Origin of the sequence: Aeromonas sp. 604176 (assembly GCF_049170755.1) — a bacterium.
Classification (GTDB): Bacteria; Pseudomonadota; Gammaproteobacteria; order Enterobacterales; family Aeromonadaceae; genus Aeromonas; species Aeromonas veronii_A.
Genome location: NZ_JAAKNE010000010.1, coordinates 1 through 56,969, shown reverse-complemented (window position 1 = coordinate 56,969; position 56,969 = coordinate 1). Strand labels below are relative to the sequence as shown.

43 protein-coding genes and 1 pseudogene are annotated in these 56,969 nt (G+C 61.2%); 14 read left to right on the top strand and 30 right to left on the bottom strand.

All coding sequences use genetic code 11. The features are described from left to right. The 19 genes and pseudogenes from G5358_RS03295 to G5358_RS03205 form a co-directional block, all read right to left on the bottom strand. Positions 1-114: pseudogene (locus tag G5358_RS03295) on the bottom strand (NADH-quinone oxidoreductase subunit J); the annotation flags it as partial. A gap of 10 nt (positions 115-124) precedes the next feature. Continuing rightward, positions 125-667: an NADH-quinone oxidoreductase subunit NuoI gene (gene nuoI / locus G5358_RS03290; protein WP_005337245.1), complete on the bottom strand. Its 543-nt coding sequence runs from the start codon at positions 665-667 to the stop codon at positions 125-127. Positions 668-677: 10 nt separating this feature from the next. After that, on the bottom strand, positions 678-1,646 hold the full coding sequence (gene nuoH / locus G5358_RS03285) for an NADH-quinone oxidoreductase subunit NuoH (RefSeq protein ID WP_005337244.1): 969 nt from the start codon (positions 1,644-1,646) through the stop codon (positions 678-680). After that, positions 1,643-4,381: an NADH-quinone oxidoreductase subunit NuoG gene (nuoG, locus tag G5358_RS03280; protein WP_421323609.1), complete on the bottom strand. Its 2,739-nt coding sequence runs from the start codon at positions 4,379-4,381 to the stop codon at positions 1,643-1,645. The genes nuoH and nuoG overlap by 4 nt, the downstream gene beginning before the upstream one ends. Positions 4,382-4,422: 41 nt before the next feature. Continuing rightward, positions 4,423-5,808: an NADH-quinone oxidoreductase subunit NuoF gene (gene nuoF, locus G5358_RS03275; protein ID WP_421323608.1), complete on the bottom strand. Its 1,386-nt coding sequence runs from the start codon at positions 5,806-5,808 to the stop codon at positions 4,423-4,425. Continuing rightward, entirely contained in the window at positions 5,805-6,347 is a 543-nt protein-coding gene (gene nuoE / locus G5358_RS03270) for an NADH-quinone oxidoreductase subunit NuoE (RefSeq protein ID WP_005337236.1), read from the bottom strand. Before nuoE ends, nuoF begins: the two co-directional genes overlap by 4 nt. A gap of 80 nt (positions 6,348-6,427) precedes the next feature. Next, on the bottom strand, positions 6,428-8,233 hold the full coding sequence (nuoC, locus tag G5358_RS03265; protein WP_103251695.1) for an NADH-quinone oxidoreductase subunit C/D: 1,806 nt from the start codon (positions 8,231-8,233) through the stop codon (positions 6,428-6,430). 2 nt (positions 8,234-8,235) lie between these two features. Beyond that, positions 8,236-8,910, bottom strand: a complete 675-nt coding sequence (locus G5358_RS03260) for a NuoB/complex I 20 kDa subunit family protein (protein WP_005344917.1) — start codon at positions 8,908-8,910, stop codon at positions 8,236-8,238. A 29-nt stretch (positions 8,911-8,939) separates the two neighbouring features. Continuing rightward, complete coding sequence (locus G5358_RS03255) at positions 8,940-9,344, bottom strand: NADH-quinone oxidoreductase subunit A (protein ID WP_005344919.1); 405 nt, start codon at positions 9,342-9,344, stop codon at positions 8,940-8,942. Between the two features lie 378 nt (positions 9,345-9,722). Beyond that, positions 9,723-10,292, bottom strand: coding sequence for a DUF1566 domain-containing protein (locus G5358_RS03250; RefSeq protein WP_021231425.1), 570 nt, complete (start codon positions 10,290-10,292; stop codon positions 9,723-9,725). A 13-nt stretch (positions 10,293-10,305) separates the two neighbouring features. Further along, on the bottom strand, positions 10,306-11,745 hold the full coding sequence (locus tag G5358_RS03245) for a DUF1566 domain-containing protein (RefSeq protein WP_368158163.1): 1,440 nt from the start codon (positions 11,743-11,745) through the stop codon (positions 10,306-10,308). 59 nt (positions 11,746-11,804) lie between these two features. Then, positions 11,805-14,252, bottom strand: a complete 2,448-nt coding sequence (locus G5358_RS03240; RefSeq protein WP_421323607.1) for a proprotein convertase P-domain-containing protein — start codon at positions 14,250-14,252, stop codon at positions 11,805-11,807. Next, a complete protein-coding gene (locus tag G5358_RS03235; protein ID WP_421323606.1) occupies positions 14,249-16,255 on the bottom strand; it encodes a prolyl oligopeptidase family serine peptidase in 2,007 nt (668 codons plus the stop codon). The genes G5358_RS03240 and G5358_RS03235 overlap by 4 nt, the downstream gene beginning before the upstream one ends. Continuing rightward, positions 16,255-18,393 carry a TonB-dependent hemoglobin/transferrin/lactoferrin family receptor gene (locus G5358_RS03230; protein WP_421323605.1) on the bottom strand — a complete coding sequence of 713 codons (2,139 nt, stop codon included), beginning with the start codon at positions 18,391-18,393 and terminating at the stop codon, positions 16,255-16,257. The genes G5358_RS03235 and G5358_RS03230 overlap by 1 nt, the downstream gene beginning before the upstream one ends. A 160-nt stretch (positions 18,394-18,553) precedes the next feature. Next, positions 18,554-19,432: a flagellar motor protein MotB gene (locus tag G5358_RS03225; protein WP_421204749.1), complete on the bottom strand. Its 879-nt coding sequence runs from the start codon at positions 19,430-19,432 to the stop codon at positions 18,554-18,556. After that, positions 19,407-20,165 carry a flagellar motor protein gene (locus G5358_RS03220; RefSeq protein ID WP_040067282.1) on the bottom strand — a complete coding sequence of 253 codons (759 nt, stop codon included), beginning with the start codon at positions 20,163-20,165 and terminating at the stop codon, positions 19,407-19,409. Before G5358_RS03220 ends, G5358_RS03225 begins: the two co-directional genes overlap by 26 nt. A gap of 364 nt (positions 20,166-20,529) precedes the next feature. Further along, positions 20,530-21,852, bottom strand: a complete 1,323-nt coding sequence (locus G5358_RS03215) for a Na+/H+ antiporter family protein (protein ID WP_005344933.1) — start codon at positions 21,850-21,852, stop codon at positions 20,530-20,532. A gap of 273 nt (positions 21,853-22,125) precedes the next feature. Next, positions 22,126-22,803 carry a ribonuclease T gene (rnt, locus tag G5358_RS03210; protein WP_216953912.1) on the bottom strand — a complete coding sequence of 226 codons (678 nt, stop codon included), beginning with the start codon at positions 22,801-22,803 and terminating at the stop codon, positions 22,126-22,128. A gap of 100 nt (positions 22,804-22,903) precedes the next feature. Then, positions 22,904-23,647, bottom strand: coding sequence for a phosphatase PAP2 family protein (locus tag G5358_RS03205; RefSeq protein ID WP_421323604.1), 744 nt, complete (start codon positions 23,645-23,647; stop codon positions 22,904-22,906). 247 nt (positions 23,648-23,894) lie between these two features. Between G5358_RS03205 and G5358_RS03200 the strand changes: the two genes are divergently transcribed. From G5358_RS03200 to G5358_RS03165, 8 genes are all read left to right on the top strand, one after another. After that, positions 23,895-25,016, top strand: a complete 1,122-nt coding sequence (locus G5358_RS03200) for a 4-phosphoerythronate dehydrogenase (RefSeq protein ID WP_421323603.1) — start codon at positions 23,895-23,897, stop codon at positions 25,014-25,016. A 193-nt stretch (positions 25,017-25,209) separates the two neighbouring features. Continuing rightward, a complete protein-coding gene (locus G5358_RS03195) occupies positions 25,210-26,226 on the top strand; it encodes an aspartate-semialdehyde dehydrogenase (protein WP_421204753.1) in 1,017 nt (338 codons plus the stop codon). 271 nt (positions 26,227-26,497) lie between these two features. Beyond that, positions 26,498-28,690 carry a FimV/HubP family polar landmark protein gene (locus tag G5358_RS03190; protein ID WP_421254056.1) on the top strand — a complete coding sequence of 731 codons (2,193 nt, stop codon included), beginning with the start codon at positions 26,498-26,500 and terminating at the stop codon, positions 28,688-28,690. A 188-nt stretch (positions 28,691-28,878) separates the two neighbouring features. Then, positions 28,879-29,688: a tRNA pseudouridine(38-40) synthase TruA gene (truA, locus tag G5358_RS03185; RefSeq protein ID WP_227340735.1), complete on the top strand. Its 810-nt coding sequence runs from the start codon at positions 28,879-28,881 to the stop codon at positions 29,686-29,688. A gap of 119 nt (positions 29,689-29,807) precedes the next feature. Next, positions 29,808-30,671, top strand: a complete 864-nt coding sequence (gene accD, locus G5358_RS03180) for an acetyl-CoA carboxylase, carboxyltransferase subunit beta (RefSeq protein WP_005344944.1) — start codon at positions 29,808-29,810, stop codon at positions 30,669-30,671. A 2-nt stretch (positions 30,672-30,673) separates the two neighbouring features. Further along, positions 30,674-31,933, top strand: coding sequence for a bifunctional tetrahydrofolate synthase/dihydrofolate synthase (folC, locus tag G5358_RS03175; protein WP_216978587.1), 1,260 nt, complete (start codon positions 30,674-30,676; stop codon positions 31,931-31,933). 74 nt (positions 31,934-32,007) lie between these two features. Further along, complete coding sequence (dedD, locus tag G5358_RS03170) at positions 32,008-32,796, top strand: cell division protein DedD (RefSeq protein WP_421323602.1); 789 nt, start codon at positions 32,008-32,010, stop codon at positions 32,794-32,796. 172 nt (positions 32,797-32,968) lie between these two features. Beyond that, entirely contained in the window at positions 32,969-33,286 is a 318-nt protein-coding gene (locus tag G5358_RS03165) for a heavy metal-binding domain-containing protein (protein WP_216953896.1), read from the top strand. Positions 33,287-33,402: 116 nt separating this feature from the next. On the opposite strand, the gene cysG is transcribed toward G5358_RS03165, so the two are convergent. The 5 genes from cysG to G5358_RS03140 all read right to left on the bottom strand — a co-directional run bounded on the left by cysG (position 33,403) and on the right by G5358_RS03140 (position 38,944). Continuing rightward, positions 33,403-34,782: a siroheme synthase CysG gene (gene cysG, locus G5358_RS03160; protein WP_421323601.1), complete on the bottom strand. Its 1,380-nt coding sequence runs from the start codon at positions 34,780-34,782 to the stop codon at positions 33,403-33,405. 197 nt (positions 34,783-34,979) lie between these two features. Beyond that, the gene (asrC, locus tag G5358_RS03155; RefSeq protein WP_421323600.1) at positions 34,980-35,990 is read right to left on the bottom strand and encodes a sulfite reductase subunit C; all 1,011 of its coding nucleotides are present in this window, start codon (positions 35,988-35,990) and stop codon (positions 34,980-34,982) included. Positions 35,991-36,001: 11 nt separating this feature from the next. After that, positions 36,002-36,841, bottom strand: a complete 840-nt coding sequence (gene asrB / locus G5358_RS03150; protein WP_421323599.1) for an anaerobic sulfite reductase subunit AsrB — start codon at positions 36,839-36,841, stop codon at positions 36,002-36,004. Between the two features lies 1 nt (position 36,842). Further along, the gene (asrA, locus tag G5358_RS03145; RefSeq protein WP_421323598.1) at positions 36,843-37,901 is read right to left on the bottom strand and encodes an anaerobic sulfite reductase subunit AsrA; all 1,059 of its coding nucleotides are present in this window, start codon (positions 37,899-37,901) and stop codon (positions 36,843-36,845) included. A gap of 200 nt (positions 37,902-38,101) precedes the next feature. Then, complete coding sequence (locus tag G5358_RS03140) at positions 38,102-38,944, bottom strand: patatin-like phospholipase family protein (protein ID WP_421323597.1); 843 nt, start codon at positions 38,942-38,944, stop codon at positions 38,102-38,104. Positions 38,945-39,209: 265 nt separating this feature from the next. On the opposite strand from G5358_RS03140, the gene G5358_RS03135 reads away from it, so the two are divergent. Further along, positions 39,210-40,226 (top strand): S66 family peptidase, encoded by a 1,017-nt coding sequence (locus tag G5358_RS03135; protein WP_216978591.1) that lies wholly within the window; start codon positions 39,210-39,212, stop codon positions 40,224-40,226. A gap of 134 nt (positions 40,227-40,360) precedes the next feature. Here G5358_RS03135 and G5358_RS03130 read toward each other — a convergent pair whose 3' ends face one another. After that, entirely contained in the window at positions 40,361-41,956 is a 1,596-nt protein-coding gene (locus G5358_RS03130) for a methyl-accepting chemotaxis protein (RefSeq protein WP_421254062.1), read from the bottom strand. 253 nt (positions 41,957-42,209) lie between these two features. Between G5358_RS03130 and hutW the strand changes: the two genes are divergently transcribed. Continuing rightward, positions 42,210-43,571: a heme anaerobic degradation radical SAM methyltransferase ChuW/HutW gene (gene hutW / locus G5358_RS03125; protein WP_216953862.1), complete on the top strand. Its 1,362-nt coding sequence runs from the start codon at positions 42,210-42,212 to the stop codon at positions 43,569-43,571. Between the two features lie 98 nt (positions 43,572-43,669). Here hutW and G5358_RS03120 read toward each other — a convergent pair whose 3' ends face one another. Both G5358_RS03120 and G5358_RS03115 read right to left on the bottom strand, forming a co-directional pair. Further along, positions 43,670-45,073 carry a DEAD/DEAH box helicase gene (locus tag G5358_RS03120; RefSeq protein WP_421323596.1) on the bottom strand — a complete coding sequence of 468 codons (1,404 nt, stop codon included), beginning with the start codon at positions 45,071-45,073 and terminating at the stop codon, positions 43,670-43,672. Between the two features lie 161 nt (positions 45,074-45,234). Next, a complete protein-coding gene (locus tag G5358_RS03115; protein WP_421323595.1) occupies positions 45,235-45,711 on the bottom strand; it encodes a glutathione peroxidase in 477 nt (158 codons plus the stop codon). A 350-nt stretch (positions 45,712-46,061) separates the two neighbouring features. Between G5358_RS03115 and G5358_RS03110 the strand changes: the two genes are divergently transcribed. Further along, the gene (locus G5358_RS03110) at positions 46,062-46,670 is read left to right on the top strand and encodes a 2OG-Fe(II) oxygenase (RefSeq protein WP_019445550.1); all 609 of its coding nucleotides are present in this window, start codon (positions 46,062-46,064) and stop codon (positions 46,668-46,670) included. Between the two features lie 204 nt (positions 46,671-46,874). Beyond that, a complete protein-coding gene (locus G5358_RS03105) occupies positions 46,875-47,864 on the top strand; it encodes a D-alanine--D-alanine ligase (protein ID WP_100653575.1) in 990 nt (329 codons plus the stop codon). A 168-nt stretch (positions 47,865-48,032) separates the two neighbouring features. On the opposite strand, the gene mngB is transcribed toward G5358_RS03105, so the two are convergent. Together mngB and mngA are read right to left on the bottom strand one after the other, a co-directional pair. Further along, positions 48,033-50,687 carry a mannosylglycerate hydrolase gene (gene mngB, locus G5358_RS03100; RefSeq protein ID WP_421323594.1) on the bottom strand — a complete coding sequence of 885 codons (2,655 nt, stop codon included), beginning with the start codon at positions 50,685-50,687 and terminating at the stop codon, positions 48,033-48,035. 86 nt (positions 50,688-50,773) lie between these two features. Then, complete coding sequence (gene mngA, locus G5358_RS03095; RefSeq protein ID WP_421323593.1) at positions 50,774-52,720, bottom strand: PTS 2-O-a-mannosyl-D-glycerate transporter subunit IIABC; 1,947 nt, start codon at positions 52,718-52,720, stop codon at positions 50,774-50,776. Positions 52,721-52,967: 247 nt separating this feature from the next. On the opposite strand from mngA, the gene G5358_RS03090 reads away from it, so the two are divergent. Continuing rightward, positions 52,968-53,687 carry a GntR family transcriptional regulator gene (locus tag G5358_RS03090; RefSeq protein ID WP_005360030.1) on the top strand — a complete coding sequence of 240 codons (720 nt, stop codon included), beginning with the start codon at positions 52,968-52,970 and terminating at the stop codon, positions 53,685-53,687. A 116-nt stretch (positions 53,688-53,803) separates the two neighbouring features. On the opposite strand, the gene xseA is transcribed toward G5358_RS03090, so the two are convergent. Then, on the bottom strand, positions 53,804-55,177 hold the full coding sequence (xseA, locus tag G5358_RS03085; protein ID WP_421323610.1) for an exodeoxyribonuclease VII large subunit: 1,374 nt from the start codon (positions 55,175-55,177) through the stop codon (positions 53,804-53,806). Between the two features lie 329 nt (positions 55,178-55,506). Between xseA and G5358_RS03080 the strand changes: the two genes are divergently transcribed. After that, positions 55,507-56,969: PKD domain-containing protein (locus G5358_RS03080; protein WP_421323592.1), on the top strand; the 1,463-nt coding region annotated here is incomplete at its 3' end.

Genomic DNA, 56,969 nt, shown 5'->3' with positions numbered 1-56,969 from the left:
GGCGATGAGGGAGATGATGAGATTGAGCAGCGCATGCATGGGATTGCTGGTGCTGATCACCCGCAGCGTGCTGTAAATGGCCACCAGGGCCGAGGCATAAAATGCCAGTTCCATGATTGACTCCTCAGGGCAGCAGGCTCTTGACATCGATGGGCTTGGCTTCGTTTTCGGCATCCCCTTTCGGCTTGCCGTCGATGGCCATCCCGCTCATGCGATAGAAGTTGTAGTCCGGGTATTTGCCGGGCCCGCTGATCAGCAGATCCTCCTTCTCGTACACCAGATCTTGGCGGCGATACTCACCCATCTCGAAATCCGGTGTCAGCTGGATGGCGGTGGTGGGGCAAGCCTCTTCACACAGGCCGCAGAAGATGCAGCGAGAGAAGTTGATGCGAAAGAACTCCGGATACCAGCGACCATCTTCCCGCTCGGATTTTTGCAGCGAGATGCAGCCGACCGGGCAGGCAACTGCGCAGAGGTTGCAGGCCACGCAGCGCTCGTCCCCGTCGGGGTCACGGGTCAGCACGATGCGACCGCGGTAGCGGGGGGCCGCATAGACTGCCTGCTCCGGATAGTTGAGGGTTTCACGGGGCCGCCAGGCATGGGAGAAGACCATGGCCAGACTGCGTAACTGGGTGCCGACACCCTGAATAATGCTAACAATTTTCATATTGAGTGCCTCACTGCGTACTTATCAGTACAACTGCCGCGGTGACCAGCATATTGATCAGGGTCAGCGGCAAGCAGACTTTCCAGCCAAACGACATCACCTGGTCAAAGCGCGGGCGAGGCAGGGAGGCCCGCAGCAGGATGAAGAACACCATGAAACAGGCGGTCTTCAGGGCAAACCAGATGAAGGGGGGCAGCCAGGGGCCGTGCCAGCCACCGAAGAAGAGGGTCACGATGAGCGAGGAGATCAGCACGATGCCGATATATTCTCCCACGAAGAAGAGACCCCACTTCATCCCCGCATACTCGATGTGATAGCCGTCGGCGAGCTCCTGCTCGGCTTCTGGCTGATCGAACGGGTGACGGTGGGTGACGGCGACACCGGCAAACAGGAAGGTGACAAAGCCCAGGATCTGGGGCACCACGTTCCACAAGTCTGCCTGTGCCTCGACGATATCCCGCAGGTTGAAACTGCCGGTCTGGATCACAATCCCCATCAGGGATAGCCCGAGAAACACCTCGTAGGAGAGGGTCTGAGCCGAGGCGCGCAAGCTGCCGAGCAATGAGTATTTGTTGTTGCTCGACCAGCCGGCGAACAGTACCGCATAGACCGCCAGCCCCGCGATGGCCAGGATGTAGAGCAGCCCCACATTGAGATCAGCCACGCCCCAGGTGGGGGTAATGGGCACCACCGCAAACGCCAGAATAAAGGCAGTGAAGGCGATGATGGGGGCCAGGATAAAGATCCGCCGATCAGCGAACGGCGGGATCCAGTCCTCCTTGAAGAACATCTTGATCATGTCGGCGGCCAGCTGGAGCAGACCAAACGGCCCCACCCGGTTGGGGCCGTAGCGATCCTGCCACAGGGCCAGCAGACGGCGCTCGATGAAGCTCATGAAGGCGCCAGCCCCCACGATCCCCACCAGCACGATCAGTGCCTTGCCCACCTCCAGCAACAGATCGATCAGCGACTCGCTCATGCGATCACCTCCTGCAGGTTAGTGATTGAGGCTTGTTGCAGGGCAGTCGGCAGGCCGTTCACCCCAAGGGGGAGTCCCACCAGACCGGCGCTCAGCTGATCGCTAAGCCGCAGACGCAGTTGCCAGTGGCTACCGCCCCAGGAGAAGGAGACCTGACTGCCCCCGTGGAGGGCCAGACGCTGCGCATCAAGGGGATTGAGCACCAGCTCGGGTTCGTTCATCCGGGCCTGAATGACCGGGCTGCGGGCCGACAGCTCCTCACCACCAAACAGCTGGGCATAATTGACCACTTGCAGCGCATCCTCTGCCTTGAAGGGGGAGGGGATGGTAGTAAACCAGCCAAGGGTATCTTCGCTTGCTTCCAGCAGACGGCGACCCGGATCGCCAGCACGCAGTTTGCCACCCACTTCATCCTGGAACTTGTTCCAGGCGGAGGGAGAGTTCCAGCCCGGCGCCCAGGCGAACGGTACTTGCGGCAGCGGCTGACGGGCTCCTGCATACCCTTCCATGGAGAAGTTGAAGGGGGAGTCGGGATCTTGCGCTACCCGCGGCTCGCTGACGTTCTGATCCGCCAGCATGGAGGTGCGACCGCTGTAACGATGCGGCTCACGGGCCAGTCGCATGCCACGGATCCGCAAGCCTGCGTTGGGCGCCGCTTCCAGCATGGTAGCCAGCAGCGGATTGCTGGTGGCACAGTCATGGTTGACCTGGTCGAAGTTCTGCCAGCGCAGCGGCTTGCGTTCGATCGCCCCTTGCAGCGCCGCCAGCCAGCGCCACCCTTCACGCACCTGAATATCGGCGTTGTAAAAGGCGGGTGCATAGACCTGGAAGAAGCGCTGGGCGCGCCCTTCCATGTTCACCAGCGTGCCATCGGCTTCGGCAAAACTGGCCGCTGGCAGCACCAGATCAGCCTTGTTGGCGGTCGGGGTCGCCTGATGGTCGATGACCAGCAGGTGCTGCAGCCGTGCCAGCGCAGCATCCACCCGGTTGCGCGGCGCGCGGCGGTAGAGATCGTTCTCCAGGGTGACCAGCGCCAACCCCTCTTCGGCCTCGATACGCGCAAGGGCGGCTTCGAGCGGCTTGTCTGACAAGGTTTGAGCGCCCAGCATGGCCAGCCCCAGCGAGTTGGCCTCCTGGCCAACCAGCGCGATGTTGGCTTCCAGTCCTCGGCCTTTCAGGACGCGGGCAATGTTGCTGGCCGCCTCAAGCAGCGCCACATCGCGGGCACTGGAGCCTGCAATGATGAGCGGCTTCCTGGCGTTGCCGAGCAGCTCGGCCCAGCGAGTCGCTTGTGCCTGCAGCTCGGGGCAGAGGTCGGCCACGGCCGGTGCACTCGGGTCGAGCAGGTTGGCGATGGCAAAGCCAATGCGCGCCTGATCGGCATAGGGGGCGTGCAGCTTGTCGGCCGCCACATCGTCCAGACGGGTGGTGTCGAGGCTGGTGATGAGCAGCGGGTAGCGCTCGTTCTGACCCAGGGTCTGAACGGCGGCGACTTGCCACAGATCCACCTTCATCTTGCGGGCCAGCTCGCGAGCCTTGCCCTTGACGGCTTGGCGCAGCGCCAACGCGATACGGGCGGCGCTCATGGTGACATCTTCGCCGAGCAGCAGAATGGCGTCAGCCTCTTCCATGTCTCGCAGGCTTGGAGTCGGCACGCCGCCCTGTTGCAGGATCTGCAGCATCTTCAGCTGACAGGCCCACTCGGCCTGCTCGACGCCAGCGTAGAAGTTGTCTGCACCCACCAGCTCGCGCAGGGCAAAGTTGCTCTCCAGCGAGGCGCGCGGCGAGCCGATGCCGATGAGGCTGCTAGCGCTGCGTAGGGCATCGGCGGCTCGGTTGAGGGCGCCATCGACCGTGATGGTCAGCTGGTCGTTGCCATCTTTGAGCAGCGGTTGGCGCGGGCGGTCGGCCAGATTGACGTAGCCATAGCCAAAGCGGCCACGGTCACAAAGGAAGTAGTGGTTGACGCTGCCGTGGAAGCGGTTTTCGATGCGGCGCAGCTCGCCATAACGCTCACCCGGGCTGATGTTGCAACCCACGGAGCATTGCTGGCAGATGCTGGGGGCAAATTGCATGTCCCACTTGCGGTTGTAGCGCTCGGAGTGGGTCTTGTCGGTGAAGACGCCGGTGGGGCAGACCTCCACCAGGTTGCCGGAAAATTCGCTCTCCAGAGTGCCATCCTCGACCCGTCCGAAATAGACGTTGTCGTGTGCACCGTAGACGCCAAGATCCTCGCCACCGGCATAATCCTTGTAGTAGCGGACGCAGCGGTAGCAGGCGATGCAGCGGTTCATCTCGTGACCGATGAAGGGGCCCAGCTCCTGATTCTGGTGGGTGCGCTTGGTAAAGCGGTAGCGACGGCTGTTGTGGCCGGTCATTACCGTCATGTCCTGCAGGTGGCAGGCGCCGCCCTCTTCACACACCGGGCAGTCGTGAGGGTGGTTGGTCATCAACCACTCCACCACGCTCTTGCGAAATTCTTTAGCCTCTTCATCCTCGATGGCGATGTAGCTGCCATCGGTGGCCGGGGTCATGCAGGACATGACCAGACGGCCGCGTTTGTCATCGGCATTCTGATACTGTTTGACCGCACACTGGCGGCAGGCGCCAACGCTACCCAGCGCCGGATGCCAGCAGAAATAGGGGACGTCCAGACCCAGCGACAGACAGGCTTGCAGCAGGTTATCTGCTCCGTCTACCTCGTACTCTTTGCCGTCTACATAAATGGTTGCCATACAACTTCCCTGAAACCTGTTTTGTGAAATCTGTGGTGTCGTTACCAGCGCTCGCCCAGCAGATTGGGCTGGATCCCTTTGACCGGCTTGCGGTTATCACCGCTGCCTTTGATCCCGGCCTCGAATTCGGAGCGGAAATATTTGATGGCGCTGGCCAGCGGCTCGACGGCGCCCGGTGCGTGGGCGCAGAAGGTCTTGCCCGGGCCAAGGAAACCGCAGAGTTGTTCCAGAGTCGCCAGATCGCCGGATTGCCCTTCGCCACGTTCCAGTGCCCGCAGCAGCTTGACGCTCCAGGGCAGGCCATCGCGACAGGGCGTGCACCAGCCACACGACTCGCGGGCGAAGAACTCCTCCATGTTGCGCAGCAGACTCACCATGCTGATGGAGTCATCCACCGCCATGGCGAGGCCAGTCCCCATCCGGGTGCCGACCTTGCCGATACCGGCGGTATACATCTGGGCATCGAGGTGCTCCGGCAGCAGGAAGCCGGTTCCCGCGCCGCCCGGTTGCCACGCTTTCAGGCGATAGCCGCTCTTCATCCCGCCGGCGTAATTTTCAAACAGCTCGCGGGCGGTGATGCCAAAGGGCAGCTCCCAGACCCCGGGGGTGTTCACCTTGCCGGAGAAGCCCATCAGCTTGGTGCCGTGATCTTCCGAGCCCGGCAGCGCCAGCCCGTGATACCAGGCGACTCCGTTGCCGATAATGGCGGGGACGTTGCAGAGGGTTTCGACGTTGTTGACGCAGGTGGGTTTGCCCCAGGCGCCGGAGACGGCGGGGAAGGGGGGTTTGGCACGCGGGTTGGCACGGCGCCCTTCCAGCGAATTGATCAACGCCGTCTCTTCACCACAGATGTAGCGGCCGGCGCCGGTGTGGACGAACAGCTCGAAGTCAAAACCGGATCCCAGAATGTTCTTGCCCAGTAGACCGGCGGCCTTGGCCTCTTCCACCGCACGGCGCAGATGGATGGCAGCATCCACATACTCGCCGCGCAGGAAGATATAGCCGCGATAGGCCTTGAGCGCCCGGGCACTGATGATCATCCCCTCGATCAGCAGATGGGGCAGTTGCTCCATCAGCAGGCGATCTTTCCAGGTGTTGGGCTCCATCTCGTCGGCGTTGCAGAGCAGGTAACGGATGTTCATGCTCTCGTCTTTGGGCATCAGCCCCCACTTCACACCCGTGGGGAAGCCCGCGCCGCCACGCCCCTTGAGACCGGCATCCTTGACGGTACTGACGATCTCGTCCGGGCTCATCTGGCCGAGCGCCTTGCGGGCGGCTTCATAGCCCTGTTTGGCCTGATACTCCTCCAGCCACACCGGCTGGCCGTCGTCCCGCAGCCGCCAGGTGAGCGGGTGGGTCTCGGCGGTGCGTGCCGTGCGGTTGGCGGTGCCAAGAGAGGCGAGAATTTTGTTCTGCGGCAGGCTCATGGGTAAGCCTCCAGGGTTTTCAGCAAGGTCACCGGATCGAGGCCGCCATAGGTATCGTCATCGATCATGATGGCTGGCCCCTTGTCGCAGTTGCCAAGGCAGCAGACCGGCAGCAGGGTGAAGCGGCCATCCGGGGTGGTTTGACCGGGGCCGAGGTTCATCACCTCCTTGAGACCGGCCAGCAGATCTTCATGGCCATTGATGTAGCAGACCATGCTGTCGCAGACGCGGATGATGTGACGCCCTACTGGCTGGCGGAAGATCTGGCTATAGAAGGTGGCGACCCCCTCCACGTCGCTGGCGGGAATGCCGAGCTCGGCCGCGATGGCGTGAATGGCGCCGTCGGGTACCCAGCCTCTGGCCTGCTGCACGATCTTGAGCGCTTCGATGCTGGCGGCGCGGGGATCTTCGTAGTGGTGTTTCTCGTGTTCGATGGCATCGCGTTCAGCCTGGCTCAGAACGAAGTCGTCCTGTTTGCTGCTGCATGCCCCTTGCCCCTGTGGGGTCTGATTATTGTGACACTGACATTGCTGGCTCATGACTTGACCTTTGGTGGCTTGTCCTTTTACTGCTCGTCCGGCGATCCCGATTCCCGGCCATGGCCGGGAGGGCGGATCACTTAACGGTCCACATCCGACATAACAAAATCGATACTGCCCAGATAGACGATGAGGTCCGACACCATGCTGCCCTTGATCACCGAGGGGATCTGCTGCAGGTGAGCAAAGCTCGGGGTGCGGATCCGGGTCCGGTAGCTCATGGTCGAGCCGTCACTGGTCAGGTAGTAACTGTTGACCCCCTTGGTCGCCTCGATCATCTGGAACGACTCGGCAGCGGGCATCACCGGGCCCCAAGACACTTGCAGGAAGTGGTTGATCAGGGTCTCGATGTGCTGCAGCGTGCGCTCTTTGGGCGGCGGGGTGGTGAGGGGGTGATCCGCCTTGAAGGGGCCCTCCGGCATGTTCTTCATGCACTGCTCGATGATCGACATGCTCTGGCGGATCTCCTCGATCCGCACGGTGGCTCTGTCGTAGGCATCGCCATTGCTGCCGACCGGCACTTCAAAGTCGAACTGGTCATAGCCCGAATAGGGACGCCACTTGCGCACGTCGAAGTTGAGGCCGGTGGCGCGCAATCCGGCCCCCGTGGTGCCCCAGGACAACGCCTGCTCGGTGGTGTAGGCCGAGACGCCTATGGTTCGACCGCGCAGAATGCTGTTGCGCATCGCCGCTTTTTCGTAATCTATCAAGCGCTTGGGCAACCAGCTCAACAGGTTGTCCTGCACCAGCCGCTGCCATCCCTTCGGCAAGTCGTGGGCCACACCACCGATACGGAACCAGGCCGGATGCATGCGGGCACCGGTGATCGCTTCGATGATGGTGTAGATCTTCTGCCGATCGGTGAAGGTGAAGAAGACCGGGGTCATGGCCCCCACGTCCTGAATATAGGTACCGAGGAACAACAGGTGGCTCTGGATACGGAACAGCTCCGCCATCATCACCCGGATCATGTCGACCCGCTGGGGCACCTTGATGCCGGCCAGCTTCTCGACCGCCAGCACATAAGGGAGGTTGTTCATCACCCCGCCCAGATACTCGACCCGGTCGGTATAGGGGATGTAGCTGTGCCAGGACTGGCGCTCGCCCATCTTCTCGGCACCACGATGGTGGTAGCCGATGTCGGGCACGCAGTTGCGGATCTCCTCGCCATCGAGCTGCAACACCAACCGGAAGGCGCCGTGAGCAGAGGGGTGGTTGGGGCCGAGGTTGAGGAACATGTAGTCCTCGTTCTCGTTGCCGCGTGCCAGCCCCCACTCTTCCGGTTTGAACAGCAGGTTCTCCTGCTCCATGTCCTGTTTGGCGGCATCGAGCATGAAGGGATCGAATTCGGTAGCGCGCGCCGGGTAATCCTTGCGCAGCGGGTGACCCTGCCAGCTCTTGGGCATCATGATGCGGGTCAGATGGGGGTGGCCATCGAAGGTGATGCCCATCAGATCCCACACTTCCCGCTCGTACCAATTGGCATTGGGGAAGTGGTTGGTGATGGTGGGCAGATGCAGGTCACTCTCGGCCAGCGCCACTTTCAACATCACATCGGCGTTACGGTCGATGGAGATGAGGTGATAGAAGACGGTGAAATCGCTCTGGGGCAGACCGTCGCGATGGCTGCGCAGCCGCTCATCGGTGGCGCTGAGATCAAACAGCATCACAAACGGGGAGGGCACCTTGCGCAAAAAGCCCATCACATCCTGAAGCAGTTCGCGGGGGAGCCAGACCACCGGCACGCCGGTGCGCGTGGTCTGCACGGTGAAGTGCTCGGCCCCGAAGTGGGCAAACAGTTCGCCAATGACTTTGGCATCCTTGTGGTCGCTGGGCTGCCACTGGGCCATGGCGTAATTGCTGGGAAAATCACGAGTCAGTTTCATGGTCAGATCTCATCCGGCGTGCGCAGGTTGGTCACATTGATCCGTTCGCCGCGCTTGCGCTCTTTTTCGGCCTGCATCTGGGGACGGTAGATCCCCTGATCGCCCACTACCCAGGAGAGGGGGCGGCGCTCTTTGCCGATGGAGTCCTGCAGCAGCATCAGGGCTTGCAAAAAGGCTTCTGGACGGGGCGGGCAACCCGGAATGTAGACGTCGACCGGCAGGAACTTGTCCACCCCCTGCACCACGGAATAGATGTCATACATGCCGCCGGAGTTGGCACAGGCCCCCATGGATATCACCCACTTGGGTTCGAGCAGCTGTTCATACAGGCGCTGGATGACCGGTGCCATCTTGATGAAGGGGGTCCCTGCAATCACCATGAAGTCGGCCTGACGGGGCGAGGCGCGGATAACTTCGGCGCCGAAGCGGGCCACATCGTGGGGGGAGGTGAAGGCGGTACACATCTCCACATAGCAGCAGGAGATGCCGAAGTTGTAAGGCCAGAGGGAGTTTTTGCGGCCCCAGTTGACTGTGTCTTGCAGCACCTCCTCGAGGCGGCCCATCATGATGCCGCGCGTCGCTTCTTGCGCCAGTGGGTCATCGACGGTCTGGCGCTGCTCCTGGGGGTAGCGCTCAACGGGTGCATCCGGGTCAATCCGGGTCAGGGTGTACTTCATGGTGCAACCTCAAGGAAAGGGTCTGTGGTTCAATCACTGTTTTTGTTGTTCAACTGCGGTTTGCGCGGTGACCAGTCCAGTGCGCCGATGCGCCAGAGGTAGATCAGGCCGATAAGCAGCAGTCCGATGAAAATGGTGGCTTCAATAAAGCCGACCCAGCCGCTCTCCCGCACGGAAACAGACCAGGCAAAGAGGTAGAGCGCCTCGACGTCGAAGATGACGAAGAACATGGCGACCAGATAGAACTTGGCGGAAAAACGCAGGCGGGCACTGCCGACCGAGTCGACACCAGATTCAAATGGCTTGTTCTTGGTGCGGCCGTAGGCACGACCTCCCAGCAGGGCAGCGAGGCCTATCATCACCAGACAGATGGTGATGGCACCGATGACATAAATGGCAAAAGCCCAATGTTGAGCAGAAATATCAGCAAACATAGAGGTTTTTCCTAACCAAATTAATCAAGCGACTTAACAATAATGTTACGCATTATGACACTTTCGCACTGATTTACATGTCATTTTTACGGGTTAATTATTAATCGGTTAACCGGTAATTAAATTTTGTTAAGAAGCGCACTTTTTTGTTGGTTATGGCGGGCGAGAAAGGCCTGGAAAGCGCAGAGAGCTGCTCCTCGTCATCACCTGAAAGGGGTATGTCGCGTGCGGAGCAGGATCAGGTCGGTATCGCGGGCAGGGGGCACAGGCGGGAGAAGAGCGTGATGGCGGGTGAGGTAGGGGGGGCGGCAAGAGCAATAAAAAGAGAGGCTTTCAAGCCTCTCCTGTCATCGCGTTCCGGTTTCGAGCGTGGGGCGGTCAGGGTTTATTGGCGACCAGCAAGACCTGATCCGGGTAGGCGCCAATGGCGCGAAGACCGATATCTCCCGAGGTGATATCCAGATACGCCCGCTGACCATTGGCGGAGGTTACCGTGCTGCTCATCAGATAGACATAACCCTCATTGACCTCTTTACCGCCCCCCGCCATGGCGCGCGGGAAAATGGCTTCATTGAGAGAGGGCTTGTAGCAGGCATGCTCGACTAGGGTTGCCAGCTCCTTGATGTCGGGCAGGCGCCACTGGCTGATACCGCCGAAGTGATAGAGAGCATGGCTGCTGTCACTGCGGATCCGCTCCGCCACTTGCAGCCCCTGCTGCCAGTAGTAAACGGTCGGTTCACCCAGGCAACTGCTGCCACTCCATGTCTGCCCCAGTTTGCAGCGCATCCAGGTGAGGCCGGTGTGTTGATCCGTGACGGTGCCGTTGCCATGGTCAAGAAAACGGGCAGAGGGGGCGGTGCGATCCATGGTGTCATCACAAATGGCAGCACCGTGGGCCAGGGGGGCCAGCAGTGCCAGCATGGCGAACGAAAAGCGATAAAGGCTCATGATATTCCTCGGATTATTGGGGAGTGGCGACCAGTCGTACCTGCATCAGCTCGATATAGGTATCTTGCTGCACCAGCGCGGGATAGGTGGTGCCCGCATCTTCTCCCAGGAGCAGGACTGTGCGTTTGCTGATGGGGCCACCGGAGAAGCGCTGGGCGGTGTTGCTGGTGGCGCTCCAGTAGTAGCCATGGTAGGTGTCATCTTCCGAGGGGGCGATATCCGGGAAGTAACGGGTATCCACGATGATGCGTTGACCCAGCGGGTCCTTGGCCAGGCTGCCGTAGTGCATCAGTGACATCAGCTCACCCATGGTGGGCAGCCGCCACTGGCTGATGCCGCAGCGCTGCTCGCCATTGAGCCACTGTTGATACGCGCGGGTGGTCAGCATGGTGGTCAGCGCCTGTGCCCGGGCGAGGGCCGCCAGATCTCCTTCGGCGGTGAGCTGTTCGATCCTCTTATGAATATGCTGGTAGGCCGCTTGCTGTTCGCCTGCGGTCGCCTTGAACTGCTCATCCTCATAGGCAAAGGGTCTGCTTTTCCAGGCCGGACTCAAGGGATCGTCCGATTTGACCTCCCACACCAGACCGGTATTGAGATCCTTGACGCACTGCCAGCTCGGCGCGTTGTCAGGGAGCGCCTGACCGCGATCATCGAGTTTGCGATAGGCAAGCTGGGGACGAGTGCGATTCCAGCTGGCATCTTGTCCCGGATAGTCATCGGGTTCCTGTTCCAGCAGCGGGTCGTTGCCATCGCTGAAGGTGGTGACGCCGGTGACGGTCAGCAGGTTGCGTGGCTGCTGCTGCACCAGCAGGGTAAGCAGCTCACTTTGGGTCTCTTCAGCAAACAGGCCGTTGCGCTGCCACTCCTGAGCCAATTGCGCCAGCATCAGGCTGATGGCGCGATAGCTGGTGGTGAGCAACTGAGTCTCCTTGGCGGTGGCAAGTCGTGCGCGGGCCTGTTGCTGCAAGCTGATCGCCACCTGCTGCAGCGCCTGATCAAACTGGCCGAGGCCCGCGAGGGCCACGCGGTCGCCGCCCGGTTGCAGCGGCGCGAGATCGGCCAGCAGCTGCGTCAGTGCGCGATCGGCGGCCACCCCTTCGGCAATGCGGCTCTGCCACAGGGTGCTGAGCAGGGTTGGTTGCAGCCGTTGTGGATCCCCTTTGGCGGCCGGATGTGCCAGTAGCAGGCCTCCGCTCCTCGGTACGAAAAGCAGGGGCGAGTTGACGATGTTGGCCGAACGGCTGACCAGGGCCACAGCTCCTTCGCCGCTGACGGCAGGGTCGGCAGGATCACATTGCCAGTTCTGATCCAGATCGGCGCACAGGGTACCGGCGGTTGGCAGGGCGACATCGACCCGGTAGTCTGGGATCGCCAGTGGTGCGTTATCTTCCCCGCCGCCACAGGCGCTGAGCAGGGCTGAGAGGGTTGCAATAACCAGTACGGATGGTTTCACTTCACATTCCTTGATTCGGTCACAGGTTCACGGGGGCGGTAACCCCCGTGGTGCAGGATTCAACGGCGCGGGGTGCTCCGGCGCCAGAGGCGGGGCCAGAGGGCCAGCAACAGCAGCAGGGGGGAAGCCGTGCCGCCACCCCCTTCATCCTGCTCAAGGGGAATGATGCCGGTGTTGGGCAGGGCTTCATCCTTGTCGCAGCGGGCGCCGACTTGCTGGGCGACCCGCCAGTTGCGCAACTGACCGGTGTCACCGGCGCTGGTGTCGTTGATCTCCAGCAGCCAGCGGCCAGCGAGCGGTTCGCCGTGCAGCTTGTCCAGCGATTCGAACGGTACCAGTTCACGGGGAAACTCCCCCTTGAGCCGGGTATGGCTGGCGTAACCCTTGTTCCACAGGCTAATCCGGGTGCCGTAAGGGGAGGTGAGCCAGATCTCCAGCTGCTCCAGTTTGCTGTGCTCCAGATCGAGGGCGACCACGAATCCGCTGTCGATGCGGGCCTTGCTCTCGGGCAGGGTGAGAGTGAAGCGGGACAGGCCGTGCCGTTCATCGCTCACCGCATCCTTGATCTGGCCACCCTGGCCGATGGCCCGTTGCCAGAGCGGTTCACCGATCGGCAGTTGCAGGTCAAGGCGGGTTTGGCGCTCGGTGGGGCTGGGCAGGGTGAGCTGGAACTGCAGCGGCAAGGTGACTGCCTCGCCACAGGTCAGGTTGCTCGCTGCTTCCAGCGGCAGGGTCCAGCGGGCGGTGCCATCGGCGTTGAGCTCTCCCTGCCAGTGACCGTCACCCATGAGCCCCTTGCTCGGGAGCAGGCTGGCGTCAGCCACGGTCAGGGGGCGGCCGCTCTGGTTGGTCAATTCGATGGCGAGGCTCTTTTTCTCCCCGGGCAACAGGTAGCTGTCATCGGCAAGGCGGGCCGCGATGGGCGTGGGCAGCAGGGCGTGGTGGCGGAAGGCCTGCTCCAGCAGCTTGCCATAGCTGCGGTCCGGATAGAGGCGGTTGGCGGTATCCACGGTGACGCGCGCCAGCTGGGGCATCCGCACCTGCGGGCCGAGGCCGAAGTGAGATTCAATCAGCAGGGTATCGAACTCGTCACGGGCTACCTCGCCATATTGTTCAACGGCCTGGCGCAGCGCGGTGAAGAGCGGGGTGCCCCACAGTTGGTCGCCGTTGCTGCCGTTGATAGTGAGGTGAGCCGGATAGAGGAAGCCCGGATGATAGCGCGCCCGCAGATCATCGAGCTGACGGGGCGTTCGGCCGCTGATCCTGGCATCCCAGTTGAAGACCATGAAAGGCTCGAACTGGCGAGCCTCTGGACTACGCTGGCGCCAGCTGGCGGCCAGATAGTCGCTAAAGCCCTCGCCGATGGCGCCCCAGTCACCCTCTTCTCCCATGTCGGGCAGGATATGGTGCTGCACCGCATGGCCAAACTCGTGCCAGATCACCATGGGATCTTCCGCATCGGGTACCCCTATCCGGCCAATTTCCAACCGGCGCAGGAAGGGGTCATAGAGAGAGTTGTCCTGCTCCCCGGCATCGGTATCGATGGCCAGGGGGCCGCCCATCAGCGTCGGGTAGCCAAGGGATTCCACATGGCGCTGGGCCAGATCCAGATGGTAGTAGCCATTGATATCGAGGAAGGCGGGTTGCTGGTGATCCAGCTGGAAGCCATCGGCATCAGGGCTGCTAAAGGGGGCAGTTTCCGGCGCCGTGCCATCCACGACCCGGGCGCGTGGGCCATTTAGCTGGTAGGTGTCATCCACCTTTTGTACCCTGAGCGGCACGGTGCGATAGGCCCCGTTGTCCAGCACCAGATCGTGGCGCCACAGCAGGTTGCCATCTTGCAACTGGGTGCGTGGGTCGAGGGCAAAGATGCGGGCCTGCACCGTAGCCGCTTCCCCTGCCAGCGGGACCGCTTCGGCACGGGTGTTGGCCTCTTGCAGCGTGCGCCCCAGCAGGGCGTTGCCATCGCAGGTGACAAACAGTTGCCAGTGGCTGCTCTTGCTGTTGCCCGGCTGGCTTTCCACCGCCAGCAGACGCCAGGCCGCAGTCAGGGTGTCGCCATCCTGCCAGTACCAGGGCTGGGCTTCGTCACTGCCAGCGAATTGCCACACCGTACTATCCAGCGTGGCGGTATAGGCATCCACCCCGGTGCGGCTTGCTTCATCACATGGAGCCGCCTGTGCCTGCATCAACCGGGTATTGTGATAAACGCGCCACGGGCGACCCTGCTCATCGAGACTGACGGCGGCCATCAGGCCGGCGATCGGTGCGCCATTGAGCTGCTGACGATAATGCTGATAGTGGCCCAGCTTGCCTTGGCGCTGATAGGCCGGGGCATCACTCAGGGTGACGCCGAGCTGCTGTTCGAGCCAGAGGCGGGGATCGGCCGGGGCGTCCTGTTCGACAAAACGCAGTTCGGCGGCCTGAGTGGAAAAGCCAGCCAGCCCCAGCAAGAGGGCGGGCAACAGGGGTTTCATAGTGGTACTCCCAATCAGCGGCAGGGTCATTGATTGATCCCCGCCAGATGCAACAAGAAGGCAAATTCACGAGCCCGATCGCCACCACCGGCGCGGTGGCCTCCCTCCAGTTCGGTCAGCAGCAGGTAGGGGCCGGAGCCCGTGCTGTGCTCCCGCAGGCGGGCCAGCCACTTGACCGGCTCCCAGTAGGGCACCTGGCTGTCGTGCAGGGCGGTAGTGACCAGCAGGGGCGGGTAGGGGGCGCGGTGCAGGTTGTCGTAGGGGCTGATGCGGCGCATCGCCTGATACTCTGCGGGCTTGGCCGGGTTGCCCCACTCTTGGTACTCCTGGCGGGTCAAGGGGAGGGCAGGATCGCTCATGGTGCCGAGCATATCGACGAAGGGAACCTGCAACACGGCGCCGCTAAAGAGTGTCGGTTGCTGGTTGAGGGCCGCAGCAACCAGCGTGCCCCCCGCGCTGCCCCCCATGGCAAACAGGGGCAGAGAGGCTGAGTCGGGCGACCAGTGGCGCAGGGCGTTGCCGGCAGCGATAAAGTCGCTGATGCCGTTCTGCTTGTGGATGCCCCGTCCGTCGCGGGTCCACTGCTCCCCCAGCATGCCGCCGCCGCGCACATGGGCGATGGCGTAGACAAAGCCCCGATCCAGCAGGCTTAACAGCTCTTTCTGGTAGTAGGGGCGCATCGGCGTGCCATAGGCGCCATAGCCGTAGAGCAGCACGGCGCGAGGGGCCAGATCCTTGCGCCACACCAGCGAGACAGGTACCCGGGTGCCATCGGCAGAGGTGATCCAGCGCCGCTCGCTCTGATAGGGCAATGCTTTATTGCCTGCGGTGTGCTGGTCGTTGATCCAGTGGCCGCTGGTCAAATCCAGCCAGCGCTGGCCGGGGGGCTGACTCAAGCCCTGACTGCGCACCAGAATGCGGTCGCTGGCCGGGTCATGTTCTCCTTGCAGCCAGCCGGTACCGGCGCCACTGGCCAGCGGCAGGCGCTGGCGTTCATGGCCGTTGCGATCGAGCAGGGCGAGCCAATCCTCCCCCTGCTGGCGAAACTGCACCACCAGATGGCGATCAAACAGTCGCCACTTCTCGGGATCGCCGAGATCCTCCTCTTTGGCGGGCCACAGGCGCTGCCACTCACCGAGCGGCGTGCTGGCTGAGTAGAGGGCAAACGTCCCCTCTCGGTTGCTCTTGATCACCCAGCCAGACTGGCTGTCCAGATAGTATTCCACCCCGCGCTGGCGGGGTTTGACCTGCTGCGGCTTGCCCGAGTCGAGCAGGTACTGCTCCGAGCTGTCGTGGTTGTTGCCCTGCAACACCAGATGCTGGCCATCCGTGGTGCGATAGAGGCTGAGCAGCCAGGCGGGATCCTGCTCCTCATAGAGAGTCTGCTCCTGGCCATCCTGCCAGCCGCGCAGCTGCCAGGGGCGCAGGGTGTAGCGCTCGTTGGCGATGCTGTAGAGGGTGCGACCATCTTGTGACCAGGCGAGATCAGCGCTGCGCTGCGCCAAACTGGCCAGCGCCTTGCCGCTTTGGAGATCGAGCAGGGTGACCTGATAGTCGAGAGCGCCGCGCCTGTCTTCGGCGATGGCCAGTGTGCGGTTATCCGGGCTCAGGGCCCAGCCGCCCGCTTCGTAATAGCTCTCACCCGCTCTGGCGGGAAGCCGCTGCTGCACCTTGCCCCCGTGGCGTTGCCAAAGTGAGCCATCCGGGCGCAGCTGCCATGCCTGATCGCCGCGCACAAGCCAGTTGTCTGGCACAGATTCCCCCGCCGGATGGCGGGTAAACTCGGCGCGCAAGGTTGCTTCCAGCGGCTGCTGCGCGGCGAGCTGCTGCTCGCTCCAGCGATTTTGCTGCTTGAGCAGGGCGAGAATGGCCGGGTTGCTACGGCTCTCGTCCCGCAACCAGAAGTAGGGATCCTGGCGTACGGGATTGCCTGAAATCAGGTGCGATTGGGACGGGATCGGCGGGGGCAGGGCCTCTTGCGCCCACGCCAACGGGGCGGCCAACAGGGCCGCCATGATTGCATGATGCTTCATCACATCCCCACGAAACGGTAGCTGAGGCTGGCTGACAGGTAGCGGCCGCTCTGGCTGTAGAGGGAGGTGTCGCTGCCAGCCGGGAGTCCGGCCACATCCTGATAGCGGACGTAGCGGGTATCGAGCAGGTTGCCGATGGTGGCATTGACCTTGAGCGCCTCGGTGATCTGCCAGTCGCCGGTGAGGTCCAGGCTGAACCAGCCTGCGCTGCTCTGGCAGGCACCGTTGTAGCCAGTCTGCGCATTGGCGCACTGGGGCACCTTGGTCATGGCGGCGGCATAGTTGCCACTGAGCTCAACCCCCCAGTCGAGCTGTTGCCAGCGCAGGGTGGTGTTGCCTTCCAGCGGTGTCTGGGTGCGCAGCGGCTCACCGCGGTGATCCTTGCCATCCATCCAGGCCAGATTGGTCGAAAGCTCCCACTCGTCGCTCAGCCAGAGGCTGGCGGCCAGCTCGGCGCCCCAGGTTTCTGCTTTGGCAACGTTGCGATATTGGCGCAGGAAGACACCGTCATCGAGGCGAAAACCGGTCTGGCGCCAGTCGATGAAGTTGTAGTAGCGGTTGTAGAAAACGGCCGGTTTGACGCTCCAGTTGTCGCTTTGGCCATTCACTCCCCACTCCAGACTGTGGCTGGTCTCCTCCTTGAGGTTGGGGTTGGCAATGATCTCGAACGGCGGCATGGCAAAGTAGTGAGGAATGTTGCCGTAAACCTGATCGTAAGCGGGGGCGCGGAAGCCGTTGGCATAGCTGAGCCAACTGCGCCATGTCTCGTTGAAGCGGTAACTGGCCGCCACACTGGGGGAGATGTGGTCGCTGTGGTTCTCGGCCAGATTACTGTCCGGTGCGCGCAGGCGCTGGCGGTCAAAGCGCAGGGTCGGGGTAAACTGCCAGTTGCCCAGATCGATCACATCGCTCAGCCAGATGCCATCGCGGCGGGTTTCGGCTTTGCTGAAGGGGACTTTCTGTCCCTGGGTGGTGATGCCATCTTCCAGGGTCAGATTGCTGACCGGCCGCTCGTGGTTGGCCTGCTCCACTTCCACACCGTAGCTGAAGGTGTGATCCAGCGAGCCGGTGCTCAGCGTGCTCTGCAGCTCCAGCTCACTGCCAAGGCGCAGCTCCTCGAACGTGGAGAGGGTGCGCTGGCTGCGATATCTGGGATAGCCGCTCAGGGCATCGTTGCGCAGCAGCTGGCGCTGGTTGGCTTCGTTGCGTGACTGGTTGCCAAACAGGCTCCAGTTGAGGGTATCGACCATGCCCAGATCGCTGGCTTCCCAGCTGAACTTGCCGCCCTGGGTGCGCTGATCGCCATCTTCCTGAAAACCGACCACGTCCCAGCTGCCATCGGGTTGGGGCACCGCTTTGGGCCCCATCTGGCGTTTGGCGTGATCCTCGTAGTAGTCCAGCTCCAGCCGCAGAGCGTGATGGGCATTGAGGGGGAGGCGGCTGCTGGTGGAGGCACTCATGCCATCCAAATCAGCCGGAATGCGGTTCTCCTCAAAGTTGGCGGTTTCGTTGCCACGCCAGCCGGAGAGGCGCAACAGATGTTCGCTCTCCAGTGCCCGCACCGCGCCGGTCATGCTGAGCTTCTTCTTGTTGCTATCGCCACCGTAGAGGGTTTTGGCCGCCAGATAGCTATCTTGTTGTTGCAGATAATCTTCCGGCTGCTTGGTATTCATCACCACGGTGCCGCCGATGGCATCGGAGCCATGCAGGGAGGAACCGGCCCCCTTGGCCACCTCAATCTGCTTGATGTCGTCGAGATCGAAGTTGAAGCGACCCACCTTGTCATTGATGTTGTCGGCGCCAAAGCCGTCGCTGACGCGTACCCCATCCTTGATCAGCAGGATGCGGTTGCCACCGATGCCGCGCACGCTGATGTTTTGCGGTCGCCCGGCAGAGCCGGTGACCGAGACACCGGGGATCTTGCGAAACACATGGGTCAGCTCGCTGGCGACCTGACGGTCCAGCTCTTCCTGGGTGATGACGGTGATGGAGCCGGAAACATCGGAGAGTTTCTGTGGTACCCGTTGCCCGGTGACAATGATGGTGTCGTCGCTGCGAGCCTTCTCCACAGGGGGAAGATCGGCCGCGCCTGCGGAGGCACAAAGGAGTGCCGGCCATGCCTGAAGCAGTTTGTTCATAATGATAATTGTTTTTATTTAAGCCTGAAGGCGGCATTATTGCAGAGGCCTGACCACTTGACAATAAATAGAAATCATTATCATTAAGATCTTATGGTGTTGATATTATTGAGTTATTTGTTTTTAAAAGAGGCTCCCGCGCGAGGCGGGAGCAGGGGGATCAGGGCTTGAGCAGTTGCAGCGACTCTTCTGCTGCCTTGCCTTGAGAGAGGGTTATATCGACCCGGCGATTCGCCTGGCGATGTTCGGGGGTGTCATTGGCAAAGCGGGGTTGGGTGTCGGCAACACCCTGAGCGATGACTCGTCTGGCATCCAGCTGGGGGTTAGCCAGCATGGTTTGCACGATGGAAGAGGCCCGCAGCACCGAGAGCTCCCAGTTGTTGCGATAGAGCTCCACCGGCGCTTGGGAGTTGTCGGTATGACCGGTGACCACTACCTGCCCCGGGATATTGGCCAGAATGCCGGCGATCTTATGGACCAGCGGGATGAACTGGGGTTGCAGGAACGCCGAATCGGAGGGGAACAGCGCCTTCTCGCCGATGCGGATCACCAATTGACTGCCGAGTTGCTCGACCTCGAGATCTTTCGATTCAATCTGGGCCTTGAGCTGTTGCTCAAGCTTCTGCTTGGTCACCTGCACCCACTCCTGCTCCTGGGTCTTATGGGGCCAGGATTCGGTGGCGCTCGGCTTTTCCGAGGCACCTATGGTCTCGTTGAAGGGATCCGATGCCGCCATGGGGGCATCTTTCTCCAGCACAGTCTCTTCTTTCGGGCTGCTTGGCGTGGTCTTCGATTCCGGTTCAAGAATCCCTGTGCCCCCCTGCATCAAGGGTGAGCCGGCAGGCGGGGAGATGAGGCCGATTTTACCCAGCGACTCGATAAAGCCCTGGATAAGCACCCGGGTTTCGGACTGCTTGGCCATGGCAAAGGAGTAGAGCACCACAAACAGGGCGAACAGCAATGTCATGAAGTCGGCATAGGAGACCAGCCAGCGTTCGTGGTTCTCCGGCGCTTCAGCCTTTTTCTTTTTCGCCACCATGGCCTCCCAGATAAGGTTCGAGGGTCACTTGCAGGCGTGCTTGGGACTCGCCATCCACGATGCAGAGAATGCCGGTCAGAGTCATCTCCTTGTAGTGGCGGATCTGGTGGGCAAACCCCTTGTAGCGGTTGCCGAACGGCAAGAAGATCAGGTTGGCGGCGGATACCCCGTAGATGGTGGCGATAAAAGCCACCGCAATGGCGCCACCCAGCTTGTCGGGGGCATCCAGCAGACCCATGGCGTGGATCAGGCCAAATACCGCGCCGACGATCCCCATGGTCGGGCAGTAGCCGCCCATGGCTTCATAGAATTTGACCGTCTGTTCGAGATCTTCCTGTTCAAATTCGATCTCGTTCTCCAGCACCTCGTGGATTTTGGTCTTTTCGTAACCATCAACCATCATCTGCACCCCTTTCTTCAGGAAAGGATCCTTGATCTCGTCGATCATCCCTTCCAGCGCCAGCATGCCGCTGCGGCGGGCGTTGCCTGCCAGGGTCTCCAGCAACTGGGCCTGTTCATGCATATCGAGCTTGAGGGGGGAGAGCAGCCATTTGAAACGCTTCATGGTGCTGCCGACGACGGAGAAAGGGAACTGGGTCAGCGCAGCACCTATGGTGCCACCGATCACAATGAGGAATGCGGGCAGATCGAGCAGTGCACTGGGGTGCCCCCCCTCGATCATGTTGCCGCCAAGGATGGCGATCAACGCCAGCACCAAGCCAATCAAGCTCATTTTTTACACGTCCCTGTATGGTGATAATCGCTAGTGTAGCTAGTTAAGTATCAGTTTTTCAAAATGATATCCAATCGCTGAGCAATTAATCGGCGTGGTATGTGGCAACGGGTGTGGCGCACAACGCTGGGGGGGCTGAGTGCTGTTATGGCATCTGTGGCTAGAGACTGATCCCATAAGAGCAAGGAGCGAAACAAGCAGTGCGCAATCATCCAGATCCGGGAATCCATGTCGCCCAATAAAGAGCTTCTCCTCTCGGGACCATGTCCTGGTGATTAGGTGAACGTGCTTATAAAGAAGGCGACCATAAGGTCGCCTTCTTGTTTCGTATTTTGCAGAGCATGGTTCGATGCCAGAGTGGCTATCAGAGCACCATGGCGGCAATCCAGCCGAAGATCACCAGCGGGATGTTGTAGTGAATAAAGGTGGGCACCACGCTGTCCCAGATATGGTCATGCTGGCCATCGGCGTTGAGGCCGGAGGTGGGGCCCAGAGTTGAATCAGATGCAGGTGAACCCGCATCTCCCAGCGCGCCAGCGGTACCGACCAGGGCGATGATCGCCATCGGTGAGAAGCCGAGCTGCAGACAGAGCGGCACATAGATGGTAGCGATGATGGGCACGGTGGAGAAGGAGGAGCCGATCCCCATGGTGATGAGCAGGCCAACCAGCAGCATCAGGAAGGCGGCGATCCCCTTGTGCTGACCGATGCCGGAGGCGACCACCTGAACCAGAGAGTCGACCCCGTGGGTCGCCTTCATCACAGCGGCAAAACCGGCGGCGGAGATCATGATGAAGCCGATCAGCGACATCATCCGCACCCCCTGGGTGAAGGCATCCTGGCTTTCGCGAAACTTGATGACGCCGCCGCAGGTGAAGATGACAAAACCGGCTAGCGCACCCAGTACGATGCTGTTGGTCATCAGTTGCAGCCCCAGCGCTACGCCAATGGCCAGCAGGGCCACCCAGATGTGGGTGAGGTTGAGCTCGACCGCTTCGGGCTCGGCATCCAGGATCTTGGCCAGATCGTACTGGCGCGGTTTGCGATAGCTGATGAATACCGCAATCAGCAGGCCCAGTACCATACCGGCAACCGGAATGGCCATCGCCAGCGGGATCTGGCTGGTGGTGATGGGCACGCCGTTATCGATCAGGTTCTTGGCCAGAATGTTATTCAGGAAGATGCCACCAAAGCCGACCGGCAGCACCATATAGGTGGCGGTCAGGCCAAAGGTGATGACACAGGCCACCTGACGACGGTCGATCTGCATCTGCGCCATCACATGCAGCAGCGGCGGGATCAGGATGGGAATAAAAGCGATGTGAACCGGGATCAGGTTCTGGGACGAGATAGCCACGGCCAGCACGGAAGAGAGCAGCAGGGTTTTGACCCACATGATGCGGGTCGAGCTGGCATCCTTGCCCAACTGGCTGATCACCTTGCGGGCCAGCAGGTCGGTGATCCCGGAGCGGGAGATGGCAACTGCAAAGGCGCCCAGCATGGCGTAGGAGAGGGCAATCTCGGCGCCACCGCCCAGGCCACCGCTGAAGGTGGTGAGGGTATCTGTCAACGACAACCCGCCCACCAGACCGCCCGCAATGGCACCCAGCGCCAGCGAGACCACCACATTGATCCGCAGCAGACTGAGCACTAGCATCAGCCCGACTGCGATAACAACTGGATTCATTTGATTTCCTTATAGTTTGTTATTGCTGTCTGTCATGTGAAGGGGAGTTAGTTTGCGAAAAATGTGACAAATGTCGAGAAAAAAATCAGTCAAACCCCTCATATTGCAGCAGCATGTGGCACAAGGTTGCTCAACCTGAGGGTTTGTGACCTGTTTGTCTCCGTGCATCCCGCGCTCAGCGGTGGATAGTGACCTTGATAGCGATTTCCGGTGCGCTGTGCAATCAATCACTTCCCCAAAAAGCGAAGGCTGCCAGTGGCAGCCTTCATCCGTTTATTCTTGTCCCTCATCATCGGTAGGGGCATCGGTTGTGTCATCATCCGGATGCGCAGGCGGCCAACCCCCCATGCTCTTCCAGCGGTTAACGATATGACAGAACAGCTCTGTGGTGCGTTCGGTGTCATAGAGGGCAGAGTGCGCCTCTTTATTGTCAAACGGGATGCGGGCGCTCTGGCACGCTTTGGCCAGCACGGTCTGCCCCAGCGCCAATCCGGAGAGAGCAGCGGTGTCGAAGGTGGCAAACGGGTGGAACGGATTGCGCTTGAGGCCAGCGCGCTCGGCGGCAGCCATCACGAAGCCGTGATCAAAGGTGGCGTTGTGGGCCACTATGATGGCGCGGCCGCAATCCTGCTCCTTCATCCCCTTGCGGATCCCCTTGAAGATCTCGGTCAGCGCCTCTTTTTCCGAGACAGCGCCACGCAACGGGTTGTAGGGGTCGATGCCGGTGAACTCCAGCGCGGCCTTTTCCAGGTTGGCCCCTTCGAAGGGCTCGACATGAAAGTGGAATATGTGATCGGGAACGAGCCAGCCCTGCTCATCCATTTTCAGGGTGTAAGCCGCGATTTCGAGCAGGGCATCGGTCTTGGCGTTGAACCCGGCTGTTTCAACATCGATGACGACGGGGTAAAAACCACGAAAACGGCCCTTGAGGGTATGAACTGCGTCGGTCATGGGATCTCGGTCGGGATAAAATGAGGCGGCATTATGGCAAAAAAGCACAGGCTTGTCCTCCCATCCCATTACAGGAAGCCGCTGCAGGATGGCGCAGGCTTCAGTATCTGTGCAGCCACCAGCGAGCGGCAATCAGCGCTGTGACAGTGCCAAGCAGGGCACTGGCCAGCACATCCACCGGCCAGTGCATGCCGAGTACCATGCGCGACAGGCCAACCCCCAAGGCCCACAGTGGTAGCAGCCAGACGCCAGCCGGGGCGCGGGCCAGCCAGATCAGGCCGAAGAACTGGGCCAGACTGATGGCGGCGATGCTGTGGCCGGAGGGGAAGGCGTAGTTCACCTCGGCCTGCCAGTGGTGGCCGAGCCACTCAGGCAGGGCCAGCAACTGGCTGGCGGCATGAACCTGTTCACTGCGCACATCGATGCTACTGGCGTAGAAGTGCTTGATGGCCGGGATCAGCGACTGACTCTCCAGCCAGAGCAGATAGGGTCTGGGCTCTTCGGTCAGGTGTTTGATCAGGCTCTTGAGCACCCAGTCGCTGGCGAGCAGGGCTGCCAGCGCGCATCCCAGCGCAATGAAGGGCGCCAGCTCCAGTTTGAGTTTGTAGCGGGTCAGTAGCAGCAAGAGGGCGCCACTGACCCCGATCCAGGGAATATCGACCATGCGGGTAAGGGCGTATAACCACCATAGCCAGCCTGACTGCAGTGAACCGGTCAGAAAAGGCTGCCAGGGCAGGGTGGCGAGCATCAGCAGGGGCAGGATCAACAGGGCAGTGAAGCCAAGCACCTGACTGCGGGTGAGTGAAGCGGTTGACGCTGAGTGCGATGGAGCGTGTGGCGGCATGGTGGGTATGGGCGATCGCGAAAAAGAGGGGCATTGTGCCACCGTGATATGCCCGGACAAAGCCGAGCAGCACGTTTGTTACCTCTGCTTACACATTTGTGGCGACATCCTCTGTTTGAGCGGGCGGATGGAGCGGCTGCCGCGCAATGTGGGCCCGTTTCGCGCCGGATTGCATCACAGGCTGAAATCTCGGGCGGCTTTGCGCTAGAATGGCGCCCCCGTGGCGGTTGTGACCAAAGAGAGCCCGATGAAGATAGTCGTTGATGAGAATATGCCCCATGCCGTGGAGCTGTTTGCCGAATTTGGCGAGGTGATCCCCTTGCCCGGACGGCAGATGCAGGCCCGCGATCTGCTCGATGCCGATGTGCTGCTGGTGCGTTCGGTCACCCGCGTCAACGGCGATTTGCTGGCGACCAGCCCCAAACTCGGGTTTGTCGGCAGCGCCACCATAGGCACCGACCATGTGGACAAGGCGTTGCTGGCAAGCCGCAATATTCCCTTCTTCAGCGCCCCCGGTTGCAACAAGTATTCGGTGGGGGACTATGTACTCTCAGCCCTGCTGGTGCTGGCGGAGCGCTACGAACTTGACCTCTCGGCCATGACGCTGGCGGTGATTGGCGCGGGCAATACTGGCGAGTGTGTGGCTGGCAAGGCCAAAGCGCTCGGCATGCGGGTGCTGCGCTGCGATCCGCCCAGGGCGCGTAATACCCCCGATGCGGGCTTTGTCGATTATCAGGCCGCCCTTGGCGCCGATATTGTCAGCTTCCACGTGCCCATCACACGCGAAGGAGTGGATGCCACCTACCATCTGCTCGATGCCGAACAGATTGCCGCGCGCCCTGCCGGACAGATCCTGATCAACGCATCCCGTGGCGAGGTGTGGGATAACCGGGCCCTGCTGGCGCGCCAGTTGAGCGATAAGCCATTGCGACTGGTGATGGATGTGTGGGAGAACGAGCCCGAGCCACTGTCTGCGCTAGTGCCCCATACCGAGATTGCCACCCCCCATATCGCTGGTTACAGCCTGGAGGGGAAGGCCCGCGGTACCTGGATGCTCTATCAGGCGCTCTGCCAGCAGTTGGGACGCCAGCCTCGTCAGGATTTGAGTCAGCTGTTGCCTGCCCCCGATGTGCAGGCGCTGGTGCCGGGCCGCGCACCGGATCAGGCGCTGATCAAGCAGCTGGTGCATCTGGTCTATGATGTGCGCCGCGATGATGCCCGTTTCCGGGCCCGACTCGGCTTGCCCGGCAGCTTTGACGAGCAGCGCAAACACTATCCAGAGCGCCGTGAACTATCCTCCCTGCAGGTTGAGGGGGCGTTTGCCGACCAGGCGCTGGGCGAGCTGGGATTTGCGCTGTCACGCCCCTGAGTTGGGGACTAGGAGTTGGAAGATAACCGGAAGGGGTGAGCCGTACTGGCTACCTCGAACCCATTTTTTACTGAGCTGGCGCAGATGCTACTGCGCCAGCTCAGCCATATCAGGCAGCGTCATCTCGCCGTGCGGGAGCCTGCCGACCATGGTGCCACCCGGCGCCATTGCAGCATTATCAGAGGAGAACAGAATGAGCCAGCAGTTTAACGTAGCGGTATTGGGTGCCAGCGGCGCCGTGGGTCAGGCGATGATCGAGATCCTGGAAGAGCGCGAATTTCCGGTAGCGACCCTCTATCCGCTGGCTTCCAGCCGCAGCGCCGGTGATACAGTGCGCTTTGGCGGCAAGAACCTCGAGATCCTCGATGTGGAGGAGTTTGACTGGAGCCAGGTGCAGATCGCACTCTTCTCCGCCGGTGCCGAGGTATCTGCCAAGTGGGCGCCGATTGCTGCCGAGCACGGTTGTATCGTCATCGACAACACCTCCTGCTTCCGTTACGACGAAGATATCCCGCTGGTGATCCCGGAAGTGAACCCGGATGCGCTGGCCGATTTTCGCAATCGCAACATCATCGCCAATCCCAACTGCTCCACCATCCAGATGCTGGTGGCCCTGAAGCCGCTGCACGACGAAGTGGGCATTGCCCGCATCAACGTGGCCACCTATCAATCCGTGTCAGGCTCCGGCAAAGAGGGGGTCAGCGAGCTGGCGGGTCAGACCGCTCATCTGCTCAACGGTCGTCCGGTGGAACCGACCCTCTATCCGCAACAGATCGCCTTTAACCTGATCCCGCAGATCGACAGCTTCACCGACAACGGCTACACCCGTGAAGAGATGAAGATGGTATGGGAAACCCAGAAGATCCTCGGCGATGCCAACATTGCCGTGAACCCCACCTGCGTGCGGGTGCCGGTCTTCTACGGCCACGCCGAGGCGGTACACGTCGAGCTGCACCAGCCGCTCGATGCCGAACAGGTCAAGGACCTGCTGCGCAATGCGCCGGGTGTGACCCTGTTTGATGACGAAGGGGACTATCCGACCCCGGTGCGTGACGCAACCGGCAAGGATGAGGTGCTGGTGGGTCGGGTGCGCCAGGATATTTCTCACCCGAGTGGTATCAATATGTGGATCGTGGCCGATAACGTTCGTAAGGGCGCGGCAACCAACAGTGTACAGATTGCCGAGCTGCTGGTTCGCGACTATCTGTAAGGCTGGTCAGATGCCACAGATGGGCAGCAGGGAGTGCTGCGCATCCGGCCTGTGATAAATCGGGGGTGTGACCCATGCCGCACTCCGTCACTTCAAGATTCTGTTGCGATATCAACTGATTAAGTTTTTTCCTACACTCAGAGTCAAGTCGGGTGCTAAATGTGTCGGACTACTGGCTTGCGACGCGAGCCTGATTTATATTGAACCGACTGTTTTGGGGTAACTATCCAGATTTTTCAATGTGATAGGGCCGTCATACGAAGGAACGAATATGGGACATTCCCGCATAACATTGGCAACGCTACTCGCATTGGGTCTGCTGGGCTCCGTCCAGGCTGAAGACGCTGCGCGGGAGCCTTTTTTTGTCGAGCTAAAAGGCCCTGACGAGCCCGCACCTCCAGCCGTCAATTCCCAGCCGCTGGCGCAACCGGTCGCCAGACCCGTGGCGCAACCGGTACGTGCAACCGCCCAGCCGGTGGTACGTCAGGTCACGGCCAATGCCGGTAGTTATGGCCCTGTTCGTCCAACCGATACTCTCTGGAGTCTGGCGAGCAAATACCGTCCCTCCAGTAGTGTCAGCGTCTACCAGACCATGGTGGCGATCTACGAGAAAAACCCCCGCAGTTTTGCCGATGGCAATATCAACCACATTCTGGTGGGGTCACGCATCCTGCTGCCGACCGTGGCCGAAGCGAGCGTCATCACCGATGCCCAGGCGCGAGCCAGATTCCGCAGTGACAACGCCAGCTGGAAGGGGCTGAGTCCCAAGTATCTCGCCGAGAAGCATGCCCATGGCGCCAAACCAGCGGCCAAGCCCGTGAAGGTTGAGACTGCCAAAGCCGAACCGGTGAAAACCGCGCCAGCTCCCTTGCCTGCGGCAAAAGCGGCACCCATTCCTGCTCCTGTCGTAGCACCGCAACCGTCTGCTGAAACCAAAGATGTTGTCAAGGCGAGCGAGCCTGCGCCAAAAGAGGCGGTGGCCCCAGTCCCGGCGACGAGCGCCGCAGCAAGCACCACACCGGCGCCTCTGCCTTCCGATCTGGAAAAACCGGTGGGCAAACCGGCCACCGAGATGGCGCTGGCACTGGAAGATGCCAATGCCCAGCTCGGTCAGGTGACCGAGATGAACCACAGGCTCAAACTGCGCCTGCAATCTCTCACCGAAGAGGTCGAGACCCTCAAGGCCCAGTTGCAGGATCAGACCGCGCTGCAAAAAGAGCTCGCCGAGCTGAAGGCCAGACCTGTCCCCCCCGTGGTGGCAGAGCCTGAACCCAAGCAGCACTGGCTGATGGAGCTGCTCTCCTCACCGCTCAACCTTGCCATGATCATCCTGCTGCCGGTGCTGCTGGTATTGGCGCTGGTGACCCTGTGGCTGCGGGCCCGTGCCCGTCGCGAGCTGGAGGAGCAGGAGAAGAGCCTCTCCGAGTCCACCGCCATGATGATGGATCAGGAGCAGAGCGAGTTTGACGATCTGCTGAGTGTCGATGTGACCGACAACGAGCCGGTACGCCCGGTGCCGGATCTCAATACCCCTGATGGCTTTATGCCGGTCGAGCCAGATGAACCGGCTAAAAAGCCGGATGTTGATCTGGTTTTCAGCGACGATGGCGAGATCGATCTGCAAGGTTTCGAGCCGGAGCGAATGGCTGCCCAGTCAGCCAGTCGTGACCCGGATCTGGTGCCGGATCTCGATCTCTCGCTGGATGAGCCTGTCGCGTTGGCCAATGAACCCGACATGGATCTGGCCAGCGAGTTCAATCCCAAGTCCAGGGATGCTGATGAGCTCATGAGCGAAGAGGAGCTGCAGGCAGCCCTGTTTGCCGAGCTGGATGCGGATCTTTCGGCTGATCTGGAACCGGAGTTGAGTGCAAGCAGCAAGAGTACGGCTGCTGATGATCTGGCCAGTTTTGATCTGGGTGATTTTGAAAATGAGCTGGATAAACCGGCTGCGGGCGAGGGCAATAATGCCATCGACTTGAGCGTGGATGGTTCGGCTGATGATATGTTGGCCGAGTTGGGGCTTGAGCCAACCAAAGGCAAGGAGACCGAGCTCGATCTTGAGTGGGATCCCAACGAACTGGCGCTCTCCGATTTCGAGGATGCCTTTACCGAAGTGGAGTCTCATCCGGCAGAATTGCAGCCAAGGGAACAGGCCCAGGCAAGCGGTTACGTCGAGATCGACAAGCTGCTGGCCGATGCGGATGCCACCGCGCCGGAGCAGGAGCCCTATCAGGGTCTCTCGCTGGACGTGGGGCTCGATGGTTTCCCCGAGGTGTTGCCTGAATCCACCGGCTTTGATGTGGATGCCGATGACGGCGGTGTGGGGGCCAAGCTGGATCTGGCCCGCGCTTACCTCGAGATCGACGACAAGGATAGCGCCCGCGAGCTGCTGCAAGAAGCGGCAGAGCAGGGCACCGAGCATCAGCGTGCCGAGGCAGAAAAACTGCTCAAGCGGTTGGGGTAAAATTGTCCCTGTCGCGGGATCAGCAAGAAGGGGGCAGCCATTGGCTGCCCCCTTCTTCATGGCAATTTGCACAGGGTGAATTCTCCGCCCATGCAAGCCAATCAGGCGGTTTGTGGGACTTTTCGAGTTGAGCGCGTATAATCCGCCCCGTTTCTTTCACTGCGTTTCACAACAAGACAAGTTTATCCATGCGAATTGCCCTAGGTATTGAATATGACGGCAGCCGGTATTTCGGTTGGCAGCGTCAGCGTGAAGTGATCAGCGTGCAGGAGGAGTTGGAGAAGGCCATCAGCCGGATCGCCAACCACCCTGTCTCCATCCAGTGTGCCGGGCGCACCGATGCCGGCGTCCATGCGACCGGCCAGGTGATCCACTTCGATACCGAGGCGAACCGTGCCGAAGGGGCCTGGACCCTGGGGCTCAACTCCAACCTGCCGCCGGATATCGCCGTGCGCTGGGTCAAGGAGGTGGACGAAACGTTCCACGCCCGCTTCAGCGCCACCGCCCGTCGCTACCGCTACGTCATCTACAACCACAACTTCCGTCCGGCGATCCTCGGCAGTGGCGTCAGTCACTACCACGAGACCATCGATGCCGAGTTGATGCACCTGGCGGGCCAGAGCCTGCTGGGGGAGCACGACTTCAGCACCTTCCGTGCCGTTGCCTGCCAATCCAACACCCCGTGGCGCAATGTGACCCATCTGTGCGTCAGCCGCTCCGGCCCCTACATCGTGCTCGACATCAAGGCCAACGCCTTCCTGCACCACATGGTGCGCAATATCACCGGCTCCCTGCTGCTGGTGGGGCAGGGACTCAAACCGGTGGAGTGGATTGCCGAGGTGCTGGCGGCCAAGGATCGCAATCTGGCCGGGCCGACCGCCAAGGCCGGTGGCCTCTATCTGGTCGACGTGGATTACCCGGCCGAGTTTGCTCTGCCGCAGTTGCCGCTCGGCCCGCTGTGGCTGCCGGACTCGGCACCGGGTACGACCAGTTTTTAGTAACTGCGCCCGAAAAATTGTGGTTTAATGACCCGTCATTTGTTGCCATCGAGCTATTAAGTCATTGAACAATCTAGGCTCGATGCGTTTTGTCAGGCACAAAAGCATTAAGGAATTCCATGAGCTGGCTTGAGAAGATTCTTCCCAAGAGCAAGATCACTGCACCCCGTCGTCACAACATTCCGGAAGGGGTGTGGACCAAGTGCAGTGCTTGTGAACAGGTGCTCTACCGGGCAGAGTTGGAGCGCAACCTCGAAGTGTGCCCCAAGTGTGATCATCATATGCGCATCAGCGCTCGCGCCCGTCTCGAGAGTTTCCTCGACGAGCAGGGTCGTACCGAGATCGGTGCCGAGCTGGAGCCGCAGGATGTACTGAAATTCAAGGATTCCAAGCGCTACAAGGATCGTTTGTCTGCCGCCCAGAAAGCGACAGGAGAAAAAGATGCGCTGGTGGTCATGAAAGGGACCCTCAAAGGGGTGCCGGTTGTCGCCTGTTCCTTTGAGTTCTCCTTTATCGGTGGCTCCATGTCCTCCGTGGTCGGTGCCCGCTTCGTGCGCGCTGTCGAGGAGTGCATCAAGGAGGGCCGCGGTCTGGTCTGTTTCTCCACTTCTGGTGGTGCCCGCATGCAGGAAGCCCTCTTCTCCCTGATGCAGATGGCCAAGACCAGCGCGGCGCTAGACCGACTCTCCAAGGCTGGCCTGCCCTTTATCTCTGTGCTGACCGACCCCACCATGGGGGGCGTTTCCGCCAGTCTGGCGATGCTGGGTGACATCAACGTGGGCGAGCCCAAGGCGCTGATCGGTTTTGCCGGCCCGCGCGTTATCGAGCAGACCGTACGCGAGAAACTGCCGGAAGGCTTCCAGCGCTCCGAATTCCTGCTGGAGAAGGGGGCCATCGACCTGATTATCGATCGTCGCGACATGCGTAACCGTCTGGCCAGCCTGCTCGCCAAAATGCTGAATACTCACGTCATCGAAGAGTGAAGATGAGTTCAAACATGCAACAATCCCAAAGCCGGTCGCTTGTCGACTGGCTTTCTTATTTGGAGCAGATCCATCCGGTCAATATCGACATGGGTCTGGATCGGGTCGGTGCCGTTGCCCGGCGTATGGGGCTGACCCAACTGCCGTTCAAGGTGATAACGGTGGCGGGTACCAACGGCAAGGGCTCCAGCTGTGCCATGGCGGCCAGCATTCTGATGGCCGCAGGCTATAAGGTCGGCGTCTACTCCTCTCCCCATCTGCTGCGCTTTACCGAGCGGGTGCGGATCAACGGGGCCGAACTGGCCGACAGCGATCACTGCGCCGCTTTTGCCGAGGTGGAAGCGGCTCGCGGCGAGATTGCCCTCACTTTCTTCGAGTTCGCGACACTGGCTGGGCTGTGGCTGTTTCGCCGCGCCGCGCCCGATGTGCTGCTGCTGGAGGTGGGGCTGGGTGGTCGGCTCGACGCCACCAATGTGGTGGAGTCCGATGTGGCGATGATCACCTCCATTGCCCTCGATCACTGCGACTGGCTGGGTGATACCCGTGAAGCCGTGGCGGTGGAGAAGGCTGGGGTCTATCGTGCCGGAAAACCCGCCATCAGCGGTGAGCCCAATCCACCTGCGACTATCGCGAGCGAAGCACAGCGGCTTGGCGCCAACCTGCGTCAGGTTGGGGTGGACTTCTCTGGTAAAGAGCATGAAACCGGCTGGGATTACCTGGGCCTCAACCAGTGGCGTGATCTGCCCAAACCGGCGCTGCCGCTGATGAATGCAGTGACTGTGCTGGCGGCGCTGGAATCCCTCGGCTTGCCGCTGCCGGAGTCTGCCATTCGTGACGGGCTGGCCAATGCCCGGCTGGCTGGCCGGATGCAGCAGCTGCAAAGCGCACCGCAGGTGATCGTCGATGTGGCCCACAATCCCCATTCGGCAGCCTATCTGGCGACCCAACTACGTAAAATGCCCTGCTCGGGTGTACGCCGCGCCGTGGTCGGCATGCTCAAAGACAAGGACATGGCGGGATCCCTTGCCGAACTCGATGGCCTGATTGGCGAGTGGTATCTGGCCAGCCTCACCGGCCCGCGCGCCGCCACCGCAACGCAGCTGGCTGCGGCGCTGGGGGAGGGCAAGGGGCCTGCCAGGGCGTTTGATGATGTCAGCGCCGCTTATCGGGCAGCGTTGGCCGTATCGAGTCCGGACGATATGGTCATTGTGTTTGGTTCGTTTTACACTGTCGCCGACATTCTGGCGGGTGTCGCCGTCTAGGCCCCCCCCTTGCTCCCCAGCCCTCGGGCGGGGAGCCAAATCGCATATTGAGTTACGTAAAGGTAGGATTCAACTTGGCCTCGAAGTTTCAAAACCGTCTGGTGGGCACCGTCATCCTGGTGGCCCTGGTTGTTATTTTCCTGCCGGACTTGCTGGATGGTCACAAGCTGGCGCAAAAGGAGGAGGCCTTTGCCAAGATCCCGCTGCGCCCCGAGCTGGAGCCTGCCAAGCCTGCGCTGCAGGTCTCGGCAGCCAGCAGCCTGCCAGCCGATCATTTGGCCAGCCAGCAACAGGCCTCTGCGGCCCAGCAGTGGCAAGTGGAAGAGGTGGCTGACCCCATGACCCTCGCCGGTCAGGGCAACGGCGCGCAGCCGGCGACAACCCCTGCCGCACCGGTCCAGTCGCAACAGAATGCCCAACCCAAGCCACAGCCCAAGCCAGAAGTGGTGGCCAAAAAATCGGTCGAACCGCCCAAGCCAGCACCCAAGCCGACGCCAGCCAAACCGGTTGAAGTGGCCAAGGCACCTGCGCCAGCCAAACCACTGGCGGGTCAGATCAAGTCCCTCGATGATCTGATTGAAAGCAAGATGAATCAGTCGACCACACCTGCACCCGCGGCCGCGCAGGGTAGCTGGATCCTCCAGCTTGGTGCCTTCAAGAACGTCGACAGCGTCAACGCGCTGGTGAGCAAGCTGCGTGCTGCGGGCTACTCTGCCCACACCTCGCCGCGCACACCGGTGCAGGGTCAGCTCAACCGGGTCTTTATCGGGCCGGATGTCTCCAAGGCCAAACTGCAAGGGATGCAGGGGCGGATCTCCCAGATGACCGGCCTCAGTGGTTCGGTGGTCTCCTACAACCCGTAATGGCGTTGCCGTTGGCAATGGCCCTCTGAAACAAACACCGCGCCCCGTGCGCGGTGTTTTTTTATCTGACCGTCGTGATTTTTAAGGACGGCGTCGTACAGGCCACCACCCGGTTGGGATTTGCTGTCAGTTGGGGTAGTCTGGGGCTTTCTGCTACTCACAGGAGTTCAAGATGATCCTCTCGACGACCCCCACGCTGGAAGGCAAAACCATTCGTGAATACCGCGGCATCGTGGTTGGCGAAGCCATTCTCGGCGCCAACATTTTCAAGGATCTCTTTGCCGGGATCCGCGACATCATCGGCGGCCGCTCCGGCGCCTATGAAAAAGAGCTGGCCCGTGCCCGCGACATCGCCTTCGATGAGCTGAAAGAGCGTGCCGCCGCCCTTGGCGCCAATGCGGTGGTCGGCATCGATATCGACTACGAGGTGGTGGGGCAAAATGGCAGCATGCTGATGGTCAGCATCAGTGGTACCGCCGTACTGGTGTGATGCGCCACGCAAGGGTTGCCTACAACTGCCGTCGCAGGCAGGGTCACGGATAAAGTGGATAACTGCTGGCTGCCCAAGGGCCGACAACCCGGTTGTCGGCCCTTCTCGTTTATTGATCAATTTCTGCCGTTGCCATACCAGTCGAGCTGGTCGGCCAGAGTGACCACCGAGCCGATGATGATGAGGCTCGGGCTCTTCACCTGACGGGCCAGTTCGGCCAACTGCTGCAGCTCGCCGCGCACCACCCGCTGACTGAGCTGGGTGCCTTGCTCCACCAGCGCCACCGGGGTGTGACCGGGCATGCCGTGGGTTTGCAGCGCATCCTGAATGCGGGCGGCGTGGGCCAGCCCCATGTAGAAGACCAGGGTCTGGCGTGGGGCGGCCAGTGCCGACCACTCTTGGGCGATATTACCCTCCTTGTCGTGGCCGGTGATGAACTGCACCCGCTGGGCATGATCGCGGTGGGTGAGGGGAATGCCGCTGTAGGCGGCGCAGCCCGACGCAGCCGTAATGCCCGGTACTACCGAGAAGGGGATGCCCGCCTCGGCCAGGGTTTCCAGCTCCTCGCCACCCCGGCCAAAGATAAAGGGATCGCCCCCCTTGAGCCGCACCACCTGTTTGCCGAGGCGGGCCTGCTCCAGCAATAGCTGGTTGATCGCCTGCTGGGGCACACAGTGGCGGCCCGCCTCCTTGCCAACAAAGATCCGCTCGGCATCCCGGCGCACAAGTGTCAGCACCTCCTGCGACACCAGCCGGTCATAGACCACCACATCCGCCTGCTGCAATTGCTGCAGACCGCTCAGGGTAAGCAGCCCCGCATCGCCAGGGCCAGCCCCCACCAGGGTTACGCTCCCCTTGCTCTGTGGTTGCTCATCGAGCAGCTCGGCGACACTCTGTTCGGCAGCTTGCTGCTGGCTGCGGGCCAGTTGGCGGGCGAGGCGATCGTGGCTAAAGAGCCGCTCCCAGAAGCGGCGGCGGGCCAGCTTGTCCGGAATGAGTTTGACCCGCTCGCGCAGCTTGCCCGCCAGCGCCGCGAGCTGGCCGAGGTGTTGCGGCAGCATGGCTTCAAGTTTTTCCCGCAACTGGCGGCTCAGTACCGGCGCCGCGCCTGCGCTGGAGATGGCCACCATCAGCGGCGAGCGGTCGATGATGGCGGGCATGATGGCGCTGCAGTGGGCCGGAGAGTCCACCACATTGCAGAAGATCTGGCGCAGGTTCGCCTCATGAAAGACCTGATGATTAACCTCTGGATTATTGGTGGCAGCGATCACCAGCCACTTGCCATCGAGCAGTTCGGGATGAAAATCGGCGGCGCAGACGGTCAGGCGACCCTGCTCGGCCCAGCTCATCAGCTGGGGTTCCAGGTGCGGGGCATTGATGGTGATCTTCGCCTTGGCATCGAGCAGCAGGTGCGCCTTTCGCACCGCCACCTCACCGCCGCCGACGATCAGGACCGGCTTGTTTTGCAGCTGACAGAAGAGAGGGAGAAAGTCCATAACAGGCTCCGGATGCTGGCCCGCTCGCAATGCCGCGCCGGGCGAGATAGCAGGGCGCGCCGTGACACACCCCGGATGGTCGGGGGAAAGATCCCCCGACGGGAATAAAAAAGGGGAAGGGTGATCTACGCCCGGGCCAACGACAGATCCCCACCGGTGTCGGCCACTTGATCACGCTTCCCCAAACGAGGTTTTTCCTATTGCACCGCTTTGACGTGCATGTTGGCGACGTACTGATCTTCGGCCCAGAAGATGCGGTCAGCGACCATGGCTTCCGGGTTGAGGGTGACGCCGCGCAGCACCCGATCCTTGAACTTGTGATAACCGGCCCGGTCGATAAGGTGACCCATGTGCAGGTAGATGGGTTTGCCATCCAGCATCTCGGCCTCGAACTCGAACAGGTTCCTGATCACCGCATGCAGCACCTCTTCGGTCACCCAGTTGAGAAACAGCTTGCCGGTACGGGGGGTCTTCTTGCTGGTGCGTCCCCCCAGCTTGACCATGTAGAGCTGCTTGGGATCCCGCTGCCAGGCGAGGGTCGGGCAGGCCAGTACGCATTCGCCACAGCCGATGCACTTGCTCTCCTCCTTCACCGCCTTGCCATGCTTGATGGCGAGGCAATCCACCGCGTGGTGGCTGCACGCCTTGACGCAGGCGCCGCAGCCGATGCAACGCTCGGCATTGAAGTGGATCTTTGCGATGCCGAGGATGCCGAAGTCGGCCATGTTGGCCTTGGCGCAGTCGTTGGGGCAGCCGGCGATCACCATCTTGAGGTGATAGGGGTTGGGGTAGAGATGTTTCTCCATCCGCTGAGCCAGCCCGGTGCAGTCGATATTGCCCTTCTGGCAGATGGTGTTGCCCTGACAGGCAACGATGTTGCGCCCGCCGATGGTCTGGTAACCGGCTGTGGTGTCCTCTACCTCGATGCCGCAGGTCTCCACCTCGATCTCCTTGATAAAGGGTTCGAGGGCGGCGTTGACCTTGTCCATGTCCTGATACTTGATGCCGGGCATCGCCAGCTTCTGGCGGGTGGTGAGGTGGATCAGGCCGTTGCCGTACTGTTCGGCGATCTGCTGGGCTACCGCCAGCAGGTGGGCGGGCATGATCCCGCCGGGAATACGCACGCTGATCATCGCTTCGCCGCGCACCTTGGAGAGGCGGTATTCGTTCTTGGCGCGGGCCTTGATGATGTCGATATCGAGACTCATGGTGTTCTCCCTCAGTCGATCAGATGCTGGGCCTGGTCAAAACGAAAGACCGGTCCATCCACGCAGATATAGGTGTCGCCTATCCGGCAGTGGCCACACTTGCCGACGGCGCAAGCCATGCGGCGTTCGTAGTCGACCCAGATGCGATCCTTGGGGATACCGCGCTCAAGCAGGGCGAGTACCACGAAACGGATCATGACGGGAGGGCCGACCACGATGGCCTGGATATCCTCGCTATCCGAGAGATCCAGCTGGTCGATGTAGTCGGTGACCCGGCCGATGCGAAACTGCTCGCTCTCCTTGCCCTCGTCCAGAGTGACGATGAGGTTCTGCTGTTCGGCCCAGAGTTGCATCTCGTGGCGATAGAGCACCGCCTGCTCGTTCTTGAAGCCGAGGATCATGTCGAGGGACTTCACCTGTTCCGGATGCTTGCTAAAGCGACGCAGCAGCCCCTTGACCGGGGCGACGCCGGTGCCGCCCGCCACCACGATGAGGTGCTGGTTGCGGTAGGTCTCCAGCGGATAGCCGTTACCGTGGACGCCGCGCATCCACACCTTGTCGCCCACATCGAGGGCAAACAGCGCATCGGTCAACTTGCCGACTTTGCGGATCAACAGATCCACATAACCATCGCCATAGTCGGAGACCGAGATGGGCGCTTCGCCCACGGTGGGCAGGGAGATCTCCACAAACTGGCCGTAGTGGACATCAAAGTCGCGGGAGACCCGGAAGTTCCACTCAAGCTCGGTGTGACGCTCGATGGCCAGAATGGTGTAGGCCTTGGGCAGCAGGCGATTTTCGACCACGTCCTGCTGCGGTTCTGCTGTTGCGGTTTGCTGGCACTGGCACATATCAGTTCGCCCCCTGCGCGTTGTCGGCTGCGATGGTCTGTTCGACCACATCGGTCATCTTGTTGATGATGTTGCTAAAGGAGATGTAGTGAGGGCAGCGATCGTCGCAGCGGCCACAGCCGACGCACATGTGCTCCTCTCCCTGACGGGCCTTGTAATCGTTGACCTTGTGCAGGGCGCGATAACGAAGGCGCTCGCCATGCTTGGCGCGAAAACCGTGGCCACCGGCCATGTCGCTAAAGCCATCCACCATGCAGCTGGCCCATTGGCGACGGCGCTCGCCCTGCTTGGGGTTCTCCGCATAGGTGAGGTCGTGCACGCTATAGCAGCTGCAGGTCGGGCAGGAGGTGGTACAGCGGCCGCAGCCGATGCAGCGGCTGTCGTACTCGGCCCAGACCGGATGGGCGGTGAGGATCTGGCGGATCCGCTGGGGGTCGTCACAGACGCTGTCCGGAGTGCGTACCTTGACCGGGTTGCTCTGGACAAATTCCGGGGTGAAGTCATCGGCTTCGCCCAGTTCGGCAAAGTAGCCGAGCAGCTCGGGATCCTTCACCTCAATACGGGCACCCTCATCGCTCAGACGAATGGCGGCGGCGTAGTCCTGGGTCTCGTTGCTGCCCATGGAGACGCAGAAGCAGTTCTCGAAGCTCTCGCGGCACTCCAGCAGTACCAGCTTGAGCTTGCTGCGCAGCCGGGCGTAGTAGACGTCGCTGTTCTGGCCGTTTTTCAGGTAGACCTGATCCAGCCTGCGCAGAGCGTGGATATCACAGCTGCGCAAGAACAGCAGGGTGGGCTTGGCCTCCACCTTTGATTCGCGCAGCTCCAGATTGTCGAAGTGGAACAGGGTCTGGGTGATGGGGAGCACCACCTCTTTCGGGGAGAAGTGGGACTTCTCCTGCCACACCAGCTCGGCCGGATGGCGGATGCTGTGGTAGGTGACGTTATCGGTGTCGGAGAAGCGGCCGCCCCGATATTCGGCCGCGGGCGCCATGATCCGGTAATCGGGCAGCAGCAGCTCGAACAGCTGCGCCAGCGCGGGATGGGTGAGAAGAAACGACATAAATAAACACCTTGTATGAGGGTGAGATGCCCTGGCATAGGGATGAGGCGCGGGCCGGTCAGGGTGTCTGGCACCGGTTCTGGCCGCGCTTGCCTCGCCACGGTCTGTTTTTATGACTCATGTTGCTCAACTGACCCGATTGTTATTGTGTTGGCGGCGCGAGCGTCGCGGCAGGTCGGGTCATGCCTGTAAAACCCTTATCAATTGAGCAGGGCGGCCTGATAGCCTCCGCACTTGCCCATCACGTATCCCATCTCCAGCTTGTTGATATCGCGGGTAAAACGGGAAACGGGGAAGTAGTCGGCCGGGGCGATCACCTCGATCTGGCAGTCCTCCGGCGGATTGGCGATAAAATCGAGCGCCTCGTTGTAGCTGCGATCCCGCTGCTCCAGCGCCTGTGCCAGCGCGGGGCGGGTCTTGAGCAGGGTACGGATCATCCAGGGGAAGGGCATCGGCTTGAGCCGATAGCCAAGGGGCTCGGAGAGGATCACCGTCAGGTGACGGGCACCGCGGCGGTAGGCCTCGATCACCGGGATGGAGTCGGCCACCCCGCCATCTGTCATCGGTACCCCGTGCACCTCTGGGTATTCGTGGGAGGCGAGGGGAATGGCGCAGCTGGCGGGCAGCACCTCGTTCATGTTCTCCGGCTTGACCCGGATGTACTCCGCCTTGCCGGTCAGGGTATTGGTCACCACCGCATAGAAGGGGATGCCGGTCTCCCGGTAGGCGTGAATGTCGAGGGGATACTTGCGGCAGCTGGTGTTCCACAGCCAGTGGATGTCCACCAGATTGCCCCCCTTGGCAAAGCGCAGGGGGTCCATAAACTGCTGGCTGCACGCCAGTTTGGTCAGGATCTCGTGGCTGCGGCCATGCTGGCTGGCGAGATAAGCCAGCAAGTTGGTGGCCCCCGCCGAGACGCCGATGGCGAAGTCAAATGGGCGATAGTCATGCTCGATAAACGCATCCAGCACGCCGCTGGCAAATATGCCGCGCATGGCGCCGCCTTCTACAACCAATGCGCTGGGGGATGCGTTTTTGTTCATGACAGGCACCTCATTGATAAGTCAGAGAGAAAAAGTGGGAAAGAGAACGTCCGGGCTGTCAGGCCGACCGTTCTGACAACCAACCGGGGTTGGCCATCGCAATGAGGTCATTCTAGGAAGGGGATGGTGTTTAGAATATCTGTTAATAATGAATCAAGTGTTTTGTATTTCTAAACGATGGTGATAAACCCGTTGTGATCAAAGGGGTTGTGTAGGAGTCTCAACGACTCTGTGATGGCTGGATATTGGCAAGGATGAGTGTGTCATGACGTTATTGGTTCCCCCGCTGCTTAAACGTGGCGATACCATCGCTTTTTTCTCCCCCTCCAGCGCGGCGACCGCTTGGGCACCCAACCGTTTTGCCCGCGCAAAAGCCTTTCTTGAGGGGCAGGGCTTTAGGCTCAAGGCGGGCAGCCTCACCGGCCAGCAGGATCACTGGCGATCCGGCTCCATTGCCGCGCGGGCCGAGGAGCTCAACGCCCTTATTCGCGACCCAGAAGTGCGCTGCATCATGTCGGTGATTGGCGGCAGCAACTCCAACTCCCTGCTGCCCTACCTCGATTTTGATGCGCTGAGGCGCGATCCCAAGATCATCGTTGGCTACTCCGATGTGACGGCCCTGCTGCTCGGCATCCACGCCCAAACTGGCCTGGTTACCTTTTATGGCCCGGCGCTGGTGGCCTCCTTTGGCGAGTTGCCGCCGCTGGTGGATGAGACGCTGGCCAGTTTTTTACAGATTGCGTTGGCCGATGAAGCTGGCGTCCCCTGCACGCTGCCTACGCCAGCGCAGTGGAGCGATGAACGGCTGGACTGGGAGAATCAGACCCGGGCCAAGCGCTGCCAGCCCAATCGGCTGAGCTCGGTGGGTTCTGGCCGGGTTGAGGGGCGGCTGATGGGTGGCAACCTCAACACCATGGCGGGGATCTGGGGCTCCCCCTATATGCCAGCCATCGAGTCTGGTGACATTCTGCTGCTGGAAGACAGCCTGAAATCTGCCGAGACGCTGGAGCGCTCCTTCGCCCACCTCAAGCTGTGCGGGGTGTTTGAGCGGATCGGCGCGCTTATCCTCGGCAAGCACGAGTTGTTCAACGATCAGTGCAGCGGCAAGCGCCCCCTCGATATCCTGCTGGAGGTGGTGGGGGAGCCGAACTTCCCCATTCTGGCGGAGTTTGACTGCGCCCATACCCACCCCATGCTGACGTTGCCGCTGGGTATCGAGGTGGCGCTCGATCTCGACCGCCAGCAGCTCACCTTGCTGGATCCCTGGTGGGATGACTGTTGAGGCTATGTTGCCAAGGGAGATGAAGCACACATGCTATGTGCTGAAGAGGATTGATGAATGCTCGACACCGCCCATCAAGGGTAGTTTGCGGCAACAAGCGCGACTCGGGAGCGCGCTTGTTGCCATTGGCTGGATTACCAGCGGTAGGTTTTCAGCAAGGCCTCCAGTTTTTGACACTGCTCGACCAGCTGGATACTGGCGAGGTTGGCGGCATGGGCCTGACCCAGAGTGTCATTGGACGTATTGCGAATGTCGCTGACCGCGTGATCCACTTCGCTGCAGACCCTGTCCTGCTCTTCTGCTGATTGTGCCATCTGGGCGTTGAGGTCATTGATGCTGGCAATGCGTCCAATGATGTTTTGCATGGCCGCCAGGGTTGCCTCTGTCTTGCTGATGCTCTCACCGGCTTTGCTTTTTGCATCCCCGATCACCACAACGGCGCTTTGGGCCTCGTTTTGCAGGGCGGCGATCATCTGGGAGATCTCCTCGCTGGCGGCGCGGCTACGGTTAGAGAGGGCCCGCACTTCATCGGCTACCACCGCAAAGCCACGGCCCTGCTCGCCGGCCCTGGCCGCTTCAATGGCGGCGTTGAGGGCCAGCAGGTTGGTCTGATCGGCAATCCCCTTGATCACCTCAAGCACACCGTCAACGGCGAGGCAGCGGCTATCGAGTTGCTGGATCACCTGATCCACCCGATCAATTTCTGCCGACATCTCGCCCATATCTATGATGGAGTGCTGGGCGAGGCGGCTGGTATTGGCGGCATCCTGATTGGTGAGGGCGGAGAGCTCGGCGCTCTTGCGGGCATGTTCGCGCACTTCGTGGGAGCTTGCCGCAAGCTCGCTTACAGCGGCGGCAACCTGAGTGGTCATCGACTCTTGCTGACGGGCCGAGTTTTCTGTCTGGGTCGCCACCTGACGGATCTGGCTCGACTCCTGATAGAGCTGATGGGTCGCACCTTCTACTTCCTGCAGGCTGTGCCTGAAGCCCTGCACCATCTCATTGACGGCACGGGTCATCTGGCCCAGCTCATCCTGACTCTGGTTGAGCAGGGGGATAGCGAGGTTACGCTCTTTGGCCATCTGGAGCATGGTACGTTGCAGTTGCCGCAGCGGGTGTTTTACATAGCGTTGCAATACCCACCACAGCAGGCCGAAACCGAGGCTGAAGACAAGGGCCAGACTGCCGCTCAGGATCAGGTTGTTGTGGCGGATCTCGCCGAAGGTATGGCTGAGATCGTAACTGATCCGCACCGCTCCCATGACAGTGCCTTCAGGCACTTGATGGCAGGTGGTGCACTGGGTACCGCGATACTCCTTGTAGGCTTTGAACGGCTTGATCAGGGTGAGCTGGTTACCCTGTTGCTGCAGGATGGTTTCCCCCTGATTGATGGCGCGTTCGTCGAAGCTGTCCTGGGCTTTCTGGTCCGGGAAACCCGGGCCAAACAGGTTGCTGACGGCCGGGGCTCGAACCAGACGAGCCTCGACAATGCCCGCTTCACTCTTGAGTTTGGTCTGCACTATCTGCCGGTTGGCCATGCCACCTGTCATCATCAGCACGTTGACCTGATCCATATAGGTGTTGGCCATGCTCTCAACCTTCTCCTCTGCCAGCCGGATGGCGAGATCCCGTTGCAGCCAGGCAGAGAGCTCGAAGCTGAGGCCAAAGGTGGTGCTGATGACCAGCGCAAGAGGGAGAAAGATTTTCCAGTTCAGGGAGAGGTTATGCATAGTCGGGGCGTTCCATGCGTTGTTGTGTTTTATCTGTTCCAGCTTCATCTGAGCGTAGGCGAGGAGAGCAAGAATGATGGTTCTCTATCGGCACACCATAACCGCTCTTTAGTAAATAATCTGTTAAGAAGATCGGTAATGCTGGTTGCCAAAATGACTTCGACGAGCTGCACGGCTCTGCGGGTTGATCCAGAACAAAATGCCGGTAACGATAATCGTTATCATTGTCATTATTTACTAAATAGTGACCACCATGAATCTGACCCCTTCCATGACCGGTATCTCCTCGCCGGATCCCCTCAAGTTTGCCTTTAGCGCCAAGACCTCGGCCCACGCCAGTCGGGGAGGGATGCGCCCCTTCCCGCTGGATGAGGCTGGCTGGCAGAGCTGGTGGCAGCGAGAGAGTGAAGCTGAGGAGCGCGCCCTCTACATCCATATTCCGTTTTGCCGCAAGCGCTGCAGCTTCTGCAATTTCTTTGAAAATGGCGCCAACCCGGCGCGGATCAACCGCTATGTCAACGCTCTGTGCGCCTCCCTTGCGCAGGCGGCTGACACCCCGCTGGCGCAGAGCATGCCATTTTCAGCCGTCTATGTGGGGGGCGGTACGCCGACCGACATGAGCGCCGACGAGCTGGCCATGCTGGCCGCCGTGATCCGCCGTTTTCCGTTGTCGGCCGATGCCGAGGTGACGCTGGAGGGGCGGCTCAACGGCTTTGATAATGAGAAATGGCAGGTGGCGCTGGCCGGGGGCTTCAACCGCTTCTCATTCGGGGTGCAGAGCTTTGATACCCGGGTTCGTCAGCAGGCGGCCCGTTTCGATGACAGGGAGACGCTGCTGACCCGTCTGGGTGAGCTGACCCGGGATGATGCGGCTGTGATCGTGGCGGATCTCATCTTTGGTCTGCCCGGTCAGGATGATGCCGTGTGGCAGCAGGATATCCGCGATGTGATGGCGAGCGGTGTACACGGGGCCGATCTCTATCAGCTCATCGCCATGCAGGGCACCAATCTGGAGCGGGCGCAGGAGAAGGGCACCCTGGATTGGCTCGCCGATGGCCAGCAGCGGGCGGCCATGTATGCCTATGGCGGGGCGCAACTGGAAGCCCACGGCTGGGAGCGTCTCTCTTGCAGTCACTGGCGGCGCAGTCCGGCCGAGCAGAGTCGTTATAACCAGATGGCCAAGCGCGGTGCGGAGATCCTCCCCTTTGGCGCCGGTGCGGGGGGCAGCATTCTTGGCCACGGCTTGATGTATGGACGGGATCTGGCCCCCTGGCACGACGCGCTGGCCAGTGGCAAGCGGGCGCCCGGGATGGTGATGGGGCGCAATCCCAATGCAAGGATGGACGGTCTGCTGCGCGGTGCCCTCGACAGTGGCGTGCTGGCGCTGGATCGTCTGCCGGTCTCCTTGCGTGCTCATCTGATGCCGCTCTTCTCGGCCTGGCAGCAGCATGGCTTGGCCGAGATAAGCCATGAGCGACTGCAACTCACCCTTGCCGGACGCTTCTGGAACGTCAATATGCAGGCTGGCTTGTTCGAGTTCCTGCAGCTCAATCCGCTCGATGGTTCAGCGCCGCCCAGCCATGGTACCGCCGCGGTGCGCCATTCGCTGGTCTGAGCCCGAGTGGAGCATTTACACGGCTCCGTGTGATCCACAACGAAAGAGGGAGCCTTGCAGGCTCCCTCTTTTGGCTTGGCAGTTAGCGTCGTGCGAGCTTACTCGTCGCTGCTCTCCTGATAGCTGTCGCGCATTGCTTTGGGCAAGCGGCGCATTGGCGCAAAGCCGATATCCTCGCCCACCACTTCCCGCTTGCGGGACTTGTTTTGAGGAGACTGGGCGGGCTTCTTGGAGGCATCATCCTTGGCTTTGCCCTTGCCCGCGGCTGGCTTGCCCTTGGCATTGCTGCTCTTGGCGTTGGCATGACCGCGAGCCCGAGGCGGGTTCTGCACCGGCTTGCTGCCCGGCAGAGTCTGGCGACTCGGCTTGCCGCTTGGCTCATACCCTTCCAAGATCTCCACGGACAGGGATTGGCCGATCAGGGCTTCGATCGCCTTGAGCTGACCCAGCTCGTCCTGACTGACCAGCGAGATGGCCTCGCCGCCACGACCGGCGCGGCCGGTACGGCCGATACGGTGGATGTAATCCTCCGCCATCTGGGGCAGTTCAAAGTTGATCACGTAGGGCAGTTGATCGATATCGAGACCGCGGGCGGCGATATCGGTCGCTACCAGCACCCGCACCTCGCCACTGCGAAAATCGGCCAGCGCCCGGTTGCGGGCACCCTGGCTCTTGTCACCATGGATCGCCACGGTATTGAGACCATCTTTTTGCATCTGCTGTGCGAGGCGGTCGGCGATCTGCTTGGTGCGAACAAACACCAGCACCCGCTGCCAGTTGCCACGGCCAATCATGTGGGAGAGCAGCTCGCGGCGGCGTTCCCGATCCACCTGAATGATGCGTTGGGTTACCTGCTCGGCAGCAGTATTGCTGGGGTCAACCTCGATCAGGGTGGGGTCGTTCAGCAGATCATCCGCCAGCGCCTTGATGTCGTTTGAGAAGGTGGCAGAGAAGAGCAGGGTTTGCCGCTCTGCAGGCAGCGCCTTCATGATGCGGCGGATGTCGACGATAAAGCCCATGTCGAGCATGCGATCCGCTTCATCCAGCACCAGCACTTCCAGCTGGCTCAGGATCAGGGCGCCCTGGGTCAGCAGATCCAGCAGACGGCCCGGGGTGGCGACCAGAATGTCCACCCCCAGCTTGATGGCGTCCAGATTGGGCTTGATGCTGACACCGCCATAGGCGATCAGAGTCTTGAACGGCAGGTGGTGGGCATACTTGATGATGCTCTCTCCCACCTGTGCCGCCAGTTCGCGGGTCGGGGTCAGTACCAGTGCGCGTACCTGACGACGGCCACGACCGTGGTTGGCCAGCAGACGCTGCAACATCGGCAGGGTGAAACCGGCCGTTTTGCCTGTGCCTGTCTGAGCGCCGCCGAGCACATCCTGACCGGCCAGAATGGCCGGAATCGCTTGCTGCTGGATAGGGGTTGGCTGTTCGTAACCCAGCTCCTTGACGGCCCGCAGAATATGCGGAGACAGACCCAGTTCGTTGAATGACATGTTCGAGAGAAACTCCTGAGATGAGCCTTTGGCTCAACGGGTAGCCAGCATATTGGGGCCAGCCACGATATGGAAAAGATAGTGGGGCCGTAATATAGCAAAAGAGCGGCCGCTGCGCAGTAGCTGTTGTACCGGCCGCTCTTTTGTATCGCGAAAAGCAATCAGAGCAGGTCGCGGATGGGGGTGACCAGACTCTCCGGCTTGGTGGTGGGAGCAAAGCGGTCAACCACCTTGCCATCACGGTCGATCAGGAACTTGGTGAAGTTCCACTTGACGTTTTCGAGCCCCAGCAGCCCCGGTTTCTCTTTCTTGAGCCATTGATAGAGGGGGTGGGCCTGTTCACCGTTGACATCGCACTTGGCCATGATGGGGAAGCTGACCGGATAATCGAGAGAGCAGAAGCGAGCGATCTCGTCCGCATCCCCCGGCTCCTGATTGCCGAACTGGTTGCAGGGGAAGCCCAGGATCACCAACCCCTCTGGCCCCAGCTCGCGATAGAGGGCTTCCAGCCCCTCGTATTGAGGAGTAAAGCCACATCGGCTAGCCACATTGACCACCAGTACCACCTTGCCCGCCAGTTGAGTCAGCGGGTAGGGGGTACCATCCAGTCGTTGCAAAGTGAGATCGGGCAGAGGCATAAGAAGCTCCTTTCGTGGGTGATGCGCGGGTTGTGCCGTGAGTGGTTCGGTCGGTGACAGAGACAAGCGCCGGATGAACAGCAACATGGCGATGCGGATACGGTATCGGCTGGCTCTTGGTACCGCAAGGAGGCCGCGGCGCCTCCTCGTCCCGATTGCAAGGGTCATCACAGTTTCGACAGCCAATACGCTCCTTGGCAGAGCGGGATCACAACTGGCGACAAAAATGCGGGGAGGCGGGCAGCAACTCGCGTATTGATGTTGGGACTTCTCAAGAGAAGCAAACCGGTTTGTGACTTTGCCGGTAAGTCGCTACAAAGCGCCCTCTCTCCACTCATTGTGAGCCAATCTTGGACTATCAAGCTGCCATGGATGCCATTTACACCCGGGGATGGGTGATAGTGGATGATTTTTTGACCGCCGCCGAGGTGGATGCCCTCAAAGCCTGTTTGCCAGGCGAATGGCAACCGGCCGGGATCGGCCGTGACGCCCTGCATCAGGGCAATCCCGATATTCGCCGTGACCAGATCCACTGGCTGGAGCCCTCCCTCGGTGCGCCGGTGGCTGACTACCTCGCCCGGATGGAGTCCCTGCGTCTTGCCGCCAACCGGATGCTGATGCTGGGATTGTTCGACTACGAGGCCCACTTCGCCCGCTATCGCAGCGGGGATTTTTACGCCACCCATCGGGATGCCTTTGCCGGTCGCTCCAACCGCCGTCTTACCACCGTGTTTTACCTCAACAACGACTGGCTGCCCGAAGCGGGTGGAGTGCTGCGCATGTATGACGACAAGGAGCAGTTTCTGATGGATGTCAGCCCCAAGGGGGGGCGGCTGGTCATGTTTCTCTCCGAGGAGTTTCCCCACGAGGTACTGCCTGCCAATCAGGAGCGCTACAGTATTGCCGGCTGGTTTCGGGTCAATGGCAACGGCATGGGAAGGGTCGATCCCCCGCGCTGAGGGGCAATGTGTCCCGATTTTGACACAGGGGAGGCTTTTCACTGCAAGAAGTGGGGTCATGGGTCTCCCATCAGCTGACAAGGGTTGATCTCCCTTGCTACACTGGCGCGCACTTATGTTCGTATCTGGCTTCGTCCGGTTTTTATGGTGGTTGGCTTATCAAATGGTCATGACGAGGCCGCTTTTCCCAAGGGATCACATCTAATGAAGAACATGCATGTCTTGCTGCTGTGCGGCGGCGGTGGCTCCGAGCACGAGGTTTCTCTGCGCAGCGCCAATTTCCTCGAGCAACAACTGGGCCTTCTGCCCGGTGTCGAAGTGACCCGCGTCGAGATGTTCGCCGATCGCTGGCTCAGTGCCGATGGCCGCGAGTGCAAGCTGGGGCTCGACAAGCTGCTTTCGTTTGACAGCGTGGCCCGTCCGGTGGATTACGTGGTGCCCTGCATCCACGGCTACCCGGGTGAGACCGGCGATCTGCAATCCTTCCTCGAACTGGCCGGATTGCCTTATCTCGGTTGCGATGCCGAGGCGAGCAAGATCTGCTTCAACAAGATCAGCACCAAGCTGTGGCTCTCCGCCATCGGCATTCCCAACACCCCGTACCTGTTCCTGACCGAGCAAAATGAGGCGGCGCTGGCCGAGGCCAAAGCTGCGCTGACCAAGTGGGGAAAGGTCTTTATCAAGGCGGCCTCCCAGGGTTCTTCCGTTGGCTGCTACTCCGCCAGCAACGAAGCGGATCTGGTAAAAGGCATTGCCGATGCCTTCGGTTACTCCGAACAGGTTCTGATCGAGAAAGCAGTCAAGCCGCGTGAGCTGGAAGTGGCGGTTTACCAGTATGGTGACGAGCTGGTGGCGACTTATCCGGGCGAGATCTGCGTGCCGCAGGACAAGTTCTACACCTATGAAGAGAAGTACAGCAGCGCCAGCCATACCGAGACGGCACTGCGTGCCGAGGGGCTGACCCAGGCGCAGGCCGATGCGATCCACGAGTATGCCCTCAAGGCGTTCCGTCAGCTGAAACTGACCCATCTCTCGCGCATCGACTTCTTCCTGACCGAGGAGGGGGAGATCCTGCTGAATGAAATCAACACCTTCCCGGGCATGACCTCCATCTCCATGTTCCCGAAACTGCTGGAGCATCACGGTCACCGTTTCTCTGACTACCTTGAGCAGATCCTGCGCAAGGCCAGCTAAGCGCGCTCTCCCGCTCGCGGGATGAAGCAGAACCCAATAAAAATCCCCGCCAATTGGCGGGGATTTTTTTATGTCTTTATCAAGCTGGATAGACCTGTCTGAGGGATAAACCGGCGGGGAGGGGATGACTCTTCCCCGCCTGTTGCTAGCTGTGGGTGTTACCGGCGGTTAGCCGCGAGCCACCCGAAAGCGCACGCTGCGGGAGTGGCAGGGCGCCAGTTCGCCAAACTCGCCAGCAGCCAGCTCAAGGGGCAGGGGCTGCTCATCCATCCGCACCGCTTGCCACTCGCTCAGGGCGTGTTCGCTGGTCACCTTGCCCCCTTCCAGTGCCGCTTGCTCGCTCGGGTTGTAGACCCGGACCACCAGCGCCTCTTCATCCTCGGCTTTTTTCAGGGCGCTCAGCACCGGACCGGAGGGATCCATGGAGAGCAGACTGAAGTGCAGCGGGGTGGTGAAGCTCGCCTTGTTGAGCTTCATGGCATCGAACGGGATCTTGTTGTAGCAGCGCACCGGGGTGAGGTAGCGGCGCGCCGCCTGCATCACGTTGGCGCTGATGTGATCGCCGGCAAACGCCAGTAGGCTGAAACGGCAGCTGAGTTTGCCACGCACCTGGGAGTCCGGGGTGGGCAGCTTGATGCCGGAGGGGCGACCCGGGCGCAGCAGCAGCTCCTCTTTACCGAGTACGCCGACCCCGCGCAGCAGGGTGAGTGCCAGGGTGTCGCACTGCTCACCGATCACTTCAAACTCGCGCAGACCGTCGCTCAGCACCGCCAGTCCCTGCTTGCCATCTTGCAGGGCGACGAAGTTCATCAGCTGCCAGACCGGAATGGGGGCCTCTTTCCACCCTTCTGCCTCCCAGTTCGCCATGGCGCTGTCGCGGGTAGGGCGGGTGATGCAGCCAAACTGGTTGTCAGAGACCACCGTGTCGCTCGGGAAGGGGGTGGGGATCAGCACTCGCACCCGGTGGTCATCAGCCTGATTGTCGAGCTCCAGCTCGATATCGATACGCGGGCACTGATGCGCCAGGGTGATGCGGCAGATGACATCAAGGTGGCCGCTGCACTGGCGGTTGGCGCGCTCGGCGAGGTTGGCAGGCAATGCCATACGCAGTTTGAGTGTAGCGATGCTCTGCCACGCCTGATGGGTGACCTCGCGGGTCACCGCAAACTCGGTGGAGTAGCGCAGCCACTCGTCCCGCGATGGCGAGTAGTCATACTCGTCGCCATCATCTGAACCCTCTTCCAGCGTGAGCACCTGATCAAAGGTGGTGCCGCGCAGCTTGTCCAGGATCTGCAAAGTGCCGTTGTCATTGAGGGCGATGCGGTAAAAATCGTTCTCCAGCAGCTCGCCGCTGGCCGTCACCGGCTGCTCCAGTCCCGGCTGGTTGCCCTCGATATGGAGAGTGCAATAGCCCATGGCGGGCAGGGGATGACAGAGCTGGATGTCGTACTCCATAAAGGGGTCGTAGTTGCCGTAGTGCACGATCTGTCTGTCCACCAGACCCGGGTCAATCTCCCGCTTGGCGCGGATGAAATAGGGGACCGGCTGGCCCGCTTCATCGCGCAGGGCAAAGGATTGGGCGCGAATGCGGATGCTGGTGTTAATCACCTCCTGACGGGGGAAGGGCATCAGGTTGAACAGGCAGAGCTTGTCGGCCACCTGTACGCCGTCTTCACACAGCGCCACCGGCATGTTGTCGACAATCTTGCGCATGTAGAAGCGGATCAGGTTCTCGGCCATGTCGTCGGCCAGAATGAAGCGGGTCATCACCTCCTGATGCACCTTGTCGCTGCAGCAGCAGCCGATGCTATCGTGGGCGTGGTTCTTCATGATCTCCTTCCACATCTTCTCAAGCAGCCCATGGTGGTACTCGAAGCCGAGCGCCCAGGCGATGCTCGCCAGCGGCTCGAGGATGTTGACGATCTTGTTCTCGATGGCGGCGTGGGCCAGCTTGATGTCCATCCGGGTGGAGGAGATGGTGCGGTGTACCCGCATGTATTTGCCGTCGTTGAACTCCCCCTTGAGGGTGGCCAGTTGGTCGCGGCACGCCTCGATGCGCTCGAAGACCTGCTCGAAGCGGCTCATGTGGAATTCACGCTGGGGGTAGATCTCCCGCAGCTTGTCGATGATGGCGAAGATGTTCTGTTGCAGCGGCATCTGGTCGTGGCCGTTGGGCAGCAGGATATCCTGGGTCACCGAGGCCTTCTCCAGCACCTCGAAGTAGGATTCGAGCCGCTTGCGCAGGCCCGCCTCATCTTCCGGCAGGTACTTGCCGATGGCGTAGCCGAGCGGCAGTACCTGGGCGGTCACCTCGCTGCCATCGTTGCTCTGCCAGAGGAACTCGGTCTTGTCGGTGCCGTGGCGCTCGGAGCAGCCACGCCAGAACATGGCCCGATCGATCCCGAAGCCATTGAAGATGTGGGGCAACTGGGAGGACATGCCGAACGAGTCGGGCAGGTAACCGATCTTCATCGGCTCGCCAAGGCTAAGGCAGTCGCGCATCCCGTAGAGCAGGTTGCGCAGGATGGACTCGCCGCTCACCTGCATGGTGTCGGTCTGGGTGTACCAGGGGCCGATGATGAGCTTGCCCGCTTCCACCAGCGCCTTCACCCGGCCCTTGTTCTCGGGCTGGATGGCGAAGTAATCCTCCAGCACCGCAGTCTGGCCGTCCAGCACATAGAACTTGTAGTCGGGGTCGGATTCAAGACGCGCCAGGATCTCCGCCATGTTGTTGACCAGCAGGATGCGGGACTCCTCGGTGGTGAAGTACCACTCCCGATCCCAGTGCATGTGCGGCGTGATGTGAACTCGTGAAACAGTCATGACAATGATCCTTTGCTGACGCACGGCGGCCCTTGCCTGCCGTGCGGAAAAATAGTCTGTTGAAAAAACGGTGGTGAAGATGAGCCTTACTCTGCGGCAACCACCTGATAGGTGCCGCGCTGCATGGCGTGACGGCGCCAGCCGATCAGCACCACAGTGGAGATGAGGGTGCCCACCAGCGCCGCACCGAGCCAGACGGCGGCAGCCATCAGGGCGCCATGGCCGCCATCGAGGAGCAGGAAGAGGGAGAAGATGCCGGCCCCCGGGGTGGAGAGACCAATCCCCATGGCTCCCACCATGGCGCCGGTGACCACCGAGCCTGCGAGGAAGGAGCCGATCACCCGGATTGGATCTTCGATGGCCATAGGAATGGCGCCCTCGGTGATCCCCGCCAGCCCCAGCAGCCAAGTGGACTTGCCGGTCTCGATCTCGAAGGTCTGGAACAGGCGTGGCGCCAGCAGGGTGGAGGCGGTGACGGTAAAGGCCGAGACCATCTTGACTGCGCCGAAGATGGCGTAGGGGCCGTAGACCCCGTTGGCCATGGCGCCGAGGCAGAAGGCGTAGGCCGCCTTGTTGACCGGGCCGCCAAGGTCAAACGAGCACATAAAGCCGAGCAGGGCGCCCAGTACCAGCGCGTTGGTGCCGGAGAGGCCGTTGAGCCACTCGGTAAGGCTGTTGTTGAGCCAGGCCACCGGTTGGCCGATGACAAACAGCATCAGGCTGCCTGCCACCAGGGTGCCGATCACCGGATAGAGGTAAAAGGTGAGAAAGCCGTTGAAGTTGGGGCTGAGGCGCACATGCTGCTTGACCCAGCGCATCAGGTAACCGGCGATCAGGCCACCGACCACGCCACCGAGGAAACCGGAGCCAATCATGTTGGCGGCCAGTCCCGCCGCAAAGCCCGGGCCCAGCGCCGGTTTGTCTGCCAGCGAATAGGCGGTATAGGCCGCCAGCACCGGCACCATCAGGGTGCCCAGCATGCCGCCGCCGAGTTTTCGGTACATCCAGAGCCAGGAGTTCTCGGTATCAAACAGATGTTGCAGGCCGAAGATCTGGGCCAGCAGCACAGAGACGGCGAGCACGGTACCGCCCGCCACGATGAGCGGTACGGCAAAGGATATGCCGCTCAGCAGCGCCTGTTTAAGCTCGGTCTTGAGGCTCACCTTTTTGCCGGTCTGCGCGTCGCTCTGGCTGGGGCTGGTTTTCGGGGCGGTGCGACCGGCCTTGGCCGCTTCCAGCGCCTCATTCATGATCCGCTCGGCATGGCGGATGGGCTCGGCCACCGGTGTCTCGATCCGGGGGATACCGGCGAAACGCTCCTGCTCCTTGATGGCCACCTCGGCGGCGAAGATGCAGGCCACTGCGGCATCGAGCGCCTCTTGTGGCAGGCGATCCTCGATGCCATTAGCACCCTGCTTCTCGACCAGTACCCGAATACCCAGCTTGCGGCCCGCCTTTTCCAGATACTCGGCAGCCATATAGGTGTGGGCGATCCCCGCCGGGCAGGCGGTGACACAGACCACAGTGGGTTTATTTGTATCTAACTTGTCTTCTTTTTCTGGTTGCTTGCCACTATCCCCTTCACCATCAAGCAGTGCCATCAGTTGCTCGACACTTTGAGCCGCCAGCACGGCCTCGCGGGTATCGTCATCCACCAGAGCGGTGGTGAGGGTGGTGAGCAGCTGCATATGGGTGGAGCCCGCCTGATCGGTCGGGATCGCCAGCATGAAGATCAGGTTGACCGGCTCGGGGCCGTCGATCCCCTCCCAGCCCAGCTCCTCGCTCAGGGTAGCGACGGCAAAGGCCGCTTCGCGCACCGCATCGCACTTGCCGTGAGGTACCGCAAGCCCTTCGCCAAGGGCGGTGGGGCCCTGTGCCTCGCGGGCCATGACCGCAGCCAAAAAGGCGGCCTTGTCGTGCAGCTTGCCGGCCTGATCGAGCCGATCAGCCAGGGCATGAATGGCCGCATCCCGATCGGCAAACCGGGTTTGCAACGTGATGAGATGGGGGCCGGTAAGACTGGTCAGATTCATGATGATCCTCTGTCAGGTTGGCTTGCCAGCAAGCCGTCATGGTGAAAGTGACAGCGATGCTAACAAACCGGCCGACTGATTTTTGTGAGTGGTATCATACAATTCGTTATTTGTATTGTTTTTGTATTGTTTGGTCAAGGTGATTTGTTAGGTCAAATGGGGCCGAGCCGTTTTGTCTGCCGGGTAACTGGGGTAGAATGACGCCTCTTCCATTTATCATGGCGCAGAGCCGACGAGGTGGCCTTTCGTGTCGAAAAAACCCATGTATCGCCAGATAGCCGACACCATCCAGCAGTGGATTGCGCAAGGGGAGCTGGCCCCCGGCGATGCCCTGCCCACCGAAGCCGAGCTGCGCGAGCAGTTCGGGGTGAGCCGGGTGACGGTGCGCCAGGCCCTCAAGCAGCTGACCGAACTCAACGTCATCGAGAGCATTCAGGGCAGCGGCAGCTATGTGCGGCAGGAGAAGGTGAACTACGACATCTATCAGCTCACCAGCCTCTATGAGAAGGTGACCGATCCGGCGGCCGAGACCCACAGTGACATTCTCGCCTTCGAGGTGATCAAGGCGAGCAGTGAGTTGGCCGAGCGGCTCAATCTGCTGGAAGGGGCGCTGGTCTACTACGTCAAGCGGGTGCGCTTTATTCGCCAGATCGCGGTAACGCTGGAGGAGACCTGGATGCCGCTCGCCCTCTTCCCCGATCTCAGCTATGCGGTGATGCAGGGCTCCAAGTACCACTACATCGAAGAGGTGAAGCAGCTGGTGATTGACCGCAGCGAGCAGGAGATCATTCCGGTGCTCCCCTCGGCGCAGGTGGTGGAGGCGCTCGGTATCGACCCTGCCAAGCCCATTATCGAGAAGGTCTCCCGTGGCTTCTTGCAAGATGGCACCGTGTTCGAGTTCAGTCGCAACTTCTTCAAGAGCGATGATTACAAGTTCACCCTGGTCGCCCGCCGTACCAAGGGGTGAGCGGGCGCCAGCGCCCGAGATAAAAAAGGCCACCACCCTGTTTGCGGTGGTGGCCTTTGTTTTTGGCTGATTGCCGGGCTGAATCGCAGATTGGCTGGTGGTTTGATGCAGCCGATCTACTGCGCAGAGTCTTTGATAACTTCCTCGACCCGCACCTGCAGGCTCCCTTGTGCCAGGGTGGTGATGAGCTGATCGCCGCTGCTGACCTGAGCGGCGCGGCTGATGACTTCACCACGCGCAGTACGGGTGATGGAGTAGCCGCGCCCCAGAGTAGCAAGCGGGCTCACCCCGTCGAGGCGGGCGGTGAGCATGGCGAGGCGGTGGCTCGCAAGGTCTTTCCGCTTGGCAATCAGGGCATGAAGCCGCTCCTCGGCGAGCTGGTGGCGGCGCTTGCCGGCTGCAAGGAGGCGCTCCGGGCTCTTGCCCTGCAGGCGCAGCTCAAGGTTGGTGAGGCGCCGCTCACCCTGATGCAGCCGCTGGCGCAATAGCTGTTGCAAACGGGTGGAAAGCTCGTCGAGGCGCTGGGACTGCTGCTCCAGCCGCCGCTTCGGATCCTGATGGTCGAGCCGCTTTTGCAGCAGGATGAAATCGTGGCGGGCGGCGGTCTGCTGGCGACTCATCGCCTGCAGCAGTCGCTGCTTGAGGTGGGCGAGGCGCTGGGCACGGGCGCTCTGATCCGGCGCCACCAGCTCGGCGGCGGCCGACGGGGTAGGGGCGCGCAAGTCGGCGGCAAAGTCGCTGATGGTGACATCCACCTCGTGGCCCACCGCGCTCACCACAGGTATGGCGGAGTGGGCAATGGCGCGCGCCACCGCCTCTTCGTTAAAGCACCAGAGATCTTCAAGCGATCCACCGCCGCGCCCGACGATCAGCACATCCACCTCGGCGCGTCGGTTCGCTTTGGCGATCGCCGCGACGATCTGGCTGATGGCGGCGCTCCCCTGCACCTGAGTCGGGTAGATAAAGACCGGCAGATCCGGCGCACGCCGTTTGAGCACGGTGAGCATATCGTGCAGGGCGGCGCCGGTGGCGGAGGTGATAAGGCCCACCGCCCGCGGTTCGCGGGGCAGCGGCCGCTTGCGGCTTTCGTCAAACAGCCCCTCGGCGCCGAGGCGGCGCTTGAGCTCTTCAAAACGCAGGGCCAATACGCCGTCGCCCGCCGGCTGCATCGACTCGATGATCAGCTGGTAGTCGCCGCGCGGCTCATAGAGAGAGACCCGCGCCTGCACCAGCACCTGCATGCCATCCTGCGGGCGGAAGGCCACCCGTCGGTTGTTGCCCTTGAACATGGCGCAGCGCACCTGCGCCGACATGTCCTTGAGGGAGAAGTACCAGTGGCCGGAGCTTGGCATCGCCAGATTGGAGAGCTCGCCGGTCAGCCACACCAGCCCCAGATCCTGCTCCAGGATCATGCGCACGGCGCTGTTGAGGCGGGTGACGGTAAAGACCTGCTGTTGCCTGTTTTGGCCGGATTCGTTGCGATAGTTCAAGGCGGTTCCTGCGCACGGTTCCTCGCCAGCGAAGGCGGAGGAGAGAAACAATGTCGCCATCTTACCCCACTTCACCTCGTCCGCCGAGTCAATGGATCAGGTTGGTCACTCCTCCCTGCAAATCGGTGTTGCATGGAAATGAAAGCGCTATCAATCACATACAGCCAATAGCGAAGTCGATGGTGGTCACATTTTGCGCGCATTCGCCATGAATTGGTTATGGGGAACTCTAGACTGATCGGGCTCATCCGAAGGCGGGACGTTGCGGATGGGGGAATGCCGGGGCACACCGGCATCACACACAAAACAATGAAAATAAAGGACTATCAATGGCTAGATGGATACTCGCGGCCGGATTGTTGGGAACCCTGATCACGGCGCCGACGTCGGCGGCGGAGTGGTTCTTCCGGGGCACCGCGAATGGATGGGCGGCGACCGCCATGACGTCGACGGACGGCGTCAATTTTGATACCTGCCAGCGCTTCGTGAGCGGGGATGCCAGCGGCGGCCCGCGCTTTAAGATAGACAGGTACGGCAACTGGCAGCAGAGCTACCCGGCGGCCGACTACGGGGTCAATGCCAACACGGCGTACCAGATCCGCATCAACGCCAGCACTCAGGCGGTGAGCGCGACGGCGGTGGCCAGTTGCGAGGCCTCGGGGTTTGCCAGCACCTTGCCGCAACTCAACGTACGCGGCACCTTCAACGGCTGGGCAAGCCTCCCCATGACTCTGGTAGGGGATCACCTGTGGCAGGTGGAAGCCTACATGGATGGCAAGGCGAGCCAGCGCCTCAAGTTTGATCAGGCTGGCGACTGGGCCGTCAACTTTGGCGACAGCAACGGCGACGGCGTGCTGGAGAAAAGTGGCGGCGACATCTTCTGGAACGCCGTGGGTACGGTGCGCATCCAGGTCAACGACCAGACCCAGGTCTACAGCATCACCCCCCTTGGGGATGACAACCAGCCGCCGCTCGCGGTCATCACCCCGGGGGGCACGGTGAATGTGACCCAGGGGGCGTCACTGACCTTGAGCGGCAGCGACTCTACGGATCCCGACGGCCAGATCACGAGCTATCTGTGGAGCAGCGGCGAGACCACGGAGAGCATCGTCGTCAGCACCACCCAGACCGGCACCTTCACCTATGGCCTCACGGTCACCGACGATCAGGGCGCCAAGGGCAGCAGCAGCGTGAGCGTGGTGGTTGGGGCAGGACAGAGCAGCGACAGCTGGTACTTCCGGGGCACGACCAACAACTGGGGGCTCACCCCCATGACCATCGAGGATGGTACCACCTTCTGCACCGAGCAGGCCTTTGGCAGTAACAACCCCCGCTTCAAGATTGACCACAAGGGGGACTGGACCGAGGCGTATCCGGCCCAGGATTACCTGGTTAGCGCCAACACCCGCTATCGCATCTGCTTTGACAGCCTTCGCAAGGCCATCGAGGTGGAGACGCTGGCCGGGGCCGATCTGCAGGCCCCCACGGTGACGGCCACCCCGGCCCCGGGGAGTTATCTGGACAGCCAGTCCATCACCCTGGGGGTGAGCGACGATCAGGACAGCGCCCCCGCCGTGCATTTCACCACGGACGGCAGCCAGCCCACCACTGCGTCGGCCCGCTATGCAGGCCAGCCCTTGGTGGCGAGCGACAAGGGGAGCGGCACCGATCTGGTGATCCGCACCCTTGCCATTGACGCCAGCGGCAATCAGCGCGAGCAGCGCTTCGAGTACCGTATCGGCGAGCAGGGTGTGGCGAGCGGCGATTTTCGTGCCGAGAGCATCTACTTCCT

Excerpts from the sequence above, each read along its gene's own strand:
- nuoI (WP_005337245.1), bottom strand. The coding sequence starts at position 667 with ATGAAAATTGTTAGCATTATTCAGGGTGTCGGCACCCAGTTACGCAGT.
- nuoH (WP_005337244.1), bottom strand. The coding sequence starts at position 1,646 with ATGAGCGAGTCGCTGATCGATCTGTTGCTGGAGGTGGGCAAGGCACTG.
- nuoG (WP_421323609.1), bottom strand. The coding sequence starts at position 4,381 with ATGGCAACCATTTATGTAGACGGCAAAGAGTACGAGGTAGACGGAGCA.
- nuoF (WP_421323608.1), bottom strand. The coding sequence starts at position 5,808 with ATGAGCCTGCCGCAGAACAAAATTCTCGCCTCTCTTGGCACCGCCAAC.
- nuoE (WP_005337236.1), bottom strand. The coding sequence starts at position 6,347 with ATGAGCCAGCAATGTCAGTGTCACAATAATCAGACCCCACAGGGGCAA.
- nuoC (WP_103251695.1), bottom strand. The coding sequence starts at position 8,233 with ATGAAACTGACTCGTGATTTTCCCAGCAATTACGCCATGGCCCAGTGG.
- G5358_RS03260 (WP_005344917.1), bottom strand. The coding sequence starts at position 8,910 with ATGAAGTACACCCTGACCCGGATTGACCCGGATGCACCCGTTGAGCGC.
- G5358_RS03255 (WP_005344919.1), bottom strand. The coding sequence starts at position 9,344 with ATGTTTGCTGATATTTCTGCTCAACATTGGGCTTTTGCCATTTATGTC.
- G5358_RS03250 (WP_021231425.1), bottom strand. The coding sequence starts at position 10,292 with ATGAGCCTTTATCGCTTTTCGTTCGCCATGCTGGCACTGCTGGCCCCC.
- G5358_RS03240 (WP_421323607.1), bottom strand. The coding sequence starts at position 14,252 with ATGACCCTGCCGCTGATTGGGAGTACCACTATGAAACCCCTGTTGCCC.
- G5358_RS03235 (WP_421323606.1), bottom strand. The coding sequence starts at position 16,255 with ATGAAGCATCATGCAATCATGGCGGCCCTGTTGGCCGCCCCGTTGGCG.
- G5358_RS03230 (WP_421323605.1), bottom strand. The coding sequence starts at position 18,393 with ATGAACAAACTGCTTCAGGCATGGCCGGCACTCCTTTGTGCCTCCGCA.
- G5358_RS03225 (WP_421204749.1), bottom strand. The coding sequence starts at position 19,432 with ATGGTGGCGAAAAAGAAAAAGGCTGAAGCGCCGGAGAACCACGAACGC.
- G5358_RS03220 (WP_040067282.1), bottom strand. The coding sequence starts at position 20,165 with ATGAGCTTGATTGGCTTGGTGCTGGCGTTGATCGCCATCCTTGGCGGC.
- G5358_RS03215 (WP_005344933.1), bottom strand. The coding sequence starts at position 21,852 with ATGAATCCAGTTGTTATCGCAGTCGGGCTGATGCTAGTGCTCAGTCTG.
- rnt (WP_216953912.1), bottom strand. The coding sequence starts at position 22,803 with ATGACCGACGCAGTTCATACCCTCAAGGGCCGTTTTCGTGGTTTTTAC.
- G5358_RS03205 (WP_421323604.1), bottom strand. The coding sequence starts at position 23,647 with ATGCCGCCACACGCTCCATCGCACTCAGCGTCAACCGCTTCACTCACC.
- G5358_RS03200 (WP_421323603.1), top strand. The coding sequence starts at position 23,895 with ATGAAGATAGTCGTTGATGAGAATATGCCCCATGCCGTGGAGCTGTTT.
- G5358_RS03195 (WP_421204753.1), top strand. The coding sequence starts at position 25,210 with ATGAGCCAGCAGTTTAACGTAGCGGTATTGGGTGCCAGCGGCGCCGTG.
- G5358_RS03190 (WP_421254056.1), top strand. The coding sequence starts at position 26,498 with ATGGGACATTCCCGCATAACATTGGCAACGCTACTCGCATTGGGTCTG.
- truA (WP_227340735.1), top strand. The coding sequence starts at position 28,879 with ATGCGAATTGCCCTAGGTATTGAATATGACGGCAGCCGGTATTTCGGT.
- accD (WP_005344944.1), top strand. The coding sequence starts at position 29,808 with ATGAGCTGGCTTGAGAAGATTCTTCCCAAGAGCAAGATCACTGCACCC.
- folC (WP_216978587.1), top strand. The coding sequence starts at position 30,674 with ATGAGTTCAAACATGCAACAATCCCAAAGCCGGTCGCTTGTCGACTGG.
- G5358_RS03165 (WP_216953896.1), top strand. The coding sequence starts at position 32,969 with ATGATCCTCTCGACGACCCCCACGCTGGAAGGCAAAACCATTCGTGAA.
- cysG (WP_421323601.1), bottom strand. The coding sequence starts at position 34,782 with ATGGACTTTCTCCCTCTCTTCTGTCAGCTGCAAAACAAGCCGGTCCTG.
- asrC (WP_421323600.1), bottom strand. The coding sequence starts at position 35,990 with ATGAGTCTCGATATCGACATCATCAAGGCCCGCGCCAAGAACGAATAC.
- asrB (WP_421323599.1), bottom strand. The coding sequence starts at position 36,841 with ATGTGCCAGTGCCAGCAAACCGCAACAGCAGAACCGCAGCAGGACGTG.
- asrA (WP_421323598.1), bottom strand. The coding sequence starts at position 37,901 with ATGTCGTTTCTTCTCACCCATCCCGCGCTGGCGCAGCTGTTCGAGCTG.
- G5358_RS03140 (WP_421323597.1), bottom strand. The coding sequence starts at position 38,944 with ATGAACAAAAACGCATCCCCCAGCGCATTGGTTGTAGAAGGCGGCGCC.
- G5358_RS03135 (WP_216978591.1), top strand. The coding sequence starts at position 39,210 with ATGACGTTATTGGTTCCCCCGCTGCTTAAACGTGGCGATACCATCGCT.
- G5358_RS03130 (WP_421254062.1), bottom strand. The coding sequence starts at position 41,956 with ATGCATAACCTCTCCCTGAACTGGAAAATCTTTCTCCCTCTTGCGCTG.
- hutW (WP_216953862.1), top strand. The coding sequence starts at position 42,210 with ATGAATCTGACCCCTTCCATGACCGGTATCTCCTCGCCGGATCCCCTC.
- G5358_RS03120 (WP_421323596.1), bottom strand. The coding sequence starts at position 45,073 with ATGTCATTCAACGAACTGGGTCTGTCTCCGCATATTCTGCGGGCCGTC.
- G5358_RS03115 (WP_421323595.1), bottom strand. The coding sequence starts at position 45,711 with ATGCCTCTGCCCGATCTCACTTTGCAACGACTGGATGGTACCCCCTAC.
- G5358_RS03105 (WP_100653575.1), top strand. The coding sequence starts at position 46,875 with ATGAAGAACATGCATGTCTTGCTGCTGTGCGGCGGCGGTGGCTCCGAG.
- mngB (WP_421323594.1), bottom strand. The coding sequence starts at position 50,687 with ATGACTGTTTCACGAGTTCACATCACGCCGCACATGCACTGGGATCGG.
- mngA (WP_421323593.1), bottom strand. The coding sequence starts at position 52,720 with ATGAATCTGACCAGTCTTACCGGCCCCCATCTCATCACGTTGCAAACC.